Here is a 57,671-nt window from a genome sequence, read left to right on the forward strand (position 1 = left end):
TTGCAAGTATGGCCATAGCCTTTTTTAAAATTTCGTTCTCTTCCTTAATTTGAGATAACTCTCTTTTAAGAGCTCTTAATTCCTTCAATGTCATTTCATCTTCTGAGTTTGAAGACACTGGAGAATTATCTTTTATCCATGTTGATATTGTTGATTTTGGTATGCCATACTCGCTATGTAATACTGCTAATGATTTTCCTGATTTATATAATTCTATAATTGTATTTCTAAATTCATCTGTATATCTTGCCATTTTAGACACGTCCTTTCTAATCTACCTATATTATAATTAGTTCGATTAATTGTGTCTATATACTTATACTAACATCACCATTAACTAGAATACAGTTATTGTCATTCAGATTGTTGTGTGTCTTTATGATATGGTCAATTGATATAATTACATCTAAATAGTTCATATACATCACCCTCTAAGAATCAATACTAGGAATAATAATTACGTCATGGCTAATTTAACTACGGTCTCCATTCGATAATATCATATTCTTCTGGCTTTTCTACAACGATTGCTACTGAATACATCGCTCTAGTAACTGCAACGTAAAACAATGAAGCAGCTTTGTCTGCTAACTTTTCTTTGGAGTCTTTGAGAGATTTTTTCATTGGACCAGTTGGGTATATTAAAACTCTTGGTACGGTTCTTCCTTTACAGAAACCAAAATTGATAGCCTTTGTTTCATTCAAAATTTTGCTATTAACATTATGTCGATAACATTCAGGTGTAAAACAATCTAAATAAAACTTCAAATTCTCCCAACTCACAACAAATATTCCATCATGCCCTGTTATATCTAATTGCTTTGACTCTGTTGGTGGAAAATCCAAATATTCAGGAAGAATTGAGTCGGCAAAATCAATGATCTCTTGATTACATCTCCACGTAGTCTTAATTTCTTCAATCATACAAAGTTTCCTAGATTCCATCTTTCTAAACCACAAGATCTTCTCAAGTCCATCATACTTGTTATTTTTTCGATCTGACCTACTAGTTTTTAACACTGATTGTCTGACATCCCCTACTGCAGTAATCTTGATTTTTGACATAAATAGCAGTTCTAATATCTCTAAATCATTACCACCAAGATCCTGTACTTCATCAAAGTAAATCTCATCATATATCCCTTCAAGTCTTTCAATACAGGCATCATTGCTTGCTTTAGAGATATCAAATGCTAGTTTTCCTATTCTTGTATTATAAACCTTACCAGCTCTATCAAAATACCTTTTGACTCCTTTTGCGCGTTGAGCAGGGTCTTTTCCTTCAATGAAATGAAGTCCTTTAACAATCTGTCCGGGATATAAATCATTAACATATGGATGGATGAAATGTTTTAATAAAAAAGCATACCATCCTAACACCTCAATATTTGAACTTGAACATTTGTTTAGCCACAATCTTTCTTCAATTACCTTTTGACCAGTGGTGGTAAACGTAACAATTAATCTCTTTCTTGCATCTTCCCCCTCACGACACAGTTCGATGATTGATTGTGTTTTACGACCACCTGCAGGCGCTAGAATTATCCTATTCATAACTTGCGAATAAATTTAATAGCATCGATGAAATATTGGGGGTAGTCGATGCTTTTGTCACTACTTGCAATACGCCAAGCAGACTCGGTTTTATTTGTCGTCATGTATTCACACAGGTTTTTGTCTTCAGGACAGCCAACAATTTCTTTGAGCTCAATTTCCCTAATTTGATTGGCATAGAAAATCTGTGGTTCTAATGTTTCCCCTTGCTCTCTATAACCAATAAACATTTCTCGTTTTCCGTCTTCTAAATAATCGATGGCTTTTCCTTTCCAGTATTCTGGAGACTGTTGATCTACATCTCGCAGAACCGCTACAGATCGATTTAAGACATGACAAAGTTCAAGCGCTCTGCGGTTTCTTGTTCCTTGTGTAATAACATCTATTTCATCATCAATAGGATAATTACCAGTGCTATCATAATACGCACGGTTAAAAAGCATTTCATCAGATGGACCTTCAACGATCACAAGTTTCCTTGCTAACACTAAACGTAAAGTATCATACCCCGATTGTTTTTTGAAATAATCTATTGTATCTGTTGAAAGATCTTCAAACTTTGCTTCATCTCCATCGTGCAGCAATATTAGACGATCTAGCCCTAATCGATTTAGCACATAAGAGCTGTGTGTGGCAATAAAGGTCTGCCTACCACAAGATAAAGTCTCAATAAGTTTAACAATCTTGGTTAAAGATGTATGGGACAAATGATTCTCTGGCTCTTCAATAATAATAAAATTACTTTTTTCTTCAGAAGATTTCAATGCTAACGCAATCTTCATAAGTACTTGTTGTCCCTGACCTGCCATAGAGAAAGGCACCGTGTCAATATGTGGAACTATATTATATTCCCAACTAGATGAAGAAGATTGATCCATTTGGAGGCCTAAATTACGGTTGTGAATTGTTTGAGTATCTGCCTTTATGCGAGTATTCACTTTACTCAATATATCTTCTGTTAGCTTATGCCGTGCTTGCCGATAAGCTACCGATAAATCAACACTTTCATTTTCATCAATATAATCAGACAGCATTTGGCGTGTCTGAACATCAATACCTCTTGTTGATCTTATAGTACGTCCATCGATAATTGAAGTTCTCAGTTCAATTGGCCGTCTATTTAAGGGGGTTCCATCGAACCCTTTCCAAGTAATCTGATAATATTCTGTAGGTAATACAGGTGGGTGGTCACTTTCAAGATATCTTTTCAAATAGTCTCTATATTCTGGATCTAACTCAATGCATAATTGTATACCTGGACAATCTTCGTGAAAATAATTATTCTTGCCTCTTAGTCTCTGTGGTTCATCATTTTTACCGAAGTATATTTCAATTAGTATAGTTGGGGGAGCAACACTATCTCCTCTACTTACGGCACTAAAGTAGTCATTAACAATATCAATATTGAACCAATATGGGTTAAGCTCTTCGCCAATCCACCGCCCATTAAGTCTACCATTTAAAACTAAAGTAATTGCCTCTAATAGTGTTGACTTACCGGCCTCGTTATTCCCAACGATAATGTTAAGGCCATCCTGCGGTTCTATATTCAAATTTTTAAATGTTCGGTAATTTTGAATATGGATTCTTGTAATCATTCTGTACCCCCTTGTATCGCAATTGCTCAATTTAAATCAGTAAATCTTGTTTATCTGCCTCTCTAAACTCACCCATTAATACAATATTCTGACACCTTCATTTATAAATAAAACGGGCAAAGCTATCTAACTTACTCTCTTCATGCCCGTTCTCTTTGATGTGTTTTGTCTGATTTATTCTGTTATGTCAATGTTGTTCTGTTGTCCGTTCTCTTTCACTGCTAATCTGAAAAGTTTCCATCACTGCCTATCTGGGATGTTCACCATCACTGCTTATCCTGATATAAAACTAATCATGCATATCAGCCAGATTGAGCTAAAATGACCCCATCTCGAATATCCTCGTCACTATCGATCTTGATTCCAGCCTATTTGCCTATCTGTTTATTCTGTATAGCTGCTCATCTCTCCATCACCCTAATCAACTTGTCCACTTGTCCGTGCCCGGTACCTCTCAAATCTCATTTGTCCATTTGTCCGTGTCCGGCACCTCTCAAATCTAAGCTTTAGTTGATGTAACCCTTATTACTTCTAACGCCACATATAAGATTCCCAAAATTTACTTATGTGGATGAATAGTTTCTTGGGGAGTTTTGGGTGTCAGGAGATTGGTGGGACTCATTCAGAATAACTACCCAGCCTTAATGAAACTGCTTGATTTACAGCGTTCCTATCTGGAGAAAGTTTTTCGAAAAAGTTATAAGATTTATATATAGAATTCCTTGTATCACAACATATTTTTAAGTTGTACCTCTTAAGAAAGGCAAAACGTATTAAACTTTTTCCCAAAATTACTAAGGACAATATTTTCATTTATTGAATTACCCGCACCCCCAAAAACTATGCTATTTAGTGCCCCATCAATAAGACCAAAATTCTTTAATTGAGCTATAGATCCACTAATTACAGATTGCTCAATACCAGGTTTAGATATTGAACTACCTTGAACAGGAGACGCTTGTTTTGCTAAAAAAGCAATGATTTCTATTTGTAACGGTGTTAAAGTACTCAGAATATCTAAAAGTAATTTTCTCTCATCAAAATTCCCATTTACCGGCTGAATCATAGTTTTTTTGAAATAATTCTTATAAAGACGACGCTTTAATTCTAAGTGTTCAGATTCAACTTTTTCATTTAACTCTTCCAATATAGCTGATAGCTCATCTGGGTTGTGTTGTGAAATGTCTTTATAGTTATTTTGAGATTTTGATATTTCTTCCTTCAATTCTTCGTAAAATTTCTCTAGTCTTCTGAAACGCTTCTCTTGTTTATTTCCATAATATAGTGTGGCAAGAGGAGCGCCTACATATGGAATTGCTTGGATAGCCGCTTCAATAACTACATCTTTATTCATAGAATTGCTTCCCATGATTCACCTCCCAAAATGATTTACTTGTTATTTTCTTCAAATCTCCAAGCATCTCTGACCATTGCGTCAGTCCCAAGCTCAGCCTTCCAGCCTAGTTCCTTCTCAGCTTTGCTAGCATCAGCGAAGCAGGTCGCAATATCGCCCGGACGTCTTCCTACTATTTCATGCGGAACTTTTATATCATTGATCTTCATAAAAGCATTTACAAGTTCCAATACTGATGTACCTTGTCCAGTTCCCAGATTATAGATATTAACTCCATCTTTAAGGTTCTCAATTGCCTTTACATGACCTTTGGCAAGATCAACCACATGGATATAATCACGAACGCCTGTCCCATCTATTGTATCATAGTCATTTCCAAATACACTTAACTTCTCTAATTGTCCTTTAGCGACCTTCGTCACAAAAGGCATGAGATTGTTTGGAATTCCGTTAGGATCCTCACCAATCAATCCACTCTCATGAGCACCTACTGGATTGAAGTATCTTAATAGACTAACAGCAAACCCTTCATTAGCCTTAGCTGTATCTGTCAAGATTCTCTCACTCATAGCCTTGGTTTCGCCGTAAGGATTAGTTGTCTTCTTCAATTCCATATCTTCCTTAAGTGGAGATGGCTGGTCACCGTAAACAGTTGCTGATGAGCTGAAGACGAACTTATTTACACCATACTTCACACACATCTTGCTAAGCACCATAATAGAAACAAGATTATTATAATAATACTCAAGTGGCTTGGTGACAGACTCTCCTACCGCTTTAAGACCAGCGAAGTGAATCACACCATCAAGTTTATGATTATTGAAGATTTCTTCTACCTTTGCTTCATCCGTCACATCGATTTGATAGAAAGTTGGTTTGATACCGGTTATGGTAGATAGCTTGTCCAGAACTTCAATCTTTGAGTTGATAAGATTATCAGTGATGATTACAGTATGGTTATTCTTTATAAGTTCTATTGTCGTATGGCTGCCGATAAAACCTAGGCCTCCGGTTACTAATATGTTCATTGGTTGTGGTCACCTCGCTCCCTTAAAATCACACCTCATTTAATTCTTTTGCTAAATTCATAGCATCAATCATTGAGTCTTCTATAGAACAATACTTCCAATCGCCATACCTTCCTATAGTATAGATATTATGGTCCTGTAAATCTTTTTTCTTATTATTTTTTAGACTGTTTCCTTCATTAGATATATGCACATACGCCGGATTCATTATAATACTTGAATATGCTAACAATTTATGATCATTAATTACACCAATTTCTTTGAGATTCTTAAGCGTTAGTTCTAGCTGATTTTCTATGTTTAGTTCTGCATCAGACTCGTAGCCAATTTCTATATACATACTCAGTTTATCTGAATCAAGAATATTATCATAAAAACCAAATCGATAAAAATTAATATCTTTATCTGGTACATAAACCCAATGCATATCTTCGATAGACGATTTTTTATCGAATCCCAGGTTGAAAACCAACACTTTATTATACGTTAGCTTTTCTTTTGTTCTCTCATACTCCTTTGAGTCAATGTATTTTATCAAGTGATCAAATGGAGCAGAATTGATTAAATACTCGTATTCAAACTTATCAGTCGTAGTTGTAACAACTTTATTCTTCACATCAATATCAATTACTTCTTGATCATATATAATACTATTCGTATTAAGCTCTTTTAAGAGTGCATTAATGTATGTTACTGCACCTTTTTTTGGATATAAAAATTCCTTATTATAAGAGTTGTCCTCTTCTAACTTCATATTGTCGATAATTTCTTTTATGTTAGCATAGGGGAAAAATCTCCCCATCGCATTTGAGTCCAGGCTGTTTAAGTCACAAGCATATAATTTTTCATTGTATGGTTTAAGAAATTTTTCAGTAATACTCTTTCCGAACTTTCCATACAGCATATCTTCAAATCCTACATATTCATTTTTTTCTTCCTTGTTAAATAAATCGTAAAGGCAATCAATAAATTCGTCTTTGCTTAACTGATGTATGTTTTTCTGGAATGGATAATCAATATACTCACCCTTATAAAATATCTTTGTGTTCTTTTCCTTATTAATCAGATCTTCCGGATCAATTTTACTATTGAAAAAATTCTTAAGCTCCTGATTAGCAAAGTGAAAGAAATGTCCAGCATAATCCCATACATATTCCCCATTGTAAATTGTTCTACAATATCCACCTGCAGCGGATTCCTTTTCGAGAATTAGATAATCCTCACTATCAATAAAATTTGCAAATCCAAGTCCAGATACTCCTGCACCTACAACTAAATACTTTACTTTTGGCATTTTTCTCCCTCCAATATATCTGCTATTCTCTTACTAGCATATCCGTCTCCATATGGATTGCTTGCTTTACTCATTTTTTCATATTCACTTTGGTCTTCTAACAACTGCTTAAGCGTATTATATATGATATCTTCATCAGTACCTACAAGTTTAAGTGTCCCAGCTGCAATACCTTCTGGTCTCTCTGTTGTATCTCTCATAACAAGAACCGGCTTTCCTAAACTTGGTGCTTCTTCTTGAATACCTCCACTATCAGTTAAAATCAAATGAGATCTAAATAAGAAGTTATGGAAGTCTAAAACTTCAAGCGGTTCAATTATCTTAATTCTATCGGTATCACCAAGAATCTCTTGGGCAGCGTCTCTTACTATTGGGTTCATGTGAATTGGATAGATTGCTTTTATATCAGAATTATCATGAATAATACGTTTGATCGCCTTAAACATATTTCTCATTGGTTCACCAAGGTTCTCTCTTCTATGAGCAGTAATCATGATAAGTCTACTATCTAAGGCCCAATCTAGATATTCGTGTGTATAATCATCTCGAACCGTTGTCTTAAGTGCATCAATTGCAGTATTACCGGTCACATAAATAGTTTCAGGATTTTTACCTTCCTTTAAAAGGTTTTCTTTTGACATCTCCGTCGGAGCAAAGTTATAATTTGAAATTATGCCCACTGCTTGTCTGTTAAACTCCTCTGGATACGGAGAATAGATATTATAAGTTCTCAAACCTGCTTCTACATGCCCTACTGGAATCTGAAGATAAAAGCAAGCCAACGCTGTTACAAATGTTGTAGAAGTGTCCCCATGGACCAAAACTACATCAGGTTTAACCTCTGCCAGAACTGACTTCATTTTTTCAAGAATATTTATTGTAACATCAAACAGCGTTTGCTTCGCTTTCATAATAGAAAGATCATAGTCAGGTACTACATCAAAAGCTGTTAGTACTTGATCCAGCATTTCTCTATGCTGTCCGGTCACACAAACAATTGTATTTAGGCTTTCTCTTGTCTTCAATTCTTTAACCAATGGACACATTTTTATTGCTTCTGGCCTGGTACCGAATACCACCATTACTTTTCTCATTGATTCATAACTCCTCTTGTAAGATGAACATAATATAGCAAAACAATTAATCGCTTATATTCTCTATAGTATGCTTTGTTTCGCATTTTAACTTCTTTAATAAGTTTAAGGTTAAAACAACTTCAGCAAACATAGCAGCATACGCAATACCATACATACCAAAAAAATACCCTCCAAAACTACTAAACAATACAAGTGCAGCTACACCTACATAAAATGCACTACTATATTTCTTCTGTTTTCCACTAGCAACTAGTATTTGAATCCCTAGAAAATTATTCAGAATGCTAAACACAGCCCATATGATTAAAGGATACAATAAACTATTGAATCCTGAATACTCGGATCCGTAAAGTAAATAGATTAACTGCTGTGAAGCAATAATGATTACCAATGAAAACAAAATTATTAGAGGCATTATTACAGACATTACTTTTTTTACTCTTTTTACACCTGTGCTAAATGATACGTCGTAAAATTTAGATATATATGGAAATAGCGCTTGACTTATGGGCGAGAATAACAATAATACCAATGTGGGGATTTTAAGTATTGCAGAATAGATTCCTACATCTGAATTAGATGTTCCCATAATTCCTAAAATTGTAACACCAAATCCACTAAATATCTTAGCCATCGCATTTGTAGTGAATAGCTTCCATCCTTCAGAAAATTCACTTTTTATATCATTCAAGCTAAATCTTACAAACTTTAAATGAAACTTTAGTCGTACAATTATCATTGACATAATCCCATTCAATAAGAATGTGAATGAGTACAAGAATGAGTACAAATTTAAGTGTTCTCTATTATTAACGAACGCAAAAACCAAAATAACCGAGAATAATCGTGAGAACACATTTATAACTGTAATAAATTTCATTTCTTGCATGCCTTGAAAAAGCCAAGTCTGTTGTAATGCCAGACCAATAACCATACAATATAGAATTAAGATGGAATATTTCAAATCTGCTTGTATTTTGAATACTATTGTATAAACAATTATAATTCCAATTGTAAATAGCATCAAAAGAACTTTACATACCGTAACGATACTATAGATTTTAGATAACTCATCCCGATCTTTAGATAGAGATACTTTTCTTACAGCTGTTAGATTAAAGCCATACTCAACTAGGACTATAATATAACCAGTTATATTGAGTGCGAAAGAAAATATTCCAAATCTGTCGCTTCCTAACACCCTAGTTACGTAAGGTAAAGTAAAAAACGGTACAATTGTATTGAAAAATTGCAGTAAATATAACCACATCCCATTAATGATTACTTTTGATTTAATAGCCTTTATAATGGTTGATTTATTGGGCATAATTTTACTCATCAGCCAGTACATCTTTATAAACTCTTAAGTGTTTTTTTGCCATTTCAATATTATTAAATTCACTTATTATAGTATTGTAAGCATTTTCTTTAAGTTGTTGTCGTATGTCCACTTTTGAGATTACTTTATACAATTCATCTGCTAAAGATATTGGATCCTGGGAAGGTACTAAAATCCCATTATAACCCGATGTAATTAGCTCTGGAATTCCTCCAACAGCAGTCACTACCACTGGAATATTATTAACCATTGCTTCTAGTAACGAGATAGGTAAGCCTTCATAATCTGAAGATAAACAAAATATATCCAACTCATTCATTATGTTTAAAACATCATTTCTAAAGCCTGTAAAACTTACCACTTCAGATAATTCCAAACTCTTGCATAATGTCTCTAGTTCGTTTCTTAGCTCGCCATCACCAACAATTAGAACTTTAAGATTATCGACTTTTTGTGTCAGAATTTTCAACGCATTCAAAAAAACATCTAACGCCTTCTGCTTTCTTAATCCAGCAATAATGCCTATTAACACTTCATCATCCTTAATTCCAAATTCCTCTCTACATTTACTTGATGCAATTACTTTAACTCGTTTTATATCAATTCCATTATGAATTGTAATAACTTTTTCTTTTCTGACACTGAAATTTACAATTAGATTTTGTCGTACCTCTTCACTTACTGCAACTATCTTATTGCCCATTGTGTAAACTTTATTGATAATATTATCTGTAGAAAAGATGTTGTGAGCGGTAATAACTAATGGAATTTTAAAAACGAATGATAAAATCCTCCCAAATATTATTGGTATAGGCTGGTGTGCATGTAATACATTTATATCGTATTTTTTAATTGACTTAATCAAAATTTGTAAACTGTCAAAAAAATCAAACACATACTTGAAGTATTTTGTAATTTTGTTATCACTCTTCCTACTAATAGGTATATATACGTGAGGAATTCCTTCAGAATTTAATTCTTCTATCAATATTCCACCACTTGATGCTACAACTGAGTCTACATTATTTTGTTTTAACCCTACTGCAAGATCCAATGCAACGAAAGCTGGTCCATTTTTTTTGATATTCGAAACTATTTGTAATATTTTTATTTCTTTACTCATATTTAGTCTCCTTTGTCTCAAAAATAGTCTGATATTTATACCACATATTTCCCCACACAAAGTTCTCTTTCAAATACAATTTAGATTTTTGAAAGTTCGCTTCACGATCTTTTAGTTTTTCTAGCATATTACAAATAATACTTGCATTTATTGTTCCATCTTTTATATTATTATAATTTAAAACAATCTTATTTGTAGGAATAGAACTCACATCACCAATAGTGTCCGTAGTCAATAAAGTCAACCCTGATGATAAATATTCTGGAATTTTTGTAGGTGATGAGATTCTATTAATTAGTGATTCATCTCTTAAAATAATGCCGATGTCTGCAGCCATATAATAGGAGTAAACTTGATCATGTCTAACAGCATCAACCATATAATTTCTTACATTAACATTGTGCTTATTCATGATATTAATCACGGTCTCTTTATTATGATTATGGGTTAAAAATATCAAATAAAAGTTTTCATCATAGTCAATTATTCTTTTAAACAGATGAGCTATTTCATCCGTACAATGCCATAGTCCAATACCACCAGCATAAATAATAACCTTTTTATCTTCTAATTTAAGAATCTTTCTTTTTTCTTTTCTTAAATCATTATCAAATTCAATCTTTTCCTGATGTATACACGAGGGAATAACTACCACATTTTCGCTAGCTACATCGAAATTATTACAAATGTAACTTTTAAAAGAATTAGAAACACAAACTATAAATTTAGCATTTTCTAATGTTATTTTCTCAATTTTTTTATAATAAGAATAATTAACTCGACCAAATGATGTTCCCGATTCTCTGAATTCTTCCGGTGCAACTCCATGATAATCGATGATGTAAGGAGTATTTTGCTTTTTATTAACGTGGTATGCGATATAACCGCACAATAAGTTTTCCGCATATAAAACATCCATTCTTTTATTTTTATTCTTTCTAATAATTGTGTTGGCACAGTATTTAAAATACATATCAGGATTTGCAAAAAAAAGGACTACAGGCAATCCTATATTAAAATTAATAGTAAATTTTTTATCGCTGAAATACTGCATTGTATCACGCATTACTTTTTTTAGTTTTGCTGGCATAAGTTTCTTCCAACTAGTGAAATTCTCTATATGTACATTAAATTCATCGTAGCAGGACCATAGTTCTAATTGCCTTTTAACTCTTTGCGCATAACCATCATAACCTGTTATTGTACCATTCACGATATGGACTATTCTTTTCATTCTTTCACCAACTTTTCAATTTTTATTATTTATAAGTCACTAAACTTAATACTTCCAGTATTAATAACTGTATTAAGTTTCCGGCCAAAAATCTATTAAGCCTTTATAATTTCTTAGGGTGTATTGCAGCTATAAAAGTCTCTTCACTAATTTAAACTCCCAAATTTCAAAGCAAACAATATAGAATCAAACTAAAATTCTTATTAACAGATCAACTAAATCACGTTTCACGTTCACACCTATTAATTGCTTCTTTGCCTTCAACTAGTAATCTCCTTTTACTGTATGCTTCGAAAACTGATAGACATATATAAATAATGGACAATAGTCTATAAGTTGATAAGCTATCTACCAAACGATGAACCGAAAAGTATATAACAATCATTGAACACGAAAAAAAGACAAGATCCCCTCTAAAGCGTAAATTTTTAAAAGCATCTATTGCGATTTTCATAAAATACCAATGGAACTTCCAAAAGAATATTAAACCGATGACTCCACTTGAAACAATTACTGATATATAATCACTATGTGGATCAAAATACCTAAAATAATAATACTGCTGTAAGTCTCCAGAATACATGTGAAACAAGTCGTTGTATCTTCCCGGACCGACTCCCAAAATAAAATTATCTATGATTACTCTTAATGAAGTTACCCATGTATAAATCCTATTAGAGAAGATCGTAGTTAAATCTTGATACGTAAAATAGCCATTTTTTACCCCTAAAATAATAAACGATATAAATACTAGCAGAAACGAGATGCTTGCACGTAACAAGAAAGATAGTTTAATTTTATACTTAGTAAGTAATATAATAATGCAGGCAATTATCAAAGAGATTACTGCTCCTTCTGTCTTGGAAATAATTAATGCCAGAACGCAAACTGTCAATGTAATTCCGCTTATTATTTTGTTTTTACTTGTTTCGAATTTATTTAGAATTTTTCCACTTGCAATTATAAATGTTACCACCAAGTAAGATGCAAAAAAAATAGGATTATTAAATGTAGATGAAGGTCTTACCGAATCATTTTCAACAAATATAAATCCAGCTTCTGTTCTAAATAAATTAAGCAACCCTAAAATATTAAAAGTGTTATTATATTCCAAAATAGAGACAATCCCTAAAAACAAACCCACATACATAATACAATTTAGAACTTGGCGAGACTTTTTTTCAAAATCACTGCTGTTATATATGAAATTATAAAAACTATAATAAACAAGTAGTAATTCGAAATTTATGATTATTAATTTCAAATCTCCTCCATTAAATAAATATGACAAAAGCACAATCAAATTGGTGGCTAATAGTAATACCATCCCTTTTGAATAGCGCATTACAAGTTTTTTCTTCGTGAGAAGAAATAATGATATGACGATCATCCCTATTCGTGAAATAGAGTTAGCAAAATAAATATTAGGATCTAATTGAACTAAAATAATCCATAGAAAATACATAGTATCCCCCCTTTCTCAGCACTATTATAGTTAGTACAAGCCTCGAAGCGTGCAAAAAACAAAAAGTAGGATTGGCACCTAATTTAGTTTTTTTCTTCGTACAGTGAGCAAACAGATACTATGTAGATATAGCAATCAGTTTAATCTAATACCATACTTTAGATTAATAAATGACACAATCTAGGCATATTTTCAAAAAACTTATACTTTAATATCTTATATCTTTGAATTTGATCACTCTTCTATCAAGGCGATCTTATAATGGTTAGGTAGATCAGCTAATGACCTTAAAAATCTGTAAGTAACTTTTATAGAACCAACTGAATTATAGAATCATACTGGCGCAATAACTCCAAGCTATTTCTATCATAAGGCCATTGGAAAATGTTATTTTAAATCCATATAATTGTTACGATGATAAATATTCTAAGAGTATTAGATGTTTAGAATATAACAGTAAATTCAATATGAAACGAATCAATTAATCAGTAATATTAGAACTTATGTTGATTCTTATTGTTCTCGTTGAAAAACTTACATTTTTAAACTTAAATGACACCTTTTGGATTCTTGAAGTTAATTAGTTCTGAAGTTCAGACTTACATAACTTAAAGTGGTAAATTGATTTTAGGCCAATAATGGTATATTGAATACCGTTCAATACATTTGAACCCTTTTGATAAATAAAAATTTATAGCACTTAAATTATCTACCTGTGTCCCTACTCTAATTCTTTCAATATTCTGCTCAAGTAAATAACTCTCTAATTTATTGATTAAAGCTTGTCCAACATGCTGTCCTCTAAACACTTTGTCAACAGCTATTAACTCTATCACAGCTTCACTTAAGCTAGCTCTTAAAGAAAAAAGCAAATAGCCTGCTAAGGTATTATCTTTATATACCGTTATGAAATATTTATCTGGTTCTTTAAAAGCGTTCCTAGTCCAATTAAGGTATATATTTTTAGACTTATTTAAATCTAAATAAACATCATTAAAAAATCTCGAATGTCCAAAAGTATTTTTTGCAATTTCTAATATACATTGATCCTCAGCTTTATTTGATTCTAAACGTGTTTCAAGCGCAATCTCAAAGCATTCCGTTACACTTTTCGAAAACTGGATATTTACATCCGTTAGAAAAGCTGGTGTTTTTATGTTGATTAATCTATTGTTTTCCGATCGATTGTTTCTATTAATTATTGTAATAAAATCATATTTACAAGATTCTTTAATAACTTCACACATTTGCATTTCTGTTAAGCCAATGTTTAGAATAACTTTTCCAGCAGATACTCCAAAATAATTTGTGTCCCACTCTAAAGTATGCCATTCATAAGGCCTTTCTGCATTACCTTGAAAGTCGCCATTAGTACGCATGTCTCAATTCTCCCTATTAAAATTAAATGATTTAAACATTTAAGATATCGTCCCATTTGACTGGAGAACCTTCTTCAATCAATTTATTAGCTTTTACTTTATTCTGGATTAACATTTCATAGAACTTTGGCTCGATTCCTAATTCTGATTCACCTGGTCTTAATATTGCAGTATTCAGTGTTGTAATAAGTTCGTTTGGTGCGATATCTTTAATTGCAAATACTGTCCTGTATGCATATCTTCTTAAACTTCTTTCACATTCTTGCATTTTCTTTTCAGATGTTCCAAAAATCAATGGGTCAATTTCTACTTCTTCTTTGTTTTTTATTTTAATTTCTGTATCTCTAATTGCTCTTACCATTTCTCTTAACCCAATAGGGTCAACGGCAAAACTATGATCAGCTCCAGGTAAATTTTTATCTATCGTAAAATGCTTTTCTATTATCTTTGCTCCTTTATAAACTGCAGTAACTGGAGCTTTTATAGGATCTTCAGTATGATCTGAATAACCAATTATTAAGTCTGGGAAAGCAAACTTAAAAGTATCCAATACGTTCATATTACATGTCTCTAATGGCGCTGGATATTTAGCTACACAGTGTAATAATGCAATTTTTTCATTCCCCTCATTTTTAATTGTTCTAATTGCTTCCTCAATATCAGATAAATTTGCCCCTGCGGTTGAAAAAACCATCGTTTTCTGTTTTTTTGCTACATACTTTAATAATGGGATATGTGTTATAGCATAAGAGGCCATCTTGAACGAATCAACATGATAATCCGTTAAAACATCTCCTGAATATTCATCACAAACCGTACATAAAAAACCAATATTTTTGAGTTTGCAATAATCAATTAATTTTGGTATCCACTCAAAAGGCAATTCTACACTTTTTAACAATTCAACTATTTCTTCGTTTTTACCACTGGCTGTAATATATTTCCCCGCATTTTTTGTATACATTTTATCAGCTTTGAAGAGTTGAAATTTGACAACATCTGCACCTGCCTCTGAAGCTACATCTATGAGCTTCAATGCCTGATTATAATCACCGTCATGATTAATCCCTGCTTCAGCAATAATAAGCACTGGTGAATCTTTATCTACTTTTTTACCACCGATCAACATTTTATTCATCTTAATCCCCTTTCTCAAACAGGTAATTTTTATTTTCTTTAGAAATCTTATTATATTGATTGTTTAATACGTCAATAATTATATCCTTAACTCTTTCTAAGCCCATGCCATCAACGTATCTTCTCCCATTAGCACATAACCTTTGTCTAAGTGAAACATCATTATTCATTTGGTTAAAGACATCTCTAATCTGCCCCTCTTTTAAATCATCAATGATTCCTATGTTTATTGCTACATCTGAGTCTTCAAATCTTTCTGCAGTTTTCAACTGATGTTCTACTTGAGAAATAACAACAGCCGGAGTTCCTAGTGTAGCTGCTTCATATAATGTTACTCCACCTGAAATAAAACACAGGTCACTATTAAATAGTAGCTCAGCCATATTGCTTGCATTGAATATTAACTTGCAATTGAGTAATCTGCTGGTAACATCTTTAAGCTTTTCACTATTCTTGTAAGCGGGTCCTACAACAATATTTATAAAAATGTCCTCTATGTCTTTTAGTTCATTGATAACTCTCATAGTTACATTCTTTGGATCGCTTCCACCGAAAGATAACAATACACTTTGTATTCTATTGTTTATTTTTTTGTTTCTCCTAATATAGTCTCTAAAAGATTTATTTAATATAATGAAGTCATTTCCACTATATAACTTTGATTGATTTACCGTATTCTTCGTTGGAAGAATTGCATTAATAAGCACATCTACATAGACTGAGCCTTCTCCGATGTCATCAAGTGCAATAATTGTCCCAATTTTATCTTTCAATTTCTTCATATAATGATACTCAGAGTTTAATTTGTCAATAACTAAGACATCTATAGAATTCATTTTGCATATTTTAGTCACAAGAACTGCTTCTTCATTAACAGATAAATTATTATCAATTTTGTAGAAGTTCAATTTTTCTTTTTCTAAAATGCACACAGTATCATTGTATTCTTTTGTAATCACAATAACTTGAATATCACTAATCTCTAATTCACGAATTAGATTAAGACACCTAAACACATGACCCATTCCCATTAAATTGTTTCCATCAAACCTAAACGCAAGTTTTTTTTTCACGGGATTATCTCCCCTTTTGCTTAACATTTCTGTTTATATTTAGAATTTCATGATTGTCTTTAAGATACTCTATAACTTCTGGAATGTTAATTATTTCATTGTTTCTGTACAATACCCGGTATATGTTTTGAATTAATTCAAAATCTTCAATAGTATCAACTGTCAACCTTAATTCTGGACTATTATATCCTATTGGAGCTTCAATCAGGTTAGTATCAAATTCCATATTATTTTCTCTAATATACAAGGTAACATGCTCTTTATGATAACATTCCAATTTTCTCTTTTTAATACCGATTAAAGTACCCATATTAACAATTTCGCTGCCAACCCCTAGAGGCAAATTATTCATAGTTGTATAATGTGCTTTCTTACTTAAATGAGATTCTATCATCTTGTCAATACAAACCGGACATGTTAACGGATTGTCTCCAGTTACTCTAACTAAAATATCAGCATCATAATATTGCCCAGTATTAACAAACCGATCCAAAACATCTTCTTCACTTCCAAGAAACATTTTAATATTATTTTTAGACAATAGATTTATTAATTCTTTATTCTCTGCAGATAAGGATGTTGCAACAATAACTTCGTCTAAATCATTACATTTTTTTAATCTTTCTACTATGTGCTCAATTACCGTCTTATCACTTAATCTTTTTAAGACTTTTCCCGGCAACCTAGTCGAACCCATTCTCGCTTGAATGACTGCAATAATCTTCAATAATTTCACCTCACAAAAGTAACTCCATATAATATTTTTCATAGATAGTTTTCTAATAATTGCATTCGATTTTTCTAGAAAGTCCTACTTATGATCCAAGTTTTTATTTTTCAACTCTTAGCATCTCAATAATAAGCTCTGCTACTCGCGATGCGGCTTTTCCATCAGTGGCAAATTCTTGCCTTGCTTCTTTTAACTTTTCAACTACTTCTGAGTCTTCAAATATTAAACTAATTGTTTTAGATAACTCTTCTTTATCATAAACTCCTAAACCGATACCCATATCATTATAAGGTATAAAATCGGGTTCACCTGTCAAGTTTATTGATATTAACGGCTTATCCATAACTACAGCTTCGAGTCCTGTAGTAGATGAAACAGTAATCACCAAATCTGAAAGCTCAATAATTTTAGGAGCCTCAATATCTTTTACTATGATTGCTTTATAACCCATTTCGTCAAGCATTACTTGTTGAATTTTTCCATCTTCATTTGGGTGTAACTTTATAATTAATTGTTTATTTTCATGCTCTTTCATAGCGTGTATTAATGCTTTTAAAACATTTTCTCTGCTATCAATAGGTTGTGACATAAGAGAAACTATTGTTTTACTCGAGTCAATGCCTAATTTTTTACACATTTCCATTTTATTCAAGTTCTTAAATTCCAATAATTTATCAAAAGCAGGTTGTCCTGTTACAATAACTGAATCTGGATTAATTCCTCTATTTGCTATATTGTTTTTTGTGTACTTACACAAAACCGCAAACTTTGTTGGTTGTAGCTTGCAGTATTTTTCATAAACTTCATTAGCCACCTCTTGAATATCAGGATCATCGATTTGAGACTTAAGAATGATACTCTCCTTTTTGAATCCTTTTGCAATATATTGATCTCTTTCATCAGCAGTATCTACATGAATTTTATCAGGAAATGGTTTGTTGATATTTCCCAATAAATCTTCCACTCTTAAACTAGGAATTCCTAATTCACATGCAGCGATAAGTGAAGCAGCTTCAAACCTATGCATTGTAGTAGCAACTACTACATCAGGTTTTTCTTTTTGTAGTATTTCTTTCATTGCATTTATTGGAAGAAATAATCTCCTATCGTAAACCTCGAAAACTTTTCTTGCAACTTCATTTCCTTTTTCATTTATTAGATCCCTCATTGAAAATCCATAATATGCAATTGAATCTGCAAAGCTGACATTTGAATCGAAGTTATGAAATTGTTCTGCTAAAGGAGCACCAACTTGCAATACTTCTTTTGACATATATGATGATAAGGTTTTACATGGAATTCTATTCTTTCTCAAGGTTTCAGCAGCTAAATTAATCCCGATTGAAACTACCTCGATATCATCAAACTTATATAACTCCTTTATAATTGGAATTATTGTATTAACATGACCACCACCATAACTAACAAAAAGACACTTTTTCATTTCATGTTCCTCCATAAATTCAGTTTAACGATTGATATTCTGATGTCTGACTAATTTACTCCTTTTTGAAACAAGACAGTATGAATTGTTTTTAGTATCACTTTAATGTCCAATAATAAAGAGAAATTTTGCACATAATACGCATCGTATCTAGTAGCCTGTAAAGTGTTCAAACTACTTCTTCCATATGCTTGCGCCATCCCGGTTATTCCTGGTCTAACCAATTCTCTTATTTTCATATATTGCTGGTGAATCAACTCATTTTCTGGATATTCATTATTTAACTTCTCTAATCTCAAATCAATTTCTTTACTTGGAACAGCTCTAGGTCCTACTATGCTCATATCGCCAAGTAATACATTAATTAGTTGAGGGGTTTCATCTAAGCTAGTTTTTCTCAATATCCATCCAACTCTCGTTACTCTTCTGTCTCCTTTTTCGGGTGACTTTAAGTTCCCAACTGATGAATCAACATGCATAGTCCTAAATTTATAAGTTTTAAAGTCTACACCATTTTTACCTCTTCTAATCTGTGTAAACATAATCGGTCCTTTAGAGTCAATTTTTATGCTGATAGAAATTAAAATAAAAAAGGGAACTAAAAATAGCAAGCATATACACGATATAATAAGTTCAATTAACCTTTTTACTATTAATTGAACTCTTTGATTGTGTGATAGTATTCCAAAATCATTTAATTCAATTAAATCATCTTTTAATGTACTTATATTCATCATTTCACTTCCTTCAAAAGTAATATCAGTCTTTATATATATCTCTCAAACTCTCCACCACATACTCAATATCTTCATCTGTCAACAAAGTATGAAGTGGCAATGTAATCTCATTTTTATACATATCAAATGCATTCGGATAATCTTCCATTTTAAACCCTAAGTTCTTATATGCTGAATGCATTGGAAGCGGCTTGTAATGCACATTACTTGATACACCTTTCTCAGCCATCTTCGTAATAACATCGTTTCTAAAAGCTTCATCTTCCCCATTAAGTCTTAACAAGTATAGATGACCACAAGATTGATAGGTCTCATCATAGTGCTTCATAGATGTTACTTCTAGTTGGCTCAATAAAGCATCATACTTTTCAATGATTTCTTTTCTTCTACCAAGAATCTCTGGATATCTTTTGAACTGAGCAAGTCCAAGCGATGCCATGATATCAGTCATGTTGCATTTATAGTTTGGAGCTACGATGTCATACTCCCAAGCACCGAGTTTAGTCTTAGTAAGGGCATCCTTTGATTGGCCATGAAGGGAAAGAAGCATATACTGTTTATAAATCTCTTCATTATCAAAGCCATCAATATCTCTCCAAGTAACCATACCACCTTCAGCTGTAGTTAAATTCTTTACAGCATGAAAAGAGAAAGATGTGAAGTCAGCAACTTCGCCACTCATCTTTCCTTTATAAGTAGCCCCTATTGAGTGAGCTGCGTCAGCAATAACAGCAACTCTACCAAATGCCTTTTGTAGGTCATTAGAAGGATTGAATAGTTGCTTCTTACTTTCTACAGCTTCAAAAATTCTATCATAGTCACACATCACGCCAGCAATATCAACTGGAATGATGGCTTTTGTCTTTTCTGTAATGGCATCAGCAATCCCATCATAATCAATATGGAAAGAGTCCTTTCCTGAATCGACAAGAACAACCTTTGCTCCTACATGAGTGATTACACTTGCAGAAGCAGAATAAGTATAAGCACAAGTAATGACTTCATCACCTGGTCCAATACCAAGAAGTCTTAAAGTCATCTCCATTGCAGCTGTTGCTGAATTGAGAGCAACTGCTTTTGATGTATTGCAATACTCAGCAATTTGCTTTTCGAATAATTTTGTTTTAGGCCCTGTTGTAATCCAACCAGACTTTAAAGTATCAACTACTTCATTGATCTCTTCATCTGAAATATCTGGTGGTGAAAATGGAATGCTTCTCAATTCAGTCATCTTATTCGCCCTCTCTTAAATAGTTTCTTTTGTGTTTTTCATCTATATAATGTATAGGTACTTATGTTTACAGCACCTTAATTTCCTGGTTTATGTAAATTGGTTAAATGCTGCTATCTTTTAAATGTACATTTTTGGTTTTCTGTTGAAACCCTTGATATTACTACCTTACAGCCTCTTTATCCTTTCACCATACTCACGTCGCTCTAACCATCCAATCAAACTTACAAATAAGGCACTTCCCCTTCATCATGTTCATCTTTATTAGTATGCACACTACATCTAACTTGTCCATTATTATAGCTAATATCTCTATTTTCTGGACATATATCTTTACCATACTGTATTATATATCCCTCAAATATTTGATCACTATGATTTAAACCTTCAGTTATCAAATATGCATAGTACATCCTTTCTAATTCTCTACAATTTGTATCACAAACCTGTCCCCTGACCTTTCCTATATAAGCATTAAAACGGGGAACAGCAATAATTATTAATATAGCTAATATCCCTATAACTACTATGAGTTCAACCAAAGTAAAACCTTTATTATTTTTCATATTAATCCCTTATAGTTTGCTTCAATCCAATTTCCTACCTCAAGGCATAGCTTCGCCCATTCACATGACTTAAACTATCATGCTACAGTCTTAGCTATAACCTCCTTTGCTCCTACTTGGGCCGAAACACCAAATATTTACATTAGATTTTGTCTATAAAGTCTATTCCTAGTTGAACTATCCTTGTTTCTCCTAAAAAGTCCATTTTTACCTTAGCTCGTCCTTTTCTTGCATCTATACTTTCTATATTTGCTTCAAAGCCTGCTAGTGGACCTTGTATTATCTTTATTTTTTCATCTATCTTATAAGCTATTGATATCCCTACATTTTCATCTTCTCGTAAAAGTATATTTAAAGCTCTTAATTCTCTTTTGTCTATTTCTAGCAAACCATCTTCATCTTTTAAAAAGTTTGTTGCTAAGGGTAACGTTTTCATTTTGTAATAGTCTTCTACCGATATTTCTCCTTTTAAGAGAACATATCCTGGAAAAAGTTTTCTCTTCACAATTTCCCATTTCCCTGATTTTCTTTCTCTCAGTTCTCTCGTTGGAACTATTGCTTTTATATCTTTAAATGTAGCTTCTATTGCCACCTTAGTCTTTTCTTCTTGCCCTGTTATCACAAATAGTGCATACCAAGGAGTTGATTCTATTTTCATTCTGTAAAGAACCTCTCTATCTTATCCCCCGGATAATCTATTTCTTCTAGTTTTTTTCTTATTTCGTCTTCAAAAGTATAGCTTGTTATGACAATTCCATCGTGTTTATAGTCTTTTATTTCTTCTCTAGATATTATCTTATATCCTAGCATTTCTGTATTTTGTCTATCCTTATCATCATCTATTAAGGCTACTACTTTTAAAGATTTATCTGTTCTATATTTTAATATCCCTAGTATTGTCTGTGCAACTTCTCCGGCTCCGTATATTAAGATATTTTCGTATCCTTTATCTTCTAATCCTACTAAAAACTTTTCAATGTTTTCTTCTGCTAATCTATACAATTCTAGGAGTTCATGAAAATATGTGATTGAAAGATATCTTTTTCTTTTTATACCTTTAGGAGTAATATTGTAATGTACTACTTTTGCAGATTTATAATCCCTTATTAGTAAGTTTCTTTCTTCTAAATCTTCCATATATTCATTTACAGTAGAAGGTGCTCCACCTACTGCTCGTGCTATCCCTTTTTGTGTGGTGTTTGGGTTTTCTTCTATATGCTGTAATAGCAACATTTCTTTTAGTGTTTTTGTAGGGCTAAAAAAATTCATATTTTTTCTCCTTTATTTAAATTCGAACTACGAACGATAATATCTTATCATAAATCATTCACATTGTAAATGATTATGGCATTTTTTTGTAAAATATTTCTGTTTTTATATATTTTTGTCTTTTCTTGTTTCTCTGTTTTTTTGAATTTGTGAATAATAAAAGAGTAGTTCTTAAATACTTATACTATACAAGAACTACTCTTTCATATTTTTGTATAAAACTCTATCCTCCGATTTCATACATACACTTATCACAACCACTAACTCCATTTTTGACTATTCTATGATTTTTAGGTTTTTTTAATATTATATCTTTGATTTCTTCCCTAAATAAAAGTGGTTTATTTAAATATCTTTTTATATCTACTTCATCACCCGAATTGAGGCATAACTTTATTGTTCCTCTATTTGTTATTATTATCTTATTACAATCCTCACAAAATGGATCACTAATGGATGATATAACTCCTACTCTACCTTTAGCCCCTTTGAATTTATAATAATATGCAGAACTATCTTCTTGCTTTCCTAACTTAAAAAGCCCTTCTACATTATCCAATAAATTTTTGGTATTAATATAGCCTTTATTATGTATTCTTTTTGCTTCCCCCAAGGGCATAAGTTCCACGAATCTTAGATCTATAGAAGAGTATTTAGTAAGCTCCATGAAATCATAAATTTCATCGTCATTAAATCCGTCTATTAATGTACAATTTATTTTTACCTTTATCCCTAGTCTCAAGCAGACATCTATAGATTTAAGAACATTTTTTAATAGGCCACCTCTGGTCACTGTTTTATATTTATATTCCTTTAATGAAGTTAAGTTAATGTTTGCACTAGTTAAACCACTATCTTTTAATTTATAAGCAATCTCATCTAAACCAATACCATTTGTAGTTATGCCTATGTTTTTTATATTACATTCTTTGCTTGCAAATTCCACAAGGTCGCATAAACTAGGATGTAATAACGGTTCACCACCAGTAAATTTGATTTTTGTTATACCAAGCGTTGCCATTGATTTTATAAGAAACTTATAATCATTAACGCTTAAATCATTATTAATATAGTTTTTATCAAATTCTATATCTGGTGGCATACAGTAAATACACCTTAGGTTACACTTATCTGTAAGTGAAATTCGAAGATAGTTTATCTTTCTACCGTATTCATCTTTCATATTTAGCTACCCTCTTTGTCTATTTTATATACATATAATTGCATAATAATTTCTCTTAAAGTCAATATTAATTATTACTAATTTTTTATACAAGTATATTATATACTATAATTTTGTCTGTTTATATAATATTATTGTATTTTTTTATATTCATCTAAATTTTTTCAACAAAAAACGTATAATAAAACTTTTTGACAAGTGTTTACTATACGTTTTAAATTTAATAGTCTTTATAATCTTTAAACTCTTTTTTCTCATTCTCTTTTTCTCTATTTCTTTCAACTATTTTAAGAACTATAAGAACTATACTTCCTATAATAATAGCTAAATAAAAAATACAAATAAGTATCACTATTACAACACCACACAATCTAACTTTTAAATTGTCTATTTAATAATATTCTACTCACAATCTTCAACAAATACAGCCGTACCATAAGCAAGCATTTCTGCCGCACCTTGCATAACTGCAGCTGAAGTCAATCTAAATCCTATTATTGCATTTGCACCTTTTGACTTTGCATCATCTGCCATTCTACCTATCGCTATTTGTCTTGCCTCTGTTAACATTTCATTATATCCTGTAAGTTCGCCTCCAACAAGGTGTTTAAAACTAGCTCCTATATCTTTGCCAACATGTTTTGCTCTTATTGTACTTCCTTTTACCAACCCATAAACCTCTGTTATTTTTTTACCTGGTACATTATCAGTAGTTAATATTAACATAAATCTCATCTCCCTCTTATGTATTTCTTCTATTATATCATTCATAATACAAATGTTAAAATATTTTTAATCACCTCTACTACAAGTTTAAATATTATATAATATGGAGGTGTATTTATGACAGACTTAGGATTACTTCAGACTCTTATTATAAGTTTTATTTTTACCCTAGATGCTTTTTTTGTATCAGTAGCATACGGTATGTCTGGTATTTCATTGAAAAAAACTTTCACATTAGCATCTTTGGTAAGTTTGTTTTGTGGTATTAGTATAGTTTTAGGTTTGTTTATAGGAGATGTGTTGCTTAAAAATAACTATATATATACGCTAATTGGTACTATCATATTCGGTTTCGGATTCAATATGATTTTCCAAAAAAATCAGAGTGAAATTCCTAAGGAACTTACTTTTTTAAATATATTGTTATTCTCATTAAGCCTTAGCATAGATAGTTTTTCTATATCAATAGCTCTTAGTTCTCAATACAATATAACTTTAGTTAGTATTTTTATATTCTGCTTAGTTTCATTTGTAATGACAATTTCAGGCCTTCTATGTGGAAAAGTTTTATCTAAAAGTAACCCAAAACATCCAAACGTTTTTCAGGGAGTTGCAATGTGCATAATATCTTATAGAATGCTTCTAAAACTAAGATAATAAAGCATCAAACTTAAGAATTAACTTAACTGTCTCAAATTTAATTTTCTATTTAAGTATAAAAATTATAATTTGAGACAGTTTACTTAAAAGTACTTTTCCTTTATTCAAAGATTTGAATAATTTTAGATTTAAGTTTTTTAATAAATACCTTATTATTTAGAATATACTGTTCATAGCTATCGCACTCTCTACAAATATAAGATATTGTCTCACTTACTAAAAAGTTTATTTTTTCTAAATTATAATCATACATTGTTTCTACGCTATCTACTTCTATAATAGTCTCCGAAATACAATTATATATATCTTTTATTATATACTCGCCTTTTACTTTAAATTGATTTAGAATATGATTTTTACTTTCATCGGATAATACCTCTCCTTTTATAAACATGATAAAACACTCAAAATCCTGTCTATTATTATACGGTTCTATTTCAAATAATATCCTAAAAAATAAGTTCCATGGAAACTCTGTGTTTAATCTGTTTCTTATATGTTGTCCTATTTTCTTGCAAAACGAATCATTAAACTCTGGTTCAGATTCAAATTCAATAGACTTGGTAAACTCAATATCTTTTTTTGCTATATCATTTAATTTGGCGATTTCATCAAACATTATATCCCAAAATAAATCATTTCTATTGTCTTTTTTATTGAATGAATAACTCATTATGGTTTCACAAGGCTTTTTAAAATCTACAACAAAGCCTATACTATCTCTCATTTTTGCTGAAAAAGCATCATGCGCTATTTTTGCTAAAACCTTCTCTATTTCTTTTTTTCTTGTTTGATTATCCTGCATGGATTTTGTATTAAAATTCTTATATATGCTAAGAAGTTGATTGTCTATCATAGTTAAATTATTTTTTATAGAAGCCATCATATCCCTTAGAAAATTATCTGCTAATAAATAAGTATTGTTTTTATAAATTATTTTATGTTCTATTTCACTCCAAAACACATTTACAAGAGATTTGATTTGAAGTTCAAAATTTATTTCTTTAGCGAGATATGTAAAGGTTCCATCTATCCTGTATATCTCAAATCCATTTTTTTGTTTACTTGGTTGCTTATCAGATAGTTTTAATTTAATACTCTTATTATCCTTATTATAATAATATATTTTATCATCAGTTTTATTGAAGTGCTTTTTTAATAGTCTATATATTTTATTTTCATCCTCTATAAACCTACACTCAATTCTAACACCTATAAGATCGGACAATCTATCTATAAGATTCTTTGCCTCTTCATATCTTTTTATATACCTATTTCTAATTATTTTTTCTCTTAGGCTCGATTCTGATTTTATCCTCGATGATATATTAATATATTCTTGATTTTTTTCCTCTAATATATCTTCAAAGTGATCTTCAAGTTGATCTGATACTATCTCTAAAATTGGACTCATTACATTTAGCATATTTATTGACTCATCTATAAATTCAAACTCTTTTAACCCCATTTTATGTCTCCTATGATTTTTATATTTACAACTAATTCTATCATTATTTTCTATTTTAAGTAAATCTCTATGCTGAAATTTCACATATATTTCAAATACATAAATAATATGATTTTATATTGCTGTCTAAAATATTGATTTTATGTGCAGAATTTTAGATAGTATAATCTTATTTCATACAAAAAGGACTATAAATAAATTTATTTTTTCTATAAATTCATCTATAATCCCTATATTTATACACATTGTTATTTTTTTAAGTATTCACCTACAGTTTTTCCTACATTACTAGACATCATAACTGTAGACATTACAGCAAAATCATCACAATATTTTAAAACCTCATCTACGTTTGATGGTAATATCCCACCTAGAGCAACCACCTTTAATCTTGTTAATTTCCTCGCTTCTTTCAGTAAAGTAATACCTCTAGGTTTTAAATTTTCTTTACACTTGGTTTTATATATATGTGACAGTGTTATATAATCTATATCTATATCCTTATTTTCTATAATTTTCTTTAATAAAACTATTTCATCTAGACTATGAAGCGATAACCCTATGATTTTTTTATTATTAAAGCTATATCCATCCTTTAGTAATTCTAAGAATCTATTAAATGGTAAATGTATCCCATCACAATTAAAGTTTTCAAATACATTTATGTTGGTGTTTATAATTAAGTTTATATTTTTTATATTATTTAAATCTATGGATTTCCTAACTTCTAAATAAACTTTTCCCAGACAATCATCATCTAGATCTTTTTCTCTTATTATTATATTCTCCACACCACTCTTTGCTGCATCTACTATCACTTTTATATAATTTTCTTCACTACACAAATGCCTATTGGTTATAAGATACACTAAAATCTCTCCCAATCCTTAAATACATGCTGATATCCTATAGATTTTAGCATTTTCTCTATATCTTTTACTCCACTCTCATCGTTTATTTCAAATTGAGAGGTAGAATGTTCATCTTGAGAATGCCCTCCAACATCTGTTGATACTCCAGCACTTAGTTTAGTCACACCCAACGGTATTATGTGTTTTCTCATCTCTAAACTCTCTCTAGTTGATATATTAATAGCTGCATGTGGATCAAATAATCTCATGCAAACCATAGCCTGTACTAGATTTTTATCACTTATATCAACAAGTTCCTCAAAACATCCCTTAAAAGGTCTCATTCTTGGTGTAGAGTAAGATAATTCAATATGTGGATACTTTTTCTTTAAATATTTCCCATGCAATATTGTAAAAAATGTTTCCTTCCTAAAATCGTTAAGTCCTAAAAGAGCTCCTATTGATAAAGTCCTCATTCCAGCTTTTGCCCCTCTTTCTGGAGCATCTAATCTAAATCTGTAGTTTGACTTAGGACCTTTTATATGAACTTTTTTGTATATATCCTCATCATAAGTTTCTTGGTATACAGTCAATCCCTCTACGCCCTTTTCAACTATATATTTATAGTCTTCTGTCTCCATAGGATATACTTCTATACCTATAGATGGAAATTTATCCTTCAATATCTCAATCGCTTCACCTATGTATTCTTTGCTAGAGTGAAAACTACTTTCCCCAGTCAATACAAGCAGATGTTTAAATCCTTCTTGTGAAATAGCATCTCCCTCTTTTTTTATTTCATCCATAGTTAGTTTTTTTCTCTTTATTCCACTTTTTATGTTGTAACTACAATAAACACATTGATTTATACAATAGTTGGCTATATACATAGGAGTATATAGGCAAACTGTTTTACCAAAGTATTGAACACTTAACTTGTGCGCTTTTTGAGCCATTTTTTCTAAGTGTTTTTCTGCCGTTTTTGAAAGTAAGTTTAGTACATCACAATCATCAAGTCTATCTTTAGACAAACTTCTAAGTACATCTTGGTCTGTAACATTTTCAAAGTATTTGTCGAAATCAAATTCCCTATATCTTTCTATTACGTCATAAAAACTCATTTTTCATCCCCCCTATAATTCACCTAAAAATCCTGTCAGTGGAGAAGATGCATTTGCATACTCTGATACAGCTCCAGCTTGGGCAAGATATGCTTTTCTTCCACCTTCTACTGCCAATCTAAACGCACCTGCCATAGCAATTGGATCTTGTGCTGATGCTATAGCCGTATTAACAAGTACTGCATCTGCTCCCATCTCCATAGCCTCCATAGCTTGTGATGGTTTGCCTATCCCTGCATCAACTATTATAGGTATATCTAATTCATCTATCATAATTCTTATCATTTCTTTCATTTTTAATCCTCTATTTGATCCAATTGGAGCCCCAAGTGGCATAACAGCCGCTGCACCTGCTTCTATCAATCTTCTTCCCGCATAAAGATCTGGTGTCATGTATGGTAAGACTATAAACCCTTCATCTGCAAGTATTTTTGTAGCTTTTATAGTTTCTTCATTGTCTGGTAATAGATACTTTGTATCTGATATAACTTCTATTTTTATGAAATCTCCACATCCCATTTTACGAGCTATTCTAGCTATTCTAACAGCCTCTTCATGATTTGTTGCCCCTGATGTGTTTGGAAGTATTGTCATATTCTTAGGTATATGTGTAAGTATATTTTCCTGTTCATTATCTAAATCAACTCTTCTAAGTGCCATAGTAATTATCTCACTGCCACTTTCATCTATTACCTTTGGTAATATTTCATTTGAACCGTACTTACCAGTACCTACCAAAAGTCTACTATTAAACTCATGCCCACCTAATATTAACTTATCCACTTTGAAAACCCCCTATTTTTTTATATTATTTATTCTCAATTAGAATTTTAGCAGCTAAATTAGCCATATGATTTGCACATATCGCTACTCTAGGAGCCATAAGTCCTTCTCCTATTTTAGCTTCGTTTACAAAATCCCCACATATATAGAATTTATCTCTTATCTTTTTAGTTTTTATTATATTAGAATCATAATATCCGGCCATTCCTGATGAGGCTATAAGATATTTATCTTTCATTTTGGTTAAAACGTGATTACAAATTTCCGCCTTACACGATGGATTGTCAAAGGCTTCTATTATTATATCTGCTTCATTAAATTTATACATATTTTCTTTAGTTACAATTATGTTATGTGAGATAATCCTAACCATTGGATTTATTCTTTTGATATGCTTTTTTAAAGCTTCTGTCTTTAGCATTCCTATATCTTCGATAAAGTACTGTTGTCTATTTAGATTTGAAGGTTCAACAACATCATAATCAGCCAGTATTAATTCAGAAACTCCTATTCTTGACAAAGATATAGCTATATTAGAACCCAAACCTCCAAGACCTAATATAGCTACTCTACCTTTTTTTAACTTATTATGTACATTTGGAGTGTGTCTTGCTATTAATAAACTTTCTATTTCTTCTAAGGATGGAACCTCTCCCCTTTTTATTAAAGTCAGTCTGTCATCTTCTCTTAGCAAGATATCTTCTTTGATTGGATATCCATTTAAAATCACAATATCATGCCCCTTATTGTAGCTATCCCTTACATCATAGGCAGTTTTGCCCTCTTCTATTTCGTTTTGTTTTTCATTTACATAAATTTTCATTCTAGCCTCCCCCTACAAAGCTAATAAGTTCAATTACATCTTCTTTATTTAATATATAATTATCATATTGGCTTTCTTCAATTATATTTAAATTTATTTCTACTACTACCCTATCTTTTTTTAGCCCATACTCATCTAATAAATCTATTATAGTAGTATTTTCCTTAAATTCTATCTCTCTACCATTTACCTTCACTTTGTCACCTCCCCCTCTACATTTAAATAAGTTTTTAGGATATAAGCCACCATATAGTAAATTTATATTTATTTTTATATTTATTTTTATATTTATGCCTATAAATATTAATAACTATTTATAGATAAGTAGCCTATATCCTATAAATTTAATTTTCTATGCTAAAAGTCTATATTAAACTAACTTCTTCATTTTTTAATATTTTTTTTACAGTTCTCATAGAACACATTTTTCCACACATAGTACAACTATCCTCATGTGTTGGTCTTGATTCTTCTCTATATCTTCTAGCCTTTTCAGGGTCTATACACAGTTTAAACTGCTCTTCCCAGTCCAAATCTACTCTAGCCTTACTCATCTTATTGTCCCACTCACGAGCGCCTGCCACATTCTTAGCTATATCACCTGCATGTGCAGCTATTTTAGTAGCTATTATACCCTCTTTCATATCCTCTAAGTTTGGAAGTCTTAAATGTTCAGCTGGGGTAACATAGCATAAGAAATCTACTCCTTTTGCACTAGCAAGAGCCCCACCAATTGCACTAGTTATATGATCATATCCAGGTGCTATATCAGTTACTAAAGGCCCTAGTACATAAAAAGGTGCTCCATGACATATTCTCTTTTGTAACACTACATTTGCTTCTATTTCATCGATTGCCATATGACCCGGACCTTCTATCATAACTTGAACATTTCTAGCCCATGCTCTCTTAGTAAGTTCTCCTAAAACTATAAGTTCATCTATTTGTACTCCATCAGTTGAGTCCGCTATACTTCCCGGTCTACATGCATCTCCTAAACTAACTGTAACATCATACTCTTCACAGATATCAAGTATTTTATCGAAATTTGTGTATATAGGATTTTCCTTATCATTTAACTCCATCCATGCAAATAATAAAGATCCTCCTCTTGATACTATATGAGTCAATCTATCGTTATTTTTTATCTTCTTGCAAACGCTTCTAGTAAGTCCTGCGTGAATTGTTATAAAGTCAACTCCATCTATAGCATGTTGTCTTATAACATTTAAAAACTCTTCTTCTGTTATGTCTTTTAATTCTTTATCTAAATATCCAACAGCATCATATATAGGAACTGATCCTATCATAGCTGGTGAAACATCTATTAGTTTTTCTCTAAACTCTCTAGTTTTTCCATAACTACTTAAATCCATTATAGCTTCTATATTCATATCTATTGCTGTTTTAACTTTTTCCATTTCTTTGTCTACATCCATACAGTCTCTTGATATCCCTAAGTTTACATTTACCTTAGTTCTTAAATTTTTACCTACCCCTTCTGCACTTAAAGATTTGTGATTTTTATTTGCAGGAATAACAACTTGACCTTTTGCTATTAATTCTCTTAATTTTTCAACTTCTATCTGTTCTTTTTTTGCAACTACTTCCATTTCCTTAGTTATTATGCCCTTTTTAGCTGCATCCATTTGTGTTGTATAATTCATTTTATCTCCTCCAAATTTGTATATTTTAAATTTGTTAATCAATGCTTTAAAATAACTATGTATATTTTTTATAACTAGCTAATGATTAACTTTTTAAATTTACCCTTTTATATTTTTAAATTATTACTGGTAATATAAAAACTTATTTATCACTTGATCACAGTTGTATATATTGTAATTTCCTTATACGTAAAAAAGTGCCTTCCTTATGTTAAGGAAAGCACTTGTAAGCTACTTATAAATATTATATTTGTATCCAATTACTTGAATACTATCTATTTCTATTTATAATTTAAATTACAATCAAAGCTTCCCTTCGCAAGCATTACCTTGAGCAGGTTGTTAGGGTTTGTAAGTTTACGGCTTTATCTCTCAGCTAGCCAATTCTAGCGCCCCTAGCTCTAACATTTATTTTCTTTTATAGGCTAAGTATATCATAGCAATTTTCCCAATACAATCAATTTTTGCATTTATTACTTTAAAGCCCAATTTCTTTACAATAATAACCTAATCCTTCTCTTATTTGAAATTAATCAAAATAAAACAATTCCTCAAATTTTTTATCCAGTGCTATACAAAGAATCAATTAAAATAAAACCTACTGTTGACTAAATTTTTTTTTGATTATATAATATTTTAGGTATAATTTTTTTAAACCGATATTTTAATTAAAATTTAATTTTTATATAAAAATATAGATAGAGTATATACTTTATCTATACTTTTATATGAGTGTTGAACACCCACTTGAAAAAAACCTACAAGTGGGTGTTTTTATTTAAAAAATAAGTATTCAGGAGGTAATAAATGATAAAAAACACTATAGAAAAATATAAAAAGGATAAGGAATTTTACAAATATTTATTTATAATTACACTACCAATAGCATTACAAAACTTGATAACATCTTCTCTTAACATGCTAGATACTATGATGATAGGAAAAGTTGGAGAAATAGAACTTGCATCTGTTGGTATAGCAAATCAATATTATTTTTTATTTTCACTACTTTCAAATGCATTGGCAATAGGTGCTGGAGTTCTTATTGCTCAACTTTGGGGTAAAAAAGATCATGCTAATATAAAAAGAGTTTTATCAAAGTCATTATTTTTCAATATAATTTTAACGTTATTATTTATGGCTTTAGGTCTTATAATACCATCAAAAATAATAGCTTTATTTAATAATGATCCATCAGTCGTAAGAATAGGTGCAACTTACTTAAGAATAGTTGTTCTAAGCTACTTTTTTACTACAATAACATTTACATTTGCAAGCGGACTTAGAAGTATCGGTAATACACGCCTTCCTATGTGGGCTAGTTTTATAGGACTTATAGTTAACGGAGTTTTAAATGCCTTTTTAATATTTGGTCTATGGATATTCCCTACGCTAGGAATCAAAGGGGCAGCAATAGCTACACTGATAGCTAGGATTATTGAATGTTTAATAGTATTATCTGTAGTATACTCTAAGATTGATGTCTTAAAATTAAAGTATAAAGATATTTTTGTTTTACCTAAGCAACTATCTTCTACATTATATAGTGTGACCATGCCTATATTCTTAAATGAAACTTGTTGGGCATTAGGTAATATAACTTACGCTGCCATATACGCTAGAATCGGTACTAGTGCTACAGCATCAATACAAATATGTAGTACAGTTATGAACCTATTTATGATAGTTACATTTGGGCTTGCAAATGCATCGGTAGTTATAATAGGAAATGAAATAGGCGCAAATAGAGAAAAAGAGGCTATTGAAGCATCTAAAAAAATCTGTAGTATCTCTATAAGAATATCTATTTTATTGGCTATATTCATGGCAATAAGTGCAAAACCTGTAGTTTCTTTCTTTAATATATCTGATGCTGTTAAATTGAGTTCAGAATATATACTTTATATTTACTCATTAGTTTTAGTAGTCAAAGTTTACAACTCAGTTATGATAGTCGGAATTTTAAGAGGTGGTGGAGATGCGACTTACGGCTCAATCCTTCAAGCCTTAACTTTATGGTTAATAGGAATTCCTTTAGCATTTTTCGCTGCGTTTGTATTGAAACTACCTATTCATATAGTAGTATCTTTTGCTATGGTAGAAGAACTGATTAAAGTTGTTCTTATGAATAGAAGATTTAAATCATTTAAATGGCTTAAAAACATGGTAAACGGCTAATATCAAATTAAGTATAGTTTTTGATAAAAATTATTCAACACTGATAAAGTTTATGCAGTTTTTTCTAAAAATGGAAAATTATGTAAAGTATTCAAATTAGTATCCGTACAAAATTCAAGATGGCAATAAGTAGAAATAAAAACAAATGATTTTATAAAAGAAGGGAGGATTATAGTATATAAATAGTTTGAAAATTTAATTCAACTTATAGCTTAAAAAGTAATATCTTATATTTATAGGGAGATTCACATGAAAAACTGGAAAATAGGGAAAAAACTAGCTGTATCTTTTATAATATTGATAGGGCTAGCCGCATTTGGGAACTTTTATGCAATATCTAATCTTAATAAAGCCGGTCAATTAAACCAAGAGTTATTTGAAGGTCCATATCAATTAACTAATCAATCTATGGGGGTTCGTAGAGACTTAGTTACAATAGCTAGAAATATAGGAAGATCTATTATTGAAAAAGATGAAGTTGAAGCTAGAAAACATGCATTAGATGCATTTGATAGTCTTGATCAAAGAATAAATGTGATAACTAAATCTTTAGGTGGGGAAACTGATTTAACTAGGGAATTTAAGGAATCAATAAAAAACTATAAATCCTCATGCGAAGAAGTCTTCACTGCTATATCTAAGGGCGAATATAATCGTGCATCAGAAATTGCGAATGAACTTTATAAAATGCAGAAACCCGCGGAAAAGAATTTAATAGCGAAGTAATAAAAACAGTATCAACTTCCAAAATAGTAGCAACGGTAGTAAGTATATCAACTATGGCACTTGGTGTATTTATATGTATATTTATTACTAAGTCATTATTAAATCCAATTAAAGAATTAGAAAAAGCTTCAAATAAAATGGCTAAAGGTGATTTTGATATAGATTTGGATTACGGATCTGAAGATGAATTAGGTCATTTGTCAAATACTATAAGCGAAATGGGAGAAGAAATTAAAAGTATTATAAATGATACAGTGTATGTTCTAGGAGAAGTTGCATCAGGTAATTTCATGGTAGAACCTAGTGCACAATACATAGGTATATTTAAAAATATAGAAAAATCTCTAAATAAAATAACACATGATTTAAGTGAAACCATGACTCAAATAAATTTAGCAGCAGATGAAGTTGAAGGAGCTTCTGAACAAGTATCAAGTGGAGCTCAAATGCTATCCCAAGGTGCAACTGAACAGGCAGGTTCAATTCAAGAATTAACTGCAACTATATCTGATATAGCTCAAAAAGTTCAGTATACTGCAGAAAATGCTCAAAAAGCTAATGATTTAACACTAAGCTCAGCTAAACAAGTTAGTGACGGAAACGACCAAATGAAACAAATGGTTCAGGCTATGGAAGAAATATCATTTACATCTAGTGAAATAGGCAGAATAATAAAAACTATAGATGATATAGCATTCCAAACCAATATATTATCATTAAATGCAGCAGTAGAAGCAGCAAGAGCAGGTTCTGCTGGTAAAGGATTCGCAGTAGTCGCTGATGAAGTTAGAAACTTAGCAGCAAAATCAGCAGAGGCCGCTAAAAATACAGCTGCACTTATAGAAAATTCAATTAAAGCAGTTGAAAATGGTACTGAAATAGTAGATAATACGGCTAAATCTTTAGAAAAGATAATTGATACAACGAACCAAACAAATCAATTGGTAAATGAAATAGCCATAGCATCAGAAACTCAAGCGACTGCAATTAACCAAGTTTCATTGGGAGTAGAACAAGTTTCATCAGTAGTTCAAACAAATTCAGCAACAGCAGAGGAAAGTGCAGCATCTAGCGAAGAGTTAAGTGGTCAAGCTCAAATGCTAAAATCACTTATTGAGAGTTTTGTACTAAAAAATACAGATGCATATAGTAAAAAATTTAGCTTTAGCGATGATGGAGATGATAACTTTAGTATGAGTGAATACTAAATATACAGTTAGATTATCTAATCACCTTCTATGAACATAGACCATATAATATTATAAAGTCTATACAAGGGGTGATAAATATGTACAATGTTCCTAAGCCACATCAATACCCTTACTGGGTTGAGGTACCAACATATAATATGTACTCGTACCTTCTTTGGCTTAACTCACAGATGAGTAATACAAATAAAAATACTCCACGTGCTAACAAACAAATCTATAAACCAGGATTTAAGAGACCTGCTGCTGAATTAAAAGATTATGGTCCTAATCCATTTGTAATTGATATCGATGATGCTACTACTCAAAATGATACTTTTCGCACTGCTTTATGGACAGGAGAAAATTTACAAGTTACATTAATGAGCATCGATGTCGGTGATGATATAGGTTTAGAAATTCATCCAGAGGGAGATCAATTTATACGCATCGAAGATGGGCAAGGACTTGTTAAAATGGGAGATAGCGAAGATAGCTTGGATTTTCAAAGAAAAGTATCCGATGACTACGCTATTATGATACCAGCTGGTAAATGGCACAATGTAATTAACACAGGGGACAAACCACTTAAATTATATGCTATTTACGCTCCACCTGAACATCCCCGTGATACAGTTCATAAAACTAAAGCAGATTCAGAAGCTGCTGAACATAACAACAGATACTAATTTAAAAATTTTATAAAAACAGCTTTATGATAATATTAATTTGTCATAGAGCTGTTTTTACGTAAAATTATAAATTTATATACTATCCAATATACCTTTCTAATATTACCGCCCTTATACTTTCATACTTTATTTCATCAGCAACAGCCTTTTTTATAACACCTACTTTCTCATCACCAAATCTATTTATCGCATCTTTTATACTACTCTTTTCATTTTCACTATATAAAGATTTCAAATCTATCGCAAAGTGAACTTTGTTTCCACCTTTAATATAATCATATACATACCCAAGCACTGTAGATGTAGAAACTTCTATCTCATCACAAACCTCTTTTATACTCTTACCTTGATTCAATAAATCCAAAGCAATTTCATCATTTTTTCTACTATCACCGTCTAGTACAAGTTTAAGCTTTTTCTTTTCTTGCCACTCAGGAGATATATTATTTTTTTCAACATACTCTTTTATTATTTTTATTATATCTTCACCATATTTATCAATTTTAACGTTACCTATCCCTGCAATATCTTTTAGCTTAACTTCATCTAAAGGATACCTTCCACTTATCTCTTTAAGTGTATTTAGAGTTAACACCATATATGGGAGTACTCCTTCTAACTTAGAGACTTTTAACCTGTATTCCTTTAATTTCTCATATAATTCGTAATTAGTATTAACCTCAAAAAATTCTTTATTTGTAGAGCAATTTTTAACGTTATCCTTTTTAGACTGTTTTAGCAATTCTTTTTTATTTATACCTTTTTCTTCTATGTACACCTTTATAGTTTCTTCAAATTGTTGACAATACTTGTCGTATTTGACTTCTCCTATCCCAGCCACACTAAGCATCTCATCCTTATTGGTTGCATATATACTCGCCATATTTTTAAGAGTAGCATCACCAAATACCATATATGGAGCTATCTTATTTTCTCTTGCTATATTACTTCTAATCTCTACCAATCTTTCATATAATTCATTTTCTACATACATAGATTTAGTAACTTTAGATTCCTTAAATTCAACTTTTATTTCATTTTTTATTACCCTCATAGATTGTTCATTTAACTTTATAGTTGGGTAGCTTCCTCTAACACCTATATTTTCTACTACTTCTAAAAATCCGTGCGATACAAGCGTGTTTATAAAAGTCTTTAAATCCTCCGATGAGTAATTTTTCATAATTCCATAAGTACTCAATGTGTCAAACCCCTGACTCATTACCTTTTTATTTTTAGAACCTCTTAGAACATCTATTATCATAGTTACACCGAAAGGTCTTTTCATTCTAGCTATGCAAGATATAACCTTTTGGGCATCTAAAGTTTTATCTGTTACTTCACCTTCATTTAGGCAATTACTACAATTATTACAATCTTCTTTTAGTTTATCTCCAAAATAATTTAATATACTTTTTCTATAGCAACCATTGCTATAAACTAAGTCTACCATTTGCTGAAGTTTTTTATATTGAACTATTTTTCTATCAGGGTTTTCTATTCCTACCTCTACCAAGTATTTTTGAGTATGTACATCTCCTGGTGTAAATAGAAGCACACATTCGCTAGGCTCTCCATCTCTTCCAGCTCTACCTATTTCTTGATAATAATTTTCTATACTCTGTGGCATATTATAGTGTATAACCCATCTAATATTAGGCTTATCTATACCCATACCGAGTGTTGTGTCTTAAATTTTTATATTATTTAATTTTATAAACAAAATACAGAAATAAAATTAATAAAATATATCACTAAATATTGATTTAATAGGGGCTTCCTAAGTAATTAATATTTCTTAATTACTTATCATTTAACAGTCCTTCTAGTATTACAGCTCTTATATTCTCATATTTAATATAATCAGGGAGAACCTTTTTTATAGCTCCTATTTTTTCATATCCAAATTTATCTATTGCATCTTTTATCATATCTTTATCATTTTCACTATACAATGCTTTTAAATTAATATTGAAATTTATATCATTTCCATCTTTAATATAATCACATACATATCCAAGTGCTGTAGATAAAGAAACCTCAGTTTCATTACAAACTTCTTTTATATCATTGCCTTGATTTAATAAGTCTAATACTATTTCATCAGTTTTTCGACTGTCTCCATCAAGTACAAGCTTAAGTCTTTTCTTTTCTTCCCATTTAGGTATTATATTATTTTCTTCTATGTGTCCTTTTACTATATTTATAATATCCTCACCGTATTTAGTTATTTTGACAGGTCCAATTCCCCCTATATCTTTTAACTGTTCTTCTTCTAAAGGATATCTACCACTTATTTCTTTTAAAGTATTTGCTCCTAACACCATATAAGGTAAAGTACCTTCTAACTTAGATACACTCAACCTATAATCTTTTAGTCTTTCATACAATTTGCTATCTGTTGTAACTTCAAAATATTCATTATCTTTAGCAATAGTTCTTTTATTAGTCTCTAAAGTATTCAAAACTTCTTCTTTATTTATATTCTTTTCTTCTATATACTTCTGTATTATTTCCTCAAATTTATAACCATATCTTTCGTACTTTACTTCTCCTACTCCAGATATATTTAGCATTTCATTTTTAGTAACTGCATAAGTACTAGCCATATTTCTTAGGGTTGCATCTCCAAATACCATATATGGTGCTATACGATTCTCTCTAGCTATTTCACTTCTAATCCCTACTAATCTTTCATATAGTTCATTTTCCACATATCTAGACTTAGTCACTTTAGATTCTTTAAATTCAACTTTTATTTCATTCTTTATTACTCTCATAGATTGTTCATTTAACTTTATAGTTGGATAACTGCCTCTTACTCCCATATTTTCAACAACTTCTAAAAATCCATGAGCTACAAGTGTATTTATAAAAGTTTTTAAATCTTCTGCCCCATAGTTTTTCATAATACCATAAGTAGTTAAATCATTAAATTTTTGGTCTATTACTTTTTTATTTTTAGACCCTCTCAAAACATCTATAATCATAGTTGTACCAAAACTTCGTTTCATTCTAGCTATACAAGATATAACTTTCTGAGCATCTAATGTTTTATCTATTACTTCTCCTTCATTTAAGCAGTTACTGCAATTATCACATTTATCTTCTAACTCGTCTCCAAAGTAATTTAATATACTTTTTCGATAACACCCATTGCTATAAACTAAGTCTACCATTTGCTGAAGTTTTTTATATTGAATTCTTTTTCTTTCTGGGTTATCTATACCTACTTCTACTAAATATTTTTGAGTATGTACATCTCCTGGTGTAAATAGAAGCACACATTCACTAGGCTCTCCATCTCTTCCAGCTCTACCTATTTCTTGATAATAGTTTTCTATACTTTGAGGCATATTGTAATGTATGACCCATCTAACATTAAATTTATCAATTCCCATTCCAAATGCATTGGTGGCTACCATTATTTTTATTTCATCATTTATAAATTTTTCTTGATTTTCTTTTCTTATTTCATTATTTAATCCAGCATGATATTTAGAAACTGAATAGTTTCTCTTAAGCAATCCTTCATATATACTTTCTACTTCTTTTCTAGTCGCTACGTATATTATTCCACTTTCATTTTTATGGTTTTCTATATAATCTAACAAGTATCTGTTTTTTGAAGAAGATTTAACTATATTTATAGATAAATTTTCCCTATCAAATCCAGTGATATAAACATCTGGTTCTTGTAAATCAAGTATACTCTTAATATCATATCTTACTTCATCACTAGCTGTTGCAGTAAATGCAGTTACTATAGGTCTTTTATTTAATCTTTTTATAAATTGTGGTATCCTTTTATAACTTGGTCTAAAGTCATGTCCCCAACTAGAAATACAATGGGCTTCGTCTATTGCAACTTGACTTATATCTTTATTTCTTATTAAATTTATAAATTCTATACTATCAAGTCTCTCTGGAGCTACATAAAGTAGTTTATATCTATCATTTTCTATATTATCTAGTACTTGATTGTATTCATTATTAGATAAAGAACTATTTATAAGCTCTGCTTCTATTCCCATAGATTTAAGTGCATCTACTTGGTCTTTCATTAATGATATTAGTGGCGATATAACTATAGTTATACCATCTAAACAAAGTGCTGGAACTTGGTAACAAATTGATTTCCCTCCACCTGTTGGCATTATAGCTAGCACATCTTTTTTATTAATTATTGAATTTATAATACTTTCTTGACCATTTCTAAAACTTGTATATCCATAGTATTTAGATAGTATGTCTAAAGGTTTTATGTTCATTTATACTCTCCTTCAAATTATTGTTACCTTAAATAATAATATTCTAATTTTAAAACTTATACCTATTTATATTATCATAATTCACTTTATTTATAATACTTATTAATTAAATAAATTCTAGCTAAAATATGAAGTTTAGTTATTTTATGTAATTACACTTATAATAAAAATATATATATTATATTAGACATAATAAATATACCGCAAATGCGATGAATTTATAAATTCCACCACACTTGCGGTATATTAGTTTACTTTTTTCTTCTATAAGAAATCCCAACTATTATCATTAATGCTCCTGCAACTAATAAATATTTTTTATCTAAGACATTTCCTTCCATCATTGAAAACAAATAAAAGTTTCCTAAATATTTTTTCCCTGCACCGTAACATAAAATATAATATAATACAGGAATCATATATCCTACTGCTATATTATCAACTATAGAGTATGCTAAAATACCTAAGCCACCAAGGAAAATACAAGTTGATATAGTCCCATAAAAATATTGCATAAAATCGAATGTGCAATTTCCTTTTTTAAGAAAAACTAAGAATCCTAACACTATAATTATTAGGCATACTATTGCTTCAACTATTCTTATTAAATAATTAATCGTTATAGATTCTTTTTTAGACTTTACCAAATCCCTTATATCCTTATCTTGGTCTGGAATGAATAGTGGAACTAATAATATCATTCCGAATAATGATATATACATATCTAATATTTTAGCTGTATTTAAACTATCTAAATTTTTTAAGCCCATAATTAGCGGAGATATTAAACATAAACCAATTACAACAATTATATGGGGAAATAAGTTAAACTTTAAATTAACTTTAGCTATTTTTAAGTATCTTTCCATTTAAATTAAATTTCCCCTTTCTTTTTATATCATATACGAATATGTTCATCACTATTAATACGATTCCAACTACACTATAAAAAACTCTATTTATAACAAGCTCATTAAAAATTCTACTATATATATCATAAGCTCCAAATGTATTAAATCTAGGAACTAAGTTCATACCCACATTCCCAACTAAATTAAAAGCACCTAATAATATACTTACAAACCACCATATACCTTGAACTAAAATTGCAATTGGTCCATTTGTAAGTTCTGTTAATAAAAATCCCATAGAAACTGTAACTAATACAGTAGGCATAAGCCATCCAAATATAACTTTTATAAAAGCAAAATAATCTGCACTTATTTCATTACTATTAGCTGAATAAATTGACTGTAATGTTGGTGTAATACTTATTAAAATTAATGGTAATATTATCATAGATATAATCGCTAAATATCTTGATAATATAATTACAGTTGAGGAACACTTCTTAGCAAAAATAACTTGCTCTGACTTTGCTCTCTTATCTTTTAATACTCTAGTTACTGCTAAAAACATTGGAAGTATTGCTAAAACAATTCCCATATAATCACTAAATAATCTTGCATAAGCTCTTGATATCTTATCATTATTTATAATACTTTCATAATCTTTAAGTGCATCATCATAGGTTCTCTCAACCCTTGCATTTACAGATAATCTTTTTGAATTATAAAAACTTCCACCACCAAGAACATCATCTATTTTATCCATCTCTTTTGAAAACTCTTGAAAACTAATATTATCTTTTACCTTAACAACATCAACTAATACATCTTCTTTTGTACTATTGTAATCTTTAATCTGCTTTATTAACTGTTCCTTATTTAAACCTGTTAGGCTCTCAAAAATTTTATAAATTTTTGACATATCTTCATCGCTAAGCTTTACTTCTTTATAAAATCCTATCGGGTATGTTGGAAAGGAATTTGATTCTAGTTCAAAAGCTAGTTTATCAATGGTTGATTGTATTATTACACTTTCACCAGCATCATGTTTAAATCCATAACTTTCTTGACCTTGTACAGGTTTTGCAATCCCTGGAAAGCTTCCCATTTGAGTAATAAAAAATATAACTATACAAGCTAAGAATATATAATAAGTAATACTTTTTAGTGTTTCTTTACATTCTTTCAAAAACAAAGTCTTAAACATTATCTTACACCTCCACTTGTATGCATAAGATACATATATGCATCTTCAACATTTGGAAGTGTTGTTTCAGCACCATTAAAAAGTTCAGACTCACTCTTAGCAATGAATCTTATTTTAGCCTCTGTTGACGTCATAAGAACATTAGTAACTATGTATTTCTTTTTTATATCTTCAATTTCGACTCTTGATATCTTAGCTTCATATATATTACCATTAGCTTTATCTAAAAGTTCTGTAACTGTACCTTTAAATATTATTTTTCCTTCATCCATTACGGCAATATTTTCACAAGTAGATTCTATATCTCCAACTATATGAGTTGATAATATAACGATTCTATCTTCTGCTATTTCAGAAAGTAAATTACGAAAACGGACTCTCTCCTCTGGGTCTAATCCTGCTGTAGGTTCATCTACTATTAATACCTTAGGATTATGAAGTATAGCTTGTGCAATTCCAAGCCTTCTTCTCATACCTCCTGACATAGCTTTTACCTTAATCTTCATATTATTATTTAAATTTACTTTAGCCAAGAGCTCTGGTATTCTTTCTTTTCTAGTTTTTTTATCTAAGCCTGATAGTACACCCAAGTAGTCCATAGCTTCATAAGCTGACATATTACTATACATTGAAAAATCTTGAGGTAGGTATCCTATCATTTCTCTTATCTTACTAGCTTCATTTACATTTATACCACATACTGTAATTTCACCTGAACTTAAAGAAAGTAATGTTGCTATTGATTTCATTAAAGTAGTTTTTCCTGCCCCATTTCTTCCTAATAAACCAAACATTCCTTTTTCTATATCTAAGTTGATATTATTCAATGCTCGTTTTTTCCCATAAAATTTACTTACATCTTTTAAAATAACATTTGTATCCATACCATTCTCCTATCTCTTATTTATTAATATAAGTAAATTTTAACTACTAAATATCTATTTTTTATCTACATTTTAAAAAAATCTACTACAATTTAGCAATATATAGGTGAAGACTTTTTATTACCAATGACTTTGTCCGTTGCTAAAAAAACTTGCACATACAATAGCACCACCGCTTGTACTATTATTTAAAGTCAATTTTCCTCCATGCTTTTCACATAATGATTTACATATAGTAAGCCCTATACCAAAGTGTCCATCTATTCCAGCTCGACTGCTATAATAAGGCTTTGATGCTGAATATATTTCCTTCTTTGAAAAACCTTCACCATTATCTCTTATATAAATATATATAACATCATTTTCCCACTCCAAAATAATATCAACTTTATTTTTTGTAAATGACAAAGCATTAGATAATAAATTATCTACAACTTGTAAAATAATACTTTCATCAAAATATCCTTTATTCTCTTTTAATTTGCTATATATATTAATTTCAATGTTGTTACTAGCTGAAATTACGTTTATAACTTCTTCTATCTTTTTTTCTAAAATATTGAACTCTTTAAGCTTTGTCTTTACTTCTATAGCTCCAATATCCTGTATATCCTTCATAGTTTCTGAGAAGTTCTTTAATCTGGTTAATTGAGACTGTATTAAATTAAGATTTTCTAATAGTTTTTCTTCTGTTATCTTACCTTGTGGGTAGTACTTAACTAACATATCTGTATAGCCTCCTATAACAGTAAGAGGGGTTCTAATATCATGAGCAAAAGCTGAATTTAATTGTCTTTGTCCCTCCATAAGATTCCATACATTTTCATTATTATTAATAAGTTGCACTCTCATTTTATCAAAAGCTTCGCATATTTCCCCCAACTCATCTCCACTATTATAAATACATGAAAAACTTAAATCATTCCGACTTATATGCTTGGCTTCTTCTCTTAAAATCTCTATCGGAATTTTTATTTTATTTTTATAAAACATATTAGATGTGATTATTATTGCTATGATAGAGTAAACAACTATTGAAAGCTCTTTAATAATGTCTGAACCATATAAAATTACTTTATCTATTGTATCTAACTCAACAAGTTCCTCTATTGGTATATAGGTATTTACATCAAGAGAATACTTTGTATATACTAACCCTTTCCACCCATGACAAAAAACTACTGTTGATATATATATAATTATAACTGCAATAATAGCAATAAATATGTATAAACTCATTGTTTTTCTTAAAGATTGTGCTTTTATCTTATCTTTTAATCTTAAGAGTTGTTCATCTATCCAATCCATTTATAACCTACTCCCCAAACTGTTTCTATAATAGTATCATCAGTGTATTTACCAAGTTTCATGCGTATTCGTCTAATATGTTCAGTTATAATGCTACTATCACCCTCTTTATCAAATCCCCAAAGTTTTTCGTAAATATCTTCTTTCGAAAAAATTCGTCCACTATTCATACTCAAATTTTCTAGAATATCAAATTCTGTTTTAGTAAGATTTATTTCATTTTCTCTACAAAAAGCTTTTCTATCAGAATAATTAATAACTATTTCTTTTGAAAATTTCACTTTTTCTTTTGTAGTTTTACGCTCTTCACGCCTTAAATGAGCTTTAACCCTAGCATTTAATTCTTCTATACTGAATGGTTTTAAAATGTAATCATCCCCACCTACCATCAGCCCTTTGATTCTATCACTTTCTTCAACTTTTGCTGTTAAAAATACGATAGGACAACTGACATAATTTCTTATTTTAGTGCATACCTCTATTCCATCCATTCCTGGCATATTAATATCTAATAATATAATATCTGGATTTATATTTATCTTTTTTAAAGTATCGTCTCCACTATAAGCTGTGTAAACTAAAAAATCTTCAAGTTCAAAAAAATCTTTCAAAAGTGATACAATACTAACTTCATCATCTATGACAAGCATCTTATATTTCATATACTATACTCCTACTCCCTTTATTTTTATATAATAATTAAAACTTTATAATTTTGTATTTACAGTAAATTTTAACCTATATTTCTCTATAATTTCTCTACTTACCTACCTAACATAAAGTAAAAAAGTCATCAACCATTAATTTGCATTATATAACAATTGTTCTTAAATAGAGTTAATTTAGCCTTCAAATTTATATTTACGTATATATAATGAGTAATAAACTAGGTTTTTGCACTTACAATAAATCATCAAATTCATCTATAGCATTTTGAATTTTTTTATCCTCTTTAATTTTTCTATCATTAAATGAGACAATCTTATTTTTATTAGTATCATTTACATTTGATGTGTTATTTTCAGTAGCATCATAGTCTATATCATCAAAAACTTCGTCTACTATTTCATTGCTTAATCCAAAGTCACATTTTTGTAAAATTATCATTAAGTTTTCCTCATCAATCCCATTTAACAGATTGTTTGATTTAAGATATTCCCTCATTTTAATTTGTTCATCTAAAACCTTAAATTTATTTAGTCTCGCATTTATTTTTGATAACTGCTTATTTTTTTCACTTATATCTTTACTCTTTTCTTTGAGCTTCTTATTCTCATCTTTAAGTTTTTCTATTTCTAGCTTATATTGATTTTCTTTATGTTTCATTTCTAAAACTTGCTGATTTAACTCACTATGCCTATCTGCAAAACGTCTTAAAACAACCTTTTGAGTCTTTTCATCTTTTTTATATGTTTCTAAGAATTTATCTGAATTAAATTCAATCAAAGTATTTATATTACTTGTATCTCCACTTTGATTTATATTATTAGTTTGCTCTATTAGTTCTTTAATTTCCTTATTTCTTGTAAAATGAAAATATCTAATATCTTCATAACCAAGTTCATTTACTGCAAAATTTGCAATATCTGTAGCTGTAACTTGACCAAAAACTGTATTTCTATCAAAATATGTGTCAACTATATTTTCTAACATTTCAGTTGTGAATCTTTTTTTTCTCCCTGCCATAATTATCCCTCCACATCTATGTTATTATCAATAACATAATCACATAACATCTCAGCCTTGCTCTTAGCTTTACTATGGATTTTGTTTATAGATGTTTTATACGCATCTTTATATCCAATTAATGTGTTTCTATTTTTCATAAGATAATTTAATGTCTTTATTTCTGAGCTAATTTCTTCATCTATTTCCCTTAATTCTTTATCTATTTTTGAAAGTTCCCCCTCTTTAGGTATAAAATAAGGACATCTTCTATGATTTCCTCTTAGTATCTTACATGGCATCATATCATCTTTTTCATAAGTACAATATCCCTCACTTAATTCAATTTTTCTTTTATCTTTTTTATTTCTTTTATTTTTTATAATTTTATACCTTTGATTTGCTGAGCCATTTTTATCATCAATAATATTAGATAAGTTCATATCTAATATTTCATTTTTTTGCTTAGAATTCTTTTTTAAAGCCATTTGTTTTGCCATCGAAATAGTATAACATTTTATAAATAATTCACTATGGTCTGAGTATGAAAATGATGTATTAATATTTTTATGACCCACTACTCTTTGTATAGTTGATGCTTCAAATCCCATATATATCATATTTAATATTGCAAAATGTCTTGTATCCATTAACTGAATATACTCTATCTGTTCTTCTTGTAAAAACACACTTCCTATATCTTCACTTTCATAGATTTCTTTTGTTTTGGGTATTATATTTACATTGTATTTTCCAATTACAATTTCTATTAAGAATTGTTTTCTCAAAATATTAAGCAGATTTGAAGAAAAAAATTCTCTTTCATCCCTTATTGTATTTTTATAATCTCTAAACTGCTTATAACTTCTATATGAAAATAAAAACTTCCTTTCTATTGGTTTTCCTAAACCATCAACATAAAATTTGTCTAATTTATCATATTTATCAACTATAGATTTATATTCATTTATCAATTGAACAATCTCATCACTTATTGGAAATTCTTGTTCTGTATAGCACTCTTCAAAACTATGATTGAAAATATCATTAGATATTCCACCCTTCAAGTTATTTCTATAAAACTTAAATATATTTTTATTGTCATATCTTCTAATACAATTCAAAGGAATAAGCACCACTTCATGAGCTCTCAGTGGTATTATAGATGTTATTTTCCACCATAGTATAATAGGAAAAAATCTTTCTCTTTCAATTCCCTCAGCATTTTGGATAAAATCTTCTATTATATCATTAAATTTAAACATAGATTCAAAACTTGGAAGTGCTCTTCTTTCTTTCTTTTTTACACTTTTCTCTTTACTATATTCATCACTTGCAAACTTTAAATAACAATCTTCATAATCTTCTAATATTGAACTGTTATTGAAATACATTTCAATATATGCAAAATATTCTGAAATCATAAAATATGATGATAAAAAACTTCTACAATTCCTTAGTTCTTCATTTAAAACATCCTTAATTAGAACTTCATTTTTAAATAGTTTTTTCAATTGATTAACAAAAATAACTATTCTTTGTCCAGTATTAAAATCTAACATATATAAGATATAGCTCTTAATAGATAATAAAAACTGCTCATAATTAATATCTTTGAATATTCCTTTATTTATTAGTTTTTTAAACTCTACTTCACTAAATTTAAACTTTACATTACTAACATTTACATCACCCGTGATTATAGTCCAATTACAGTCATTGATGCTATCATTTTGAATAATCTTAGCATTTTTATGTTTTTTCCATAACTCCAAATATTTATCGTAATCTCTATAATTAAATTCAACTAAATCTACTTTTTTTGCTGGAGTATTTCCTATGTTCTTCAATACAGCAATCATATTACCCTCCCGTATCAAGCTAAATTTCTATTAATTCATAAGTTTATAATCTAATTTTATAGACTGACTTTCTCTTAATTTATCAATCTTATTTTTCATACCAACTACATCTACAAATACATTAACATTACTTTTCCCTAAAACATTTTGTGCTTCCTTTAAAATAGGCATATATGTTTTAAAAATCAATGTACTATACATGTATTGCTCATATTCATTATCTATTAAATATAATTTATTAATAGCATCATTCATTAAATCATTTAGTTCATATAGAAAATACATTTCTTCAATTATAAAAGGGCATCCTATACAAGTATCAAAGTTATCATTAATACAATTTATTCCCTCATTTAATTCTATTAAATTATTTGGTATCGCATCATCTACATTACTACATTCTATGACATTCAACATAGCTTTTAATATACATCTAGTATGATTGTGCTTACCATGTGTATTTCCATATGCCAACTCAACTAATATTTCTTTTATTAAATTTGGAGTTGAGACCATCCTCGATATCATTTCTGTAACTTTTTTTCTTTGTATATAAATATTTTTCATAGTATATTCAAGCTCATATGGAGTCAATGATATATCATCCATAAGCTCTGTTTTCGTACTGTCATCATTTTCTATAAAATTATTATCTATAATCTTCAAAGCCTGAAATTTTTCAAATGCAAAGCTACCTCTATTAAACAACGTCGCGACTGCATTTTCTATACTATTATCTACTTTCCTCGTTTCATATATAGTAGTTGTTTCTGACATACCCTTTGAATCAACACTATAACCTCTCAAAATAGATATTATGTGCGTAGCAAAATTATCTCCTTTTTCTTCACTATAATTATGAATGTAGTTATTATAGCTTTTATTGGCTCTTCTGTTTGAAAATTTTTCTTCCCCAAGTATATCAATGATTTGTTTTCCAAATAAATCATCATAATAACTTTTATTGCCTATAAATCCTGATGATATTATACTATCTGCCTTAAGATTCTTTTTATTTAGTCTATGTGTTATCTGTCTATGTGCTTCACAAATTGCAAATAGTAACCCTAAACTTCTAACTGTAAGCCTTCCAACTTCCATAACTAAATACCCATTATTTTTAGTTGATTTCATAGAGTATCCATCTATTTTTCTTTTTACATCTTCTGTAATTATCATTCCCATTTCTTCAGTAAATTCATTTCCTTCTGATAGCCACTTCAATAACTCTTCTGCCTCAAATCCAATATTATTAAGATTAGGACTTGGTATATCACTTATAGCTCCTCTTCTCCATATGGTTACATAATGTAGATACATATATAGCCAAACTTGAGCTTGCCCTCTGCTTTCAATAGCTCTGTCTATATATTCTTTATCACTAGTACTTGTGTGTAAAAGTCTGAACAGTTCTAAAAATTGCTCTTGAGTATAACTTAATACTTCTTGTGATTCATCTATAAAACTATTTTTAGGTAATTTATAAATAACTCTATTTTTAAAAGATTTATACTTTATTAAGTAGTTATAAAATGAAACAAATTCAACTTTATCATTCTGAGTATACTCTTCATTAGATATTATATTTTCTATGATTTTTTCTACTAACTCTTCACTGTATTTATAAAAATCCATATTTAAAGTTTTATTTAATATTTCTTTAACTCTATGAAAACTCATAGCTTTACCTTTAATTGATTGCTTAGATTTTATATCATTAAATCTATCAATTACAAATAACTCATAAATTTGCATAGTATCCTCAAGTTTTTCTTTTGTTTTTATATTCTCTGTTAGAATTCTATAAATCTCTAAACCATTTTTTGCTGACTTAATCCTAGTTTGTATATTTAATTCATCAAATATTATATGGGCATCTTTTTTTAACATAAGCCTTCTTTTTCCCATAAATGGATGTCTTTCTATCAACTCTATATTATTCTTTAAAATCCTATCTCTAATAGCATCTTCTTGAACGTCCACTCTATCTACAACATCTTTAATAAAATCCTCAACTGGAATGGATATTTCCTTCAATTTGTTGTATTTTTCAACTTCTTCTATTTTTAAATATAATTTTTTACCATATCTATATACAAAATCAAACGCTGGAAGACGTTCATGCGTAATTTCTCTTTCCCCTAAAATTTCTGCTGTTTTAACTAAATCAATATACTTATTCTCATCTATAATATCCTTTGGAGCTCCGTCTAGAATTATATTTTCTATTTTTTCAAAATCCTTTAAGTTATATCTTAATTGCTTTGTAAATGGTTGTTGCTCATATGATAGAGATTCAATACCATGCTTTTTAAAAACATTTCTTATATGTGTTGTTGTAAATTTAAAATATTTTGAAAGTTCATCTACAAATCCTAGTTCTGATTCCCATTTAAGCAATTGCTCAAAGTCTGATTTTAAGTAATATTCAATCTTACCATATTTGTAACATTGTATATATTGCTTTATTCTATTAATAAAAAATATTGTGTATCCTTTTTCTTTCAATTCTTTAGCAGTATAATAATCCTCTATATCATCAATGTTATTATTAAGTATAATTTCTTTAGCATTTTTATTTCTTATCATTTTTTCACCCTCTTATAAATGATGTTTTTGTTATTTGCTCATAACTCTCTATAAAACTATTTTGTATTTCCTTTATATACTCTACTCTTCCTCTCGATTTTGATAGATATGTCAATGCAGTTGTTAAACTAGAGTCACCTCTATACATAGCTAAAGTATGTGCGTCTTCTCTTCTAGCTACATAATCAGTAAAGAAATATCTTAATGCATGTGTATTCATCTTTGACTCTAGTAGCATTTCAAAATCAACTGATGCTTGAATATTACCATTATCAGCCATATATCCTAGTCTTTCAATTAATCTAGTTATAAGTTTGTTATATCTATCCGCATATCTATCAGCCTTTAAAGCCTTCCGATTCTTCCCAAAGAATAATGCTCCATATTCATCTCCATCTAACCCTTTTTGGCGTAGCAACTTCATATGTTCTGTATATAAACGATTTATATATGGTAAAAATGCCTCATACACTAGTTGTACTCTAGATACTTTTATTTCACCCGTTCTAGCTCCATCATTTCTTAGCATATGTTCTCTTGTTAAATCAATACAAAAACTAATAGACTCTCCAAGTGGTCTCCTATTTACTATTCTACTTCTACTCATTTGACAAACCTCTCCACATCTTAACCCAGCAAAACTTTGTAATGCTATTCCAAATGCAAGCATTGGGTCATATTGCTTCGCTACTTCTATAAGAGTATATACCATTAACTCGTCAGGTGATTCTATCTTTTTCTTTATCTCTTTATGTGGGTATTCTACTGTAAACAATGATTTTAAATATTTAACTTGCCTAAATCCTTCTCTCATGTCTATTCTATTTTTATTTTTATAGATTTTAGTTTCATAATTAAAGTCACTTTTTTTGATATGATTTAATTTGTAATTAGGTTGATAAAATAGCCAATTATAGAAACTAGTTAATGCATACTCTGCCTTTTCTATCACTTCATCAGTTTTCACTTCCATACTTCTTGATGTAGGACCTTTTCTTAAATCTCCATATGAAAATTTATTTAAAAATTCTTCACCTATCTTCACAGTTATATCTTCAATAGAATTTAATGTAACCTCTCTATCAAAAAAGATATAATTTAAAAATAGCACTATTGTAGTTCCATAATTATTTTTATTTGTGTGTATTGAATTGTTTAATCTCTTTTTATGAAAAAAGAAATCTGTATACTCTGAGATTTGAAATTCATTTGTATTAGAATTGCTTAATGTTATAAAGTTATAATTTTTAACTAAACCATTTTTAATAATAGTAGCTTCTCTTTGACCATATCTCCATTCCATTCTGTTACTATCTACTAATTTTATATCTTCTATATATTGCATTTCTTTAGTTCTCCTTAATTATCATTTTCTATTAATAACAATTTCATTTAAACTCCCCTATTGACTCAATATTTAGTGATATATTTTATTAATTCTATTTCTGTATTTCGTTTATAAGTAAATTATAGAACACTTTTATTTATTTTTCTATTAGTTTATTTTGTTTTTATTTATTTTTTATAAACAAAATACTAAACATGTTCATATTACTAATATATAATATAATATAACCATATCTATTTTATATATTCTATTTTGTTTATTATTAACAACATTCCATACCGAAGGCATTTGTTGCCACCATTATTTTTATTTCATCATTTATAAATTTTTCTTGATTTTCTTTTCTTATTTCATTACTAAGACCTGCATGGTATTTGGAGACAGAATAACCCTTTTTAAATAACCCATCATATATACTTTCTACGTCTTTTCTGGTAGCAGCATATACTATTCCACTTTCGTTTTTATGATTTTCTATATAATCTAATAAGTATCTATTTTTTGAAGAAGATTTCACTATATTCATAGATAAATTTTCTCTATCAAATCCCGTTATATAAACCTCTGGTTCACTTAAATTAAGTAAATTTATTATATCATACCTAACTTCATCTGATGCAGTTGCTGTAAATGCAGTAACTATCGGTTTTTTTTCTAAACTTTTGATAAATAAAGGAATCTTTCTATAGCTAGATCTAAAATCATGCCCCCACTGAGAAACACAATGTGCCTCATCCACGGCAATTTGGCTTATACTTTTATTTTTTATTAAATTTACAAACTCTAAGTTATCTAATCTTTCTGGTGCTATATATAATATTTTATATTTATCTTTATTTATATCTACTAGGATATTATCTAGTTGTTCAGAACTTAAGGAACTATTTATAAATACGGCATTAATACCCATAGTATTTAAAGAATCTACCTGATCCTTCATAAGTGATATTAACGGTGAAATTACTATTGTCAATCCATCTAACATAAGAGATGGTATCTGATAGCATATAGACTTCCCTCCGCCAGTTGGCATTATTGCAACTACATCTTTTTTGTTTAATATCGACTTTATAATTTCTTCTTGTCCCTTTCTAAAACTTGTGTATCCATAGTATTTTGATAATATATCTAAAGCTTTTAAATTCATTTTTATTCTCCTATCTGTCGAACATATGTTTATTTTAATTATATACATACTTTCTACTTATAATACATATTAACACAATATCTTTTTGAAAATTGTACCTAATTGTTTTTATTAATATATCGCTGGATTAGTATAACAAATATCTATTTTATTAATTTTCAGATTGATTATAAAATATAATTAGATAAAGGTATTTTATTCTTTTAAATATACTAACCTAAATTATTCTATAAATAAAGTACTTACGGGGGATAGCTTATGAAATTACAACTAGAAAAAGAGCTTTCAGATGAAAAGCTTAAACTTATCAATAAATATTCACTTTCATTAAATAAAGATTTAATATGGGAGTTTAGACACGATAAATATCATACAGTAAAATACTTTTCCCATAAATTCGCTATTAAAGAATCCACATTAGCTCTTCTATTTTATATACACAGGCTATGCTTTGCAAAAATAAAATACTTTGAATCCAACTTTCAAAAATATACCCCTTATAAATACGATTTTGAACTGGGGTTTATAAAATGTGATTTATATGATATGGAATTTATGATGCATAGGCCAAGCCAGATTATGATTGATTTAAGAAACCTACAGAAAATCAAAAATATAGATGAGTTCAAAAAATTTTGTGATTATCTAGAGTCATTTGAAAACTAATAGCCTTAAAGTCTTAAATAGTTTTCTATAGTATATAAAAGCCTATCTTAAGTCAAAGTTTAAAAAGTAATACTAATGTTACTTTAAAAACTTTACACTTAAGATAGGCTTCTTATTTTTATTTATATACTATTTTATTTTTTCTATGAAATTTCCTCTACACTATCTGAGTCCTTCCATTCCTCTATGTTTTCTAGTCCTTTTATATTAGAAGCATTAAATACTGGATCTTTTATCCCGCTCTTTCTCTGCTTAGTATAATCATTTAAAGCTATAAATGCATATTTTCCAAGTAAAGCTATTGCAACTAGATTTATAATTGCCATAAGTCCCATAAATAAATCTGCCAAATCCCAAACTATAGCAACCTTTGTAAGTGATCCAAATAAAACCATTGCAACAACAATTGTTCTAAATACATTTAAAATTGTCTTGTTTCCACTCATAAATTCTATATTAGATTCACCATAGTAGTAATTACCAACTATAGAACTAAATGCGAATAGGAATATACATACTGCTATAAATATATAACCTATAGAACCTATATGTGAACTTAAAGCTTCCTGAGCTAGCTCTATTCCTATTGCACCACTAGTAGCATATCCAGGGTATAAAAGAACCATAAACGCTGTACAGCTACATATTATTATAGTATCAGTAAATACTCCTAAACTCTGAATTAATCCTTGTTTTACAGGGTGTGAAACGTGAGCTGTAGCAGCTGCATTAGGAGCACTACCCATACCTGCCTCATTAGAGAATAAACCTCTCTTTATACCAACAAGCATTATTCCCGCCATAGAACCTATTGATGCTTCTCTAAAGTTAAATGCATTTGTAAATATCAGTTTAATTACATTTGGCATTTCACCTATATTCATTAATACTATTACTACTGCAACAATTATATATAATCCTGCAAATATAGGAACTATAACTTCAGATACCTTAGCAACTCTGTGTACACCACCAAATATTACCAATCCTGTTAGAACTGCAAGTACTATTCCCATTGTCATCTTATCAATACCAAATGCAGTATTAAATGCAACTGAAACAGTATTTGCCTGCACAGCATTAAACACGAATCCAAAGCATATTGTTATAAGAACTGAGAATAAAACTCCCATCCATTTTTGGCCTAGACCTTTTTCTATATAATAAGCAGGTCCTCCTCTGTTTGCAGAACCATCTTTTACTTTAAAGATTTGTGCAAGCGTACTCTCAACAAAGCTTGATGCAGATCCTATTAAAGCGATAAGCCACATCCAAAATATAGATCCTGGACCTCCAGCAACAACTGCCATAGCAATACCCGCTATATTACCCGTTCCTACTCTTGATGCAGTACTTATACAAAACGCTTGAAACGAAGATATCTTTCCTTCTTTTTTTGCTTCTTTAGAATTCCCATCTCCTAAAAGTCTAAACATTTCTCCGAAATATCTGAATTGTACAAAATTAGTTCTAATAGTAAAATAAACTCCTAAAACTATAAGCATTGTTATTAATATATATGTCCACATAAAATCATTAATGCTCAAAACTATATTGTTTAATATCTCCATGTAAAATCCCTCCTATATTATTATGAAATGAATAATTTTGTCGGCCTAATTTCATTTTATAATAATAAACTATTTTAATCTACATTTCAAGTCGTAAATGAAACTTTTTTTATTCTCGTTGCAAATTTTTAATTTATGACGGATTTTTTATAAAATCTTCATTCATTTCTCTATAAAATTATCATTCATTTTATTTGGTAATAATATCTAATCATAATACTATTTTCTTTGGTAATAATATCTAATCATAATACTATTTTTGAGATTTTATAGTTTTAACAATTTCCTAAAGTGATGGTTTTTTATTGTTATTAATACTGTAACCTTCTAACCTCAATATTTATAAATATATACGAATTAAGATGAACTCGTTAAAAAAAATACTATATTGAAAAACATATTAAAAAGTACTATTATTATAAAGTAATATAATTATAGAGTACTATTCATCATAAAGTACTATATTAACTATATTCTAATTACAATTACAAAGGAGGTACTTTTTATGGGAATTAAACCATTGATAGCAGTAATTATATTTCTAGTAGTTATGCTCGCTATTATAACAGAAAAGATAAATAGATGTATTGCCGCTTTGAGTGGAGCTCTACTTATGATTATCTTTAGAATAATAACATTAGAGGAAGGTTTGCAACATGTAGATTTTAATACACTTGGTGTTTTGGTCGGAATGATGATTTTCGTTTCTGTAGCTAAAAACTCAGGTTTATTTGAATATATAGCTATTTGGACAGCAAAAAAAACAAAAGGCGATCCATGGAAAATCATGATTTATTTTGTCATCATAACCGCTGTTTTATCTGCTGTTTTAGATAATGTTACGACAGTCTTACTTGTAGGTCCTATGACTATTGTTATTACACAGATTCTAGGGTTAAATCCAGTTCCATTTTTAATCACTCAAATTATAGCTTCAAATGTCGGAGGTACAGCTACTCTAATAGGAGACCCACCAAACATAATGATAGGTAGTGCTGCTAATATAAGTTTTTTAGATTTCGTTGTAAATTTAGGTCCAGTAGTAGTAGTCATATTAATAAGTATGATTTTCTGTTTTAAATTTATATACAAAAAAAATCTTATTGTCGATAAAGAATGCCAAGATGCTATTTTAAAATTAGATGAAAAGGTAGCTATAAAAGATAAAAAGTTACTTATAAAAAGTGTTATCATGATATTCTTTGTTTTATTCGGATTTGCACTGCATAATACAATTAAACTTGAGTCTTCTGTTGTAGCATTGACAGGTGCTGTTATTATGCTTTTTATAGGAAAACAAGACATAGACGATATACTAGCAAGTGTAGAATGGTCAACAATATTCTTCTTTATAGGTTTATTTGTTGTGGTTGGAGGACTTGTTGAAGTAGGTATAATTCATAGATTAGCTACAATATTAATCGAATCAACAAAAGGTCACATGATGCTTACAGTTTTAATCATATTATGGTTATCTGCAATTATATCATCCTTCTTGGACAATATACCTTTTGTGGCAACACTAATTCCTCTTATATTAACAATGCAAGCTGAGGGTATAGATGTTATGCCTTTATGGTGGGCAACT

General features: G+C 29.7%; 51 protein-coding genes and 1 riboswitch (1 of these 52 running past the window's edge). Of the genes, 7 read left to right on the forward strand and 44 right to left on the reverse strand.

Features of this window, described 5'->3' with window-relative positions; translation table 11 throughout:
* The 24 genes from BUB34_RS07165 to BUB34_RS07275 all read right to left on the reverse strand — a co-directional run.
* Positions 1–253: transposase (locus tag BUB34_RS07165; RefSeq protein ID WP_073125971.1), on the reverse strand; the 253-nt coding region annotated here is incomplete at its 3' end.
* 224 nt (positions 254–477) lie between these two features.
* Entirely contained in the window at positions 478–1,554 is a 1,077-nt protein-coding gene (locus tag BUB34_RS07170; RefSeq protein WP_073125973.1) for a DEAD/DEAH box helicase family protein, read from the reverse strand.
* Positions 1,551–3,152, reverse strand: a complete 1,602-nt coding sequence (locus BUB34_RS07175; RefSeq protein ID WP_073125974.1) for an ATP-dependent nuclease — start codon at positions 3,150–3,152, stop codon at positions 1,551–1,553. The genes BUB34_RS07170 and BUB34_RS07175 overlap by 4 nt, the downstream gene beginning before the upstream one ends.
* Before the next feature lie 754 nt (positions 3,153–3,906).
* On the reverse strand, positions 3,907–4,521 hold the full coding sequence (locus BUB34_RS07180) for a hypothetical protein (protein ID WP_073125978.1): 615 nt from the start codon (positions 4,519–4,521) through the stop codon (positions 3,907–3,909).
* A gap of 20 nt (positions 4,522–4,541) precedes the next feature.
* Positions 4,542–5,534 carry a UDP-glucose 4-epimerase GalE gene (gene galE, locus BUB34_RS07185; protein ID WP_073125979.1) on the reverse strand — a complete coding sequence of 331 codons (993 nt, stop codon included), beginning with the start codon at positions 5,532–5,534 and terminating at the stop codon, positions 4,542–4,544.
* A 28-nt stretch (positions 5,535–5,562) separates the two neighbouring features.
* On the reverse strand, positions 5,563–6,828 hold the full coding sequence (locus BUB34_RS07190) for a protoporphyrinogen/coproporphyrinogen oxidase (RefSeq protein ID WP_073125981.1): 1,266 nt from the start codon (positions 6,826–6,828) through the stop codon (positions 5,563–5,565).
* Complete coding sequence (wecB, locus tag BUB34_RS07195; protein WP_073125983.1) at positions 6,816–7,922, reverse strand: non-hydrolyzing UDP-N-acetylglucosamine 2-epimerase; 1,107 nt, start codon at positions 7,920–7,922, stop codon at positions 6,816–6,818. Before wecB ends, BUB34_RS07190 begins: the two co-directional genes overlap by 13 nt.
* Before the next feature lie 46 nt (positions 7,923–7,968).
* Complete coding sequence (locus BUB34_RS07200) at positions 7,969–9,276, reverse strand: flippase (RefSeq protein WP_084120270.1); 1,308 nt, start codon at positions 9,274–9,276, stop codon at positions 7,969–7,971.
* Positions 9,257–10,387 (reverse strand): glycosyltransferase, encoded by a 1,131-nt coding sequence (locus BUB34_RS07205; protein WP_073125987.1) that lies wholly within the window; start codon positions 10,385–10,387, stop codon positions 9,257–9,259. Before BUB34_RS07205 ends, BUB34_RS07200 begins: the two co-directional genes overlap by 20 nt.
* Positions 10,380–11,621 carry a glycosyltransferase gene (locus BUB34_RS07210; RefSeq protein ID WP_073125989.1) on the reverse strand — a complete coding sequence of 414 codons (1,242 nt, stop codon included), beginning with the start codon at positions 11,619–11,621 and terminating at the stop codon, positions 10,380–10,382. Before BUB34_RS07210 ends, BUB34_RS07205 begins: the two co-directional genes overlap by 8 nt.
* A 220-nt stretch (positions 11,622–11,841) precedes the next feature.
* The gene (locus BUB34_RS07215) at positions 11,842–13,086 is read right to left on the reverse strand and encodes an O-antigen ligase family protein (RefSeq protein WP_073125992.1); all 1,245 of its coding nucleotides are present in this window, start codon (positions 13,084–13,086) and stop codon (positions 11,842–11,844) included.
* Between the two features lie 608 nt (positions 13,087–13,694).
* Positions 13,695–14,465 (reverse strand): GNAT family N-acetyltransferase, encoded by a 771-nt coding sequence (locus tag BUB34_RS07220; RefSeq protein ID WP_073125994.1) that lies wholly within the window; start codon positions 14,463–14,465, stop codon positions 13,695–13,697.
* A 31-nt stretch (positions 14,466–14,496) separates the two neighbouring features.
* Positions 14,497–15,603 carry an N-acetylneuraminate synthase family protein gene (locus tag BUB34_RS07225; protein WP_073125996.1) on the reverse strand — a complete coding sequence of 369 codons (1,107 nt, stop codon included), beginning with the start codon at positions 15,601–15,603 and terminating at the stop codon, positions 14,497–14,499.
* 1 nt (position 15,604) lies between these two features.
* Entirely contained in the window at positions 15,605–16,702 is a 1,098-nt protein-coding gene (pseG, locus tag BUB34_RS07230; protein WP_084120272.1) for a UDP-2,4-diacetamido-2,4,6-trideoxy-beta-L-altropyranose hydrolase, read from the reverse strand.
* Positions 16,680–17,402 carry a cytidylyltransferase domain-containing protein gene (locus BUB34_RS07235; RefSeq protein WP_073126001.1) on the reverse strand — a complete coding sequence of 241 codons (723 nt, stop codon included), beginning with the start codon at positions 17,400–17,402 and terminating at the stop codon, positions 16,680–16,682. Before BUB34_RS07235 ends, pseG begins: the two co-directional genes overlap by 23 nt.
* A gap of 103 nt (positions 17,403–17,505) precedes the next feature.
* A complete protein-coding gene (locus BUB34_RS07240) occupies positions 17,506–18,849 on the reverse strand; it encodes a UDP-N-acetylglucosamine 2-epimerase (RefSeq protein WP_073126003.1) in 1,344 nt (447 codons plus the stop codon).
* Between the two features lie 50 nt (positions 18,850–18,899).
* Complete coding sequence (locus BUB34_RS07245; protein WP_073126005.1) at positions 18,900–19,583, reverse strand: sugar transferase; 684 nt, start codon at positions 19,581–19,583, stop codon at positions 18,900–18,902.
* 25 nt (positions 19,584–19,608) lie between these two features.
* Positions 19,609–20,817: a DegT/DnrJ/EryC1/StrS family aminotransferase gene (locus BUB34_RS07250; RefSeq protein ID WP_200787883.1), complete on the reverse strand. Its 1,209-nt coding sequence runs from the start codon at positions 20,815–20,817 to the stop codon at positions 19,609–19,611.
* 224 nt (positions 20,818–21,041) lie between these two features.
* Positions 21,042–21,383: a prepilin-type N-terminal cleavage/methylation domain-containing protein gene (locus BUB34_RS12950; RefSeq protein WP_084120278.1), complete on the reverse strand. Its 342-nt coding sequence runs from the start codon at positions 21,381–21,383 to the stop codon at positions 21,042–21,044.
* 142 nt (positions 21,384–21,525) lie between these two features.
* Positions 21,526–22,041 carry an antiterminator LoaP gene (gene loaP, locus BUB34_RS07260; RefSeq protein ID WP_073126009.1) on the reverse strand — a complete coding sequence of 172 codons (516 nt, stop codon included), beginning with the start codon at positions 22,039–22,041 and terminating at the stop codon, positions 21,526–21,528.
* The gene (locus BUB34_RS07265) at positions 22,038–22,652 is read right to left on the reverse strand and encodes a winged helix-turn-helix transcriptional regulator (RefSeq protein WP_073126011.1); all 615 of its coding nucleotides are present in this window, start codon (positions 22,650–22,652) and stop codon (positions 22,038–22,040) included. Before BUB34_RS07265 ends, loaP begins: the two co-directional genes overlap by 4 nt.
* Before the next feature lie 223 nt (positions 22,653–22,875).
* Positions 22,876–23,835: a GTP 3',8-cyclase MoaA gene (gene moaA / locus BUB34_RS07270; protein ID WP_073126012.1), complete on the reverse strand. Its 960-nt coding sequence runs from the start codon at positions 23,833–23,835 to the stop codon at positions 22,876–22,878.
* Positions 23,836–24,055: 220 nt separating this feature from the next.
* Positions 24,056–24,187 (reverse strand): hypothetical protein, encoded by a 132-nt coding sequence (locus tag BUB34_RS13780; protein ID WP_278276709.1) that lies wholly within the window; start codon positions 24,185–24,187, stop codon positions 24,056–24,058.
* Positions 24,188–24,237: 50 nt separating this feature from the next.
* Entirely contained in the window at positions 24,238–24,561 is a 324-nt protein-coding gene (locus tag BUB34_RS07275; protein ID WP_073126078.1) for a heavy metal-binding domain-containing protein, read from the reverse strand.
* 117 nt (positions 24,562–24,678) lie between these two features.
* On the opposite strand from BUB34_RS07275, the gene BUB34_RS07280 reads away from it, so the two are divergent.
* Positions 24,679–25,218: a manganese efflux pump MntP gene (locus BUB34_RS07280; RefSeq protein WP_073126014.1), complete on the forward strand. Its 540-nt coding sequence runs from the start codon at positions 24,679–24,681 to the stop codon at positions 25,216–25,218.
* A 103-nt stretch (positions 25,219–25,321) separates the two neighbouring features.
* On the opposite strand, the gene BUB34_RS07285 is transcribed toward BUB34_RS07280, so the two are convergent.
* The 7 genes from BUB34_RS07285 to thiC form a co-directional block, all read right to left on the reverse strand.
* Complete coding sequence (locus BUB34_RS07285) at positions 25,322–26,689, reverse strand: GTP pyrophosphokinase (RefSeq protein WP_073126016.1); 1,368 nt, start codon at positions 26,687–26,689, stop codon at positions 25,322–25,324.
* Between the two features lie 248 nt (positions 26,690–26,937).
* Positions 26,938–27,558, reverse strand: a complete 621-nt coding sequence (locus BUB34_RS07290; RefSeq protein WP_073126018.1) for a thiamine phosphate synthase — start codon at positions 27,556–27,558, stop codon at positions 26,938–26,940.
* The gene (thiH, locus tag BUB34_RS07295) at positions 27,558–28,661 is read right to left on the reverse strand and encodes a 2-iminoacetate synthase ThiH (protein ID WP_073126020.1); all 1,104 of its coding nucleotides are present in this window, start codon (positions 28,659–28,661) and stop codon (positions 27,558–27,560) included. Before thiH ends, BUB34_RS07290 begins: the two co-directional genes overlap by 1 nt.
* Positions 28,662–28,673: 12 nt before the next feature.
* The gene (locus tag BUB34_RS07300) at positions 28,674–29,444 is read right to left on the reverse strand and encodes a thiazole synthase (protein ID WP_073126022.1); all 771 of its coding nucleotides are present in this window, start codon (positions 29,442–29,444) and stop codon (positions 28,674–28,676) included.
* Between the two features lie 25 nt (positions 29,445–29,469).
* A complete protein-coding gene (thiF, locus tag BUB34_RS07305; protein ID WP_073126024.1) occupies positions 29,470–30,267 on the reverse strand; it encodes a sulfur carrier protein ThiS adenylyltransferase ThiF in 798 nt (265 codons plus the stop codon).
* 1 nt (position 30,268) lies between these two features.
* Positions 30,269–30,463 carry a sulfur carrier protein ThiS gene (thiS, locus tag BUB34_RS07310; RefSeq protein ID WP_073126026.1) on the reverse strand — a complete coding sequence of 65 codons (195 nt, stop codon included), beginning with the start codon at positions 30,461–30,463 and terminating at the stop codon, positions 30,269–30,271.
* 169 nt (positions 30,464–30,632) lie between these two features.
* Positions 30,633–31,934 carry a phosphomethylpyrimidine synthase ThiC gene (thiC, locus tag BUB34_RS07315; protein ID WP_073126028.1) on the reverse strand — a complete coding sequence of 434 codons (1,302 nt, stop codon included), beginning with the start codon at positions 31,932–31,934 and terminating at the stop codon, positions 30,633–30,635.
* A 294-nt stretch (positions 31,935–32,228) separates the two neighbouring features.
* A riboswitch (TPP riboswitch) is annotated at positions 32,229–32,341 on the reverse strand.
* A 400-nt stretch (positions 32,342–32,741) separates the two neighbouring features.
* On the opposite strand from thiC, the gene BUB34_RS07320 reads away from it, so the two are divergent.
* The 4 genes from BUB34_RS07320 to BUB34_RS07335 all read left to right on the forward strand — a co-directional run bounded on the left by BUB34_RS07320 (position 32,742) and on the right by BUB34_RS07335 (position 36,714).
* Positions 32,742–34,112, forward strand: a complete 1,371-nt coding sequence (locus BUB34_RS07320; RefSeq protein WP_073126030.1) for an MATE family efflux transporter — start codon at positions 32,742–32,744, stop codon at positions 34,110–34,112.
* A gap of 249 nt (positions 34,113–34,361) precedes the next feature.
* Positions 34,362–34,838 carry an MCP four helix bundle domain-containing protein gene (locus BUB34_RS13085; RefSeq protein WP_073126031.1) on the forward strand — a complete coding sequence of 159 codons (477 nt, stop codon included), beginning with the start codon at positions 34,362–34,364 and terminating at the stop codon, positions 34,836–34,838.
* A gap of 53 nt (positions 34,839–34,891) precedes the next feature.
* Positions 34,892–36,046 (forward strand): methyl-accepting chemotaxis protein, encoded by a 1,155-nt coding sequence (locus tag BUB34_RS07330; RefSeq protein WP_073126033.1) that lies wholly within the window; start codon positions 34,892–34,894, stop codon positions 36,044–36,046.
* Positions 36,047–36,126: 80 nt separating this feature from the next.
* Positions 36,127–36,714, forward strand: a complete 588-nt coding sequence (locus BUB34_RS07335; RefSeq protein WP_073126035.1) for a cupin domain-containing protein — start codon at positions 36,127–36,129, stop codon at positions 36,712–36,714.
* Between the two features lie 82 nt (positions 36,715–36,796).
* Here BUB34_RS07335 and BUB34_RS07340 read toward each other — a convergent pair whose 3' ends face one another.
* The 12 genes from BUB34_RS07340 to BUB34_RS07395 form a co-directional block, all read right to left on the reverse strand.
* Entirely contained in the window at positions 36,797–38,392 is a 1,596-nt protein-coding gene (locus tag BUB34_RS07340; RefSeq protein ID WP_073126036.1) for an RQC domain-containing protein, read from the reverse strand.
* Between the two features lie 127 nt (positions 38,393–38,519).
* A complete protein-coding gene (gene recQ, locus BUB34_RS07345) occupies positions 38,520–40,988 on the reverse strand; it encodes a DNA helicase RecQ (RefSeq protein ID WP_073126038.1) in 2,469 nt (822 codons plus the stop codon).
* 251 nt (positions 40,989–41,239) lie between these two features.
* Positions 41,240–41,857: a hypothetical protein gene (locus BUB34_RS07350; RefSeq protein WP_073126040.1), complete on the reverse strand. Its 618-nt coding sequence runs from the start codon at positions 41,855–41,857 to the stop codon at positions 41,240–41,242.
* Positions 41,832–43,043, reverse strand: coding sequence for a hypothetical protein (locus tag BUB34_RS07355; RefSeq protein WP_073126042.1), 1,212 nt, complete (start codon positions 43,041–43,043; stop codon positions 41,832–41,834). The genes BUB34_RS07350 and BUB34_RS07355 overlap by 26 nt, the downstream gene beginning before the upstream one ends.
* Positions 43,043–43,927, reverse strand: coding sequence for an ABC transporter ATP-binding protein (locus BUB34_RS07360; protein ID WP_073126043.1), 885 nt, complete (start codon positions 43,925–43,927; stop codon positions 43,043–43,045). Before BUB34_RS07360 ends, BUB34_RS07355 begins: the two co-directional genes overlap by 1 nt.
* A 120-nt stretch (positions 43,928–44,047) precedes the next feature.
* Entirely contained in the window at positions 44,048–45,235 is a 1,188-nt protein-coding gene (locus tag BUB34_RS07365) for a HAMP domain-containing sensor histidine kinase (protein ID WP_073126045.1), read from the reverse strand.
* The gene (locus BUB34_RS07370; RefSeq protein WP_073126047.1) at positions 45,223–45,897 is read right to left on the reverse strand and encodes a response regulator transcription factor; all 675 of its coding nucleotides are present in this window, start codon (positions 45,895–45,897) and stop codon (positions 45,223–45,225) included. The genes BUB34_RS07365 and BUB34_RS07370 overlap by 13 nt, the downstream gene beginning before the upstream one ends.
* Before the next feature lie 238 nt (positions 45,898–46,135).
* Complete coding sequence (locus tag BUB34_RS07375; RefSeq protein WP_073126049.1) at positions 46,136–46,921, reverse strand: hypothetical protein; 786 nt, start codon at positions 46,919–46,921, stop codon at positions 46,136–46,138.
* A 2-nt stretch (positions 46,922–46,923) separates the two neighbouring features.
* On the reverse strand, positions 46,924–48,762 hold the full coding sequence (locus BUB34_RS07380; RefSeq protein WP_073126050.1) for a hypothetical protein: 1,839 nt from the start codon (positions 48,760–48,762) through the stop codon (positions 46,924–46,926).
* Between the two features lie 30 nt (positions 48,763–48,792).
* On the reverse strand, positions 48,793–51,351 hold the full coding sequence (locus BUB34_RS07385) for a hypothetical protein (protein WP_073126052.1): 2,559 nt from the start codon (positions 51,349–51,351) through the stop codon (positions 48,793–48,795).
* Between the two features lie 4 nt (positions 51,352–51,355).
* Positions 51,356–52,696, reverse strand: coding sequence for a site-specific integrase (locus BUB34_RS07390; RefSeq protein WP_073126054.1), 1,341 nt, complete (start codon positions 52,694–52,696; stop codon positions 51,356–51,358).
* Between the two features lie 265 nt (positions 52,697–52,961).
* Positions 52,962–53,846 (reverse strand): RecQ family ATP-dependent DNA helicase, encoded by an 885-nt coding sequence (locus BUB34_RS07395; RefSeq protein WP_084120280.1) that lies wholly within the window; start codon positions 53,844–53,846, stop codon positions 52,962–52,964.
* Positions 53,847–54,104: 258 nt separating this feature from the next.
* On the opposite strand from BUB34_RS07395, the gene BUB34_RS07400 reads away from it, so the two are divergent.
* A complete protein-coding gene (locus BUB34_RS07400) occupies positions 54,105–54,512 on the forward strand; it encodes a hypothetical protein (protein ID WP_073126056.1) in 408 nt (135 codons plus the stop codon).
* A 143-nt stretch (positions 54,513–54,655) separates the two neighbouring features.
* Here the strand turns inward: BUB34_RS07400 and BUB34_RS07405 are convergent, their stop codons facing one another.
* Positions 54,656–56,083, reverse strand: a complete 1,428-nt coding sequence (locus tag BUB34_RS07405; protein ID WP_073126057.1) for an alanine/glycine:cation symporter family protein — start codon at positions 56,081–56,083, stop codon at positions 54,656–54,658.
* Positions 56,084–56,588: 505 nt separating this feature from the next.
* On the opposite strand from BUB34_RS07405, the gene BUB34_RS07410 reads away from it, so the two are divergent.
* Positions 56,589–57,671: the 5' portion of an ArsB/NhaD family transporter gene (locus BUB34_RS07410; RefSeq protein WP_073126060.1), read on the forward strand. 186 nt of this gene lie beyond the right edge of the window; 1,083 of the gene's 1,269 nt are visible here — the first part of the coding sequence; it begins with the start codon at positions 56,589–56,591; its stop codon lies beyond the right edge, outside the window.

This window comes from Asaccharospora irregularis DSM 2635 (genome assembly GCF_900129815.1).
In the GTDB taxonomy this organism is placed as follows: domain Bacteria; phylum Bacillota; class Clostridia; order Peptostreptococcales; family Peptostreptococcaceae; genus Asaccharospora; species Asaccharospora irregularis.

Bases quoted from the DNA above. Each gene is read 5' to 3' on its own strand.
- BUB34_RS07170 (WP_073125973.1), bottom strand. From the start codon at position 1,554: ATGAATAGGATAATTCTAGCGCCTGCAGGTGGTCGTAAAACACAATCA.
- BUB34_RS07175 (WP_073125974.1), bottom strand. From the start codon at position 3,152: ATGATTACAAGAATCCATATTCAAAATTACCGAACATTTAAAAATTTG.
- BUB34_RS07180 (WP_073125978.1), bottom strand. From the start codon at position 4,521: ATGGGAAGCAATTCTATGAATAAAGATGTAGTTATTGAAGCGGCTATC.
- galE (WP_073125979.1), bottom strand. From the start codon at position 5,534: ATGAACATATTAGTAACCGGAGGCCTAGGTTTTATCGGCAGCCATACG.
- BUB34_RS07190 (WP_073125981.1), bottom strand. From the start codon at position 6,828: ATGCCAAAAGTAAAGTATTTAGTTGTAGGTGCAGGAGTATCTGGACTT.
- wecB (WP_073125983.1), bottom strand. From the start codon at position 7,922: ATGAGAAAAGTAATGGTGGTATTCGGTACCAGGCCAGAAGCAATAAAA.
- BUB34_RS07200 (WP_084120270.1), bottom strand. From the start codon at position 9,276: ATGTACTGGCTGATGAGTAAAATTATGCCCAATAAATCAACCATTATA.
- BUB34_RS07205 (WP_073125987.1), bottom strand. From the start codon at position 10,387: ATGAGTAAAGAAATAAAAATATTACAAATAGTTTCGAATATCAAAAAA.
- BUB34_RS07210 (WP_073125989.1), bottom strand. From the start codon at position 11,621: ATGAAAAGAATAGTCCATATCGTGAATGGTACAATAACAGGTTATGAT.
- BUB34_RS07215 (WP_073125992.1), bottom strand. From the start codon at position 13,086: ATGTATTTTCTATGGATTATTTTAGTTCAATTAGATCCTAATATTTAT.
- BUB34_RS07220 (WP_073125994.1), bottom strand. From the start codon at position 14,465: ATGCGTACTAATGGCGACTTTCAAGGTAATGCAGAAAGGCCTTATGAA.
- BUB34_RS07225 (WP_073125996.1), bottom strand. From the start codon at position 15,603: ATGAATAAAATGTTGATCGGTGGTAAAAAAGTAGATAAAGATTCACCA.
- pseG (WP_084120272.1), bottom strand. From the start codon at position 16,702: ATGTTAAGCAAAAGGGGAGATAATCCCGTGAAAAAAAAACTTGCGTTT.
- BUB34_RS07240 (WP_073126003.1), bottom strand. From the start codon at position 18,849: ATGAAAAAGTGTCTTTTTGTTAGTTATGGTGGTGGTCATGTTAATACA.
- BUB34_RS07245 (WP_073126005.1), bottom strand. From the start codon at position 19,583: ATGAATATAAGTACATTAAAAGATGATTTAATTGAATTAAATGATTTT.
- BUB34_RS07250 (WP_200787883.1), bottom strand. From the start codon at position 20,817: ATGACTGAATTGAGAAGCATTCCATTTTCACCACCAGATATTTCAGAT.
- BUB34_RS12950 (WP_084120278.1), bottom strand. From the start codon at position 21,383: ATGAAAAATAATAAAGGTTTTACTTTGGTTGAACTCATAGTAGTTATA.
- loaP (WP_073126009.1), bottom strand. From the start codon at position 22,041: ATGAAAATAGAATCAACTCCTTGGTATGCACTATTTGTGATAACAGGG.
- BUB34_RS07265 (WP_073126011.1), bottom strand. From the start codon at position 22,652: ATGAATTTTTTTAGCCCTACAAAAACACTAAAAGAAATGTTGCTATTA.
- moaA (WP_073126012.1), bottom strand. From the start codon at position 23,835: ATGAAAGATGAATACGGTAGAAAGATAAACTATCTTCGAATTTCACTT.
- BUB34_RS07275 (WP_073126078.1), bottom strand. From the start codon at position 24,561: ATGTTAATATTAACTACTGATAATGTACCAGGTAAAAAAATAACAGAG.
- BUB34_RS07280 (WP_073126014.1), top strand. From the start codon at position 24,679: ATGACAGACTTAGGATTACTTCAGACTCTTATTATAAGTTTTATTTTT.
- BUB34_RS07285 (WP_073126016.1), bottom strand. From the start codon at position 26,689: ATGGGGTTAAAAGAGTTTGAATTTATAGATGAGTCAATAAATATGCTA.
- thiH (WP_073126020.1), bottom strand. From the start codon at position 28,661: ATGAGTTTTTATGACGTAATAGAAAGATATAGGGAATTTGATTTCGAC.
- thiF (WP_073126024.1), bottom strand. From the start codon at position 30,267: ATGAAAATTTATGTAAATGAAAAACAAAACGAAATAGAAGAGGGCAAA.
- thiC (WP_073126028.1), bottom strand. From the start codon at position 31,934: ATGAATTATACAACACAAATGGATGCAGCTAAAAAGGGCATAATAACT.
- BUB34_RS07320 (WP_073126030.1), top strand. From the start codon at position 32,742: ATGATAAAAAACACTATAGAAAAATATAAAAAGGATAAGGAATTTTAC.
- BUB34_RS13085 (WP_073126031.1), top strand. From the start codon at position 34,362: ATGAAAAACTGGAAAATAGGGAAAAAACTAGCTGTATCTTTTATAATA.
- BUB34_RS07330 (WP_073126033.1), top strand. From the start codon at position 34,892: ATGGCACTTGGTGTATTTATATGTATATTTATTACTAAGTCATTATTA.
- BUB34_RS07335 (WP_073126035.1), top strand. From the start codon at position 36,127: ATGTACAATGTTCCTAAGCCACATCAATACCCTTACTGGGTTGAGGTA.
- BUB34_RS07340 (WP_073126036.1), bottom strand. From the start codon at position 38,392: ATGGGTATAGATAAGCCTAATATTAGATGGGTTATACACTATAATATG.
- recQ (WP_073126038.1), bottom strand. From the start codon at position 40,988: ATGAACATAAAACCTTTAGACATACTATCTAAATACTATGGATATACA.
- BUB34_RS07350 (WP_073126040.1), bottom strand. From the start codon at position 41,857: ATGGAAAGATACTTAAAAATAGCTAAAGTTAATTTAAAGTTTAACTTA.
- BUB34_RS07355 (WP_073126042.1), bottom strand. From the start codon at position 43,043: ATGTTTAAGACTTTGTTTTTGAAAGAATGTAAAGAAACACTAAAAAGT.
- BUB34_RS07360 (WP_073126043.1), bottom strand. From the start codon at position 43,927: ATGGATACAAATGTTATTTTAAAAGATGTAAGTAAATTTTATGGGAAA.
- BUB34_RS07365 (WP_073126045.1), bottom strand. From the start codon at position 45,235: ATGGATTGGATAGATGAACAACTCTTAAGATTAAAAGATAAGATAAAA.
- BUB34_RS07370 (WP_073126047.1), bottom strand. From the start codon at position 45,897: ATGAAATATAAGATGCTTGTCATAGATGATGAAGTTAGTATTGTATCA.
- BUB34_RS07375 (WP_073126049.1), bottom strand. From the start codon at position 46,921: ATGGCAGGGAGAAAAAAAAGATTCACAACTGAAATGTTAGAAAATATA.
- BUB34_RS07380 (WP_073126050.1), bottom strand. From the start codon at position 48,762: ATGATTGCTGTATTGAAGAACATAGGAAATACTCCAGCAAAAAAAGTA.
- BUB34_RS07385 (WP_073126052.1), bottom strand. From the start codon at position 51,351: ATGATAAGAAATAAAAATGCTAAAGAAATTATACTTAATAATAACATT.
- BUB34_RS07390 (WP_073126054.1), bottom strand. From the start codon at position 52,696: ATGCAATATATAGAAGATATAAAATTAGTAGATAGTAACAGAATGGAA.
- BUB34_RS07395 (WP_084120280.1), bottom strand. From the start codon at position 53,846: ATGAATTTAAAAGCTTTAGATATATTATCAAAATACTATGGATACACA.
- BUB34_RS07400 (WP_073126056.1), top strand. From the start codon at position 54,105: ATGAAATTACAACTAGAAAAAGAGCTTTCAGATGAAAAGCTTAAACTT.
- BUB34_RS07405 (WP_073126057.1), bottom strand. From the start codon at position 56,083: ATGGAGATATTAAACAATATAGTTTTGAGCATTAATGATTTTATGTGG.